Raw genomic sequence first — 57671 nt, 5'->3', positions numbered from 1 at the left:
AGCGGTAGTAGCGGCGGACGGCCACACCGATCGGCCGGTCCTCCCGCTTGGCCAGCCCGAGCGCGAGTGGGAACCGGCCGGAGACGCCGTCCGCCGCGACGACCAGCGGGGCGCGGAAGGTGGTGGGCTCCTTGCCCGGCCCGACCTCCGCCTCGACGCCGGTGACCCGGCCATCGCCGTCGAGCACCGGGCCGAGCACGTTGACGCTGGTCCGCAGCTTCGCGCCGGCGGCCACCGCTTGCCGGGCGAGCAGGTCGTCGAAGTCCAGTCGCGTTCGCACCAGACCGTAGTTGGGGAAGCTGGCCAGCTCCGGCCAGTCCAGTTCGAGGCGTACCCCGCCGCCGATGACCCGCAGGCCGCGGTTGTGCAGCCAGCCCGCCTCGGGAGAGGTGTCCACACCCATCCGGATGAGCTGACGCACCGCGCGTGGGGTCAACCCGTCGCCGCAGACCTTCTCCCGCGGGAACTCGGTCTTCTCCAACAACAGCACCCGTACGCCGTGCCGGGCCAGGTGGTACGCAGTCGCTGACCCACCGGGACCGGCGCCCACCACAATGACGTCGGCGTCATGTTCCACCGCGGTCATTCGCGCCTCCTCCCGCACGCTCGTGAAATGCTTCACAAGCCAGACGGGACGAGTGTATGACCGGCGTCATACCAGCACAGGATCAGGGGTACCTAACTCGCCGATGTGACAGTCCATGACCGTCCACAGCGGTCAGGTGTCAGGCCGGGCTCGGAGCGTCCAGGCCCGCATCGACCCGGATGGTCTCCGGCAGATGCTCCCGGAGCGCCCCACCCGCCGCCCGGTCCAGTGCCGCCAACACCTCGGCGACCACCTGTCGGACCTCCACCGGGTCGGCCCCGGCCAACGCGCGCAACTGGGCGATGAGTTCGGCCGCGTCGTCATCGGTGGCGGCCACCGGGTCCGCCGGGTCTGCTCCGGTCATGCGATCGAGCGTACGGGGCAAAGTGGACTAAAGTCCGATATTAACGGAACCTGAATAATGTCCGTGCCCGTTGGTGCGGTCCGTCCGCTACTCGCGGATCCCCCGGTGCAGGGCCACCACGCCACCGGTCAGGTTGCGCCACGCCACCCGCCCCCACCCGGCCGCGGCCACCCGCCCGGCCAGCGCGGACTGCGCCGGCCAGGCCCGGACCGACTCGGCGAGATAGACGTACGCCTCGGGGTTGCTCGACACCGTGCGGGCCACCGCCGGCAGCGACCGCATCAGGTACGACAGGTAGACCGTCCGGAAGACCGGGTTGACCGGGGTGCTGAACTCGCAGACCACCAGCCGGCCACCCGGCCGGGTCACCCGGGCCAACTCCCGCAGCGCGGCGTCGGTGTCGTTGACGTTGCGCAGCGCGAACGAGATGGTCACCGCGTCGAAGCTGGCGTCGGCGAACGGCAGACGCAGCGCGTCTCCCGCCAGCAGCGGCACCTCCGGCCGGGACCGCTTGCCCGCGTACAGCATGCCCAGCGACAGGTCGACCCCGACCGCGTACGCCCCGGACTGGGCCAACTCCCGCGTCGAGACACCGGTGCCGGCGCCCACGTCCAGCACCCGCTCGCCCGGCCGCAGCCCGAGCGCCGCCCGGGTGGCCCGGCGCCAGGAACGGTCCTGACCCAGCGAGATCACCGTGTTGGTCAGGTCATAACGCTCTGCCACGCCGTCGAACATCGCGGCGACCTCGTGCGGCTGCTTGTCCAGACTGGCGCGCTGGCCCTGCGGGGTACGGCTCACCCCTCCACTCTGCCAGCCGCCCGCCAACCGACGCTCGCTGGGTCGGGCGGCGCGTCGTACGCGTGAGGGCGGGGTGGTTACCCACCCCGCCCTCACGTCATGCCGACGTCCGTGATGTCAGGACGTCGGTGTCAGTCGGTCGACTTCTCCTCGGTCGGCGAGACCAGGACCACCTTGCGACGACGGGTGAGCACCAGCAGCGCTCCACCCACCAGCAGGATGATCACGCCGATTCCGCCGATCAGGCCGACCTGCACACCGGTCACCGGCAGGCCGCCACCGCCCGAGCCACCACCACCGGAACCGCCACCCGGCGAGACGGTCGTGCCCGGCGTCGTCGTACCGCTCGGGCTCGGCGTCGGCGTGGCCGTCGCGGTCGGGGTGGCCGTCGCCGTCGGCGTCTCAGTCGGGGTAGCCGTCGCCGTCGCCGTCGCCGTCGGCGTCGGCGTCTCAGTCGGGGTAGCCGTCGCCGTCGGGGTTGGCGTCTCCGTCGGGGTCGGGGTCGGGGTCGGGGTCGGGGTGGGCGTGGGCGTCTCGGTCGGCGTCGGCGTCTCCGTCGGGGTCGGCGACTCGGTCGGCGTCTCCGTCGGGGTCGGGGTCTCCGTCGGGGTCGGCGTCTCCGTCGGCGTCGGCGTCTCCGTCGGCGTCGGCGTCTCCGTCGGCGTGGGCGTCTCCGTCGGGGTCGGCGACTCGGTCGGGGTCGGGCTCTCCGTCGGCGTCGGCGACTCGGTCGGGGTGGCCGTCGGCGTCGGGGTCGGCGAGTCCGTCGGGGTGACCGTCGGCGTGGGCGTCGGCTCCTCGGCCACGTCGACGAAGACGTCGAAGATCGCCTGGTTGTCGCCCTCGTCCACCTCGGTGAAGGTCTTCCGCTGAGCGGTGTTGGCCCGCTTCGGCTGCGCCTCGGACGTGCCGGTCGCCGCGTCCAGACCGTGCGCCACCAACTCACCGACCTGCAGCACCGGCTCGGTGACGTCCTTGTCGACGGTCACCTTGACGTCCGCCGTGTAGTAGTCACCGGGCCGGATCACCGCGCCGTCGTCCTGACAGAGCGCCTGGGCGACGCCGAACGTCTGCACGGTGCAGGTGTCCGGCACGGTGTCGAAGGTGACCCCCACCGGGAGGGTGAGCACGTAGGCGAGGCCGGTGGTCTTGCGGCTGCCGTCGTTGTAGACCGCCCAGTCGACCGGTACCGTCTCGCCCGGCCGCACCGGCCGAAGGTCGGGGTCGTCGCCGTTGACGCCGTTCACCACGACGTTCGCGTTGACGTCCTGCACCCAACTGGTCAGGTCGTACCCGGGGTCGGTGACGGTGATGTCGTGCTTGACCCTGTTGTCGTCCTTGTTGGGGTCCTCGGTGGCCGAGCGGATGTTGACCACCAGCGAGCCGGCGGCACCCTTGCCGCCGGTGGAGAAGATCGGAATACCGAAGTCCTCGCTGGTGCCGGCGGCCAGGTCGCCGAGGCGGCAGGTGAACTTCTCACCGTTCACCCGGCAGCCGTCCGGCACCACCACCCGGACCTTGTCCGTGTTCAGTTTGCTGGTGTCCACGGTGTAGGTGACGCCCTTGGCGTCTTCCTTGCTCCGGCTGTTGTCGACCGTGAACTTGAACGGCTTGCTCTTGGCCTCGGTGACACCCTTGGCCAGGTTGTAGCTGAGCGGCACCAGGGCCAGATCAGCCTGCTCGGCCGCCAGCACTGGGGCGGCCACGGCGGCGATGCCGCCGGCCGCGAGCAGCGCCACGACACTGGCGCGCACCAGCGTCGAGCGGTGGATCGCTGTCATCAGTCCCCCGGGGGTAGGGAAGAAAGAATGGTTGCGGAACGAGCGGACGCTATCGGAGGCCGATCTTCCACGCCAGCGGGCGGACCCGTTTTCAACCGTCCGGCCCGAGCTGCGCAGACGGTACGGGCGGGATGGTCACCCATCCCGCCCGTACCGCCGTGCGTTATGTGAACGACCCGCAGCGGGCCGATGGAGGACAGCCCCGTCGTCGGTCATGGGGACGACGGATATGAGCCGGGACGCTAGCCGCCGACGATCAGCTCCACCAGCCCGTACCGGACAGCCTGACGCTGCGTCGGCGGGGACCACCCGTACCGCCGGGGTGATCCGGCGGGAGCATGAGCGTCGGTCAGCCGAACGGCCGGGCGTCGACCGTCAGCTGACGTCGACCAGCGGCAGAGACTTGCCCGCGCCGCCGCCGGGCAGCGCGATCGAGGAGAAGTGCGAAACCACCCGCTCGTCGGTCGGGTCGTCGGCCTGCGTGTGGTGCACGGCGAGCCGGTTGTAGAGGGTGTCGCGCTGTGCGGGGATCCGGTCCGCCGAGCGGATCATGCCGATCAGCTCGTGCAGGTTGGAGCGGTGCCGGGCACCGGCGGAGGAGATCACGTTCTCCTCCAGCATGATCGAGCCGAGGTCGTCCACGCCCATGTGCAGCGCCAACTGCCCGACATCCTTGCCGGTGGTCAGCCAGGACGCCTGCAGGTGCGGCACGGTCTCGAAGAAGAGTCGGGCCACCGCGACCAGGCGCAGGTACTCCAGTGTGGTCGCCTGGGTGCGGCCCTTCAGGTGGTTGTTCTCCGGCTGGTACGTCCACGGGATGAAGGACCGGAACCCGAGGGTGCGGTCCTGCACGTCCCGGATCATGCGCAGGTGCTCGATCCGCTCGGCGTGCGTCTCACCGGTGCCCATCATCATGGTGGCGGTCGACTCGATGCCCTGCCGGTGGGCCAGCTCCATGACCTCCAGCCAGCGCTCGCCCGACTCCTTGAGCGGCGCGATGGCCTTCCGGGGCCGTTCCGGAAGCATCTCCGCGCCGGCGCCGGCGATCGAGTCCAGGCCGGCGGTCTTGATCCGGGCGATGGCCTCGTCCAGGCTCACCCCGGAGACCTTGGCCATGTGCAGGATCTCGCTGGGGCCGATCGAGTGGATGACCAGCTGCGGGTACGCCTGCTTGACCGAGGAGAACAGCTCCTCGTAGTACTCCACGCCGTAGTCCGGGTGGTGCCCGCCCTGGAGCATCACCTGGGTGGCGCCCAGCTCGACCGCCTCGCCGCACCGGCGCAGGATCTCCTCGGTCGGGTGGGTCCACCCTTCCTTGTGCTTCGGTGCCCGGTAGAACGCACAGAACTTGCACGCCGTCACGCAGACGTTCGTGTAGTTGATGTTGCGGTCGATCAGGTACGTGACGACGTTGTCCGGGTAGCGCCGCCGACGCACCGCGTCCGCCGCCTCGCCCAACGCATGGAAGGGCGCCTCGGTGTAGAGCAGCAGCGCCTCCTCGGGCGTGATCCGCCCGCCGTCCGCGCCGCGCTGCAGGATGTCGTCGATCTCCCGGCTCACCGTCACACCCCGAGCCTACGTCGACCCGACCGACTCGACAGCCGGACCCCGCCGGGTTGCGGCACGTCCCACAGCCGTCGGCACCGTCAGGCGTCGTAGTCGACCGTGAGCTTGTCGGTGGTCGGGCTGGACTGGCAGGTCAGGACGTAACCGGCGGCCAGCTCGTCGGGCTCCAGCGCGTAGTTGCGGGCCATCGTGACCGCGCCGTCGACGACCTTCGCCTTGCAGGTCGAGCAGACACCACCCTTGCAGGCGTACGGCAGCTCACCCCGCACCTTCAGCGCGGCGTCCAGCACCCGTTCCGCACGGCCCATGGTGAAGCTCGACGACCGGCCGTCCAGCACGATCGTCACCTCGGCCCCGGCGCCGGCCTGGTCGACGGGTCGGCGGACCGGCTCCGGCGGCGCGTCGACGTGGAACAGCTCGGTGTGCACCGCCGACTCGGGCAGCCCGCGTGCGGTCAGTACGTCCCGGACGTCGACCACCATGGCGTACGGGCCGCAGAGGAACCACTCCTCGATCAGGTCGCCCGGCACGATGCTGCCCAGCAACCGGCCCAACCGCTCGGCGTCGATCCGACCGGAGAGCAGTGGCGACTCGCCCTGTTCCCGGGAGAGGACGTGCACCAGGTGCAGCCGGCTGGGGTAGCGGTCCTTCAGGTCGGCCAACTCCTCGGCGAACATCACCGTGTTCGCCGTGCGGTTGCCGTAGACCAGGGTGAAGGTGCTGGCCGGCTCGACGGCCAGGGCGGTCGCGACCAGCCCGAGCACCGGGGTGATGCCGGAACCGGCGACGACCGCGCCGTAGTGCCGCGCGCGGTCCGGCGCGAACGCCGTGGTGAAGGTGCCCAGCGGCGGCAGCACCTCGACGGTGTCGCCACCGCGCAACGCCCCGCAGGCGAACGCCGAGAAGGCGCCGCCGGGGATCTCCCGCACCCCGATCCGCAACCGGCCGCGCCGGGCCAGGTCGTCGGGGGTGGAGCAGATCGAGTACGACCGGCGCACGTCCGCGCCGTCATCGGTCACCCGGCGCACGGTGAGGTGCTGACCCGCGCGGAACGCGAAGGTCTCCCGCAATTCCTCGGGTACGGCGAAGGTCACCGCCACGGAGTCGTCGGTGAGCCGGTCGACGGCGGCGACGGACAACGGGTGGAAGACCGGCCGGCGGCGAACCGGGCGGGTGATGGTGACAGTCACAGCGCCTTCAGGTGGTCGAAGGGTTCGGAGCAGGCACGGCACCGCCACAACGCCTTGCACGCGGTGGAGCCGAACCGGCTGATCTGCTCGGTCTCCGGCGAGCCGCACTGCGGGCAGCGGACCGCGAGCGTCAGTGGCACGACGCCGGCGGCGGGCGCCGGGGCCGGCGGGGCGATCCCGGCGGCGGCGAGCTTGGTCCGCCCCGCCTCGGAGATCCAGTCGGTGCTCCACGGTGGGCTGTAGACGGTCCGGACCTCCGCGTCCGGGTGGCCGGCGGCGGTCAGCGCGCGGCGGATGTCGGCCCGGATCACCTCCATCGCCGGGCAGCCGGTGTAGGTCGGGGTGATGGTGACGGTGACCCGGCCACTGGCCGGATCCTCTTCCACCGCCCGCAGGATGCCCAGCTCGTCGATGGTGATGACCCGGATCTCCGGGTCCACCACGTTCGCGGCGGCCTCCCGCGCGCTCACCGAGCCGTCTTCGTTCGCGACTGCGGGGCTCCGCTGCGCTGTACTCCTCGCGCTCACCACGTCGCCCCGGGGTGGGCCCGGTGCAGCACCTGCATCTCGGCGAGGAGGTAAGCCAGGTGCTCGGTGTGCACGCCCGTGCGGCCGCCGCCCGGGGCCCAGGCACCTTCCGGCTGGGTGAGAGTCGCCTCGGCCAGCACCGCACCGACGACCTCGTCGAACGCCGGCCGCAGGGCGGCCGGATCAACCGGCGCCGCCGGGTCCGCGGCGAACAGCTCATGGGTGTACGGCCACACGTGGTCGACGGCCGCCTGCATCCGACGGTGCGACTCCTCGGTGCCGTCACCGAGCCGCTTCACCCACAGCGCGCCGTGGTCCAGGTGGTACGCCGACTCCTTGCGTGCCTTCGCGCCGATCGCGGCCAACCGCTCGTCCGCACAGCCGGCCAGCGCCGTGTACAGCGGCAGTTGGTACGCCGCCAGGAAGAACAGCTTCGCCATCGTCACCGCGAAGTCGCCGTTGGGCAGCTCGACCAGGAGCGCGTTGCGGAACTCGCGGTCGTCGCGCAGGTACGCCAGCGCGTCCTCGTCGCGCCCGGCGCCCTCCAACTCGCCCGCGTACGACAACAGCAGGCGTGCCGCGCCGAGCTGGTCGAGGGCGATGTTGGCCAGCGCGATGTCCTCTTCCATCTCCGGGGCACGGGTGGTCCACTCGGCCAGCCGCTGGGCCGCGATCAACGCGTCGTCGGCGAGGGCGAGAGTGAAGTCGAAGGGCCCGTTCACGGCGTGCTCTCCCGGCGCGTGGCGGCCCCGGTGCCGAGCTGACTGGTTCGCTCACTCCGCTCGCTCACAGGTGGGCCACCCCGTCCGGCACCTCGTAGAAGGTGGGATGGCGGTAGACCTTGTCGGCGGCCGGGTCGAAGAAGGCGTCCTTCTCGTCCGGGCTGGACGCGGTGATGGCGACGGCCGGCACCACCCAGATCGACACGCCCTCCTGGCGACGCGTGTAGAGGTCGCGGGCGTTGCGCAGGGCGAGCTCGGCGTCGGGGGCGTGCAGGCTGCCGACGTGCGTGTGCGACAGCCCGCGTCGGGCCCGCACGAAGACCTCCCACAAAGGCGAATGACTCGTCATGCCGGGTTGCTCGGCTTGCTCGCTCACGCGGCCACCGTCTCCTTCTGTCCCGCCCGCTTCGCGGCGTACGCCGCTGCGGCCTCACGTACCCAGGCGCCGTCGGCGTGCGCGGCCCGGCGGTGGGCCATCCGCTCGCGGTTGCACGGCCCGTCACCGGAAATCACCCGCATCAGCTCGTCGTAGTCCGGCTGGGTGTAGTCGTACGCCTGCCGCTCGTCGTTCCAGCGCAGGTCGTCGTCGGGGATGCGCAGCCCGAGGATCTCGGCCTGCTGCACGCACATGTCGACGAAGCGTTGCCGCAGGTCGTCGTTGGAGAAGCGCTTGATCTTCCAGGCCATCGACTGGGCCGAGTGCGGCGAGTTGGCGTCCGGCGGGCCGAACATGGCCAGCGACGGGTACCACCAACGGTTCACCGCGTCCTGGGCCATCTCCCGCTGCGCGGGCGTGCCGTGCGCCAGGGTGTGCAGGATCTCGTAGCCCTGCCGCTGGTGGAACGACTCTTCCTTGCAGACCCGGATCATCGCGCGGGCGTACGGGCCGTAGGAGCACCGGCACAGCGGCACCTGGTTGACGATTGCGGCACCGTCCACCAGCCACCCGATGGCACCCACGTCGGCCCAGCTGAGGGTGGGGTAGTTGAAGATCGAGCTGTACTTCTGACGGCCGTCGAGCAGCATTTGGACCAGCTCGTCGCGGCTGATGCCGAGGGTCTCCGCGGCGGCGTAGAGGTAGAGGCCGTGACCGGCCTCGTCCTGCACCTTGGCCAGCAGGATCGCCTTGCGCTTGAGCGACGGTGCCCGACTGATCCAGTTGCCTTCCGGCTGCATGCCGATGATCTCGGAGTGGGCGTGCTGGGCGATCTGCCGGATCAGCGTCCGCCGGTACGCCTCGGGCATCCAGTCGCGGGGCTCGACCTTCTGCTCGGCGTCGACCACCTCGGCGAAGTACGCCGCCAGGTCCTCGTCCGGCGCGGGCCCGCCCCGCCGCCCGCGCGCCGCCGCCGCGCGCAGCTCGGCCTCGGCGGCCTCGACCTCGCCCAGCAGACCACCGGGCGCCTCGTCCGGGGCGGAGAAGTCGTTGCCATACATGAGGCTAAGTGTTACAGCTTCCGCCTCGTTGCACCAGGGGGTGTAACAGGAATCCGCGCATCCCATCCGTAGTCGAATGACTGCTTTGTGCGACCTGGGCGTCATTGGATCGCCGTGACTTGGGCCACGAAACAAAGGTGAACCCCTGCAAAAACCTCATACCGGCCCCATATCCCGCCTTTATCGCAGGTTGCCTAGTGTCGAAACCTGGCGGCCGGCCGGTCCGGACGTAGACTTCTGCCGGACAACCGATCGGCTGCCACACATCGACATCTCCATTGAGGCCACCTCCCCCGGCCTCGGCGGTCGCACCCGATTCGTCCCGACGACAAGCCGGTCCCCCCGGCCCTGACTCCTGGAGTTCACCCACTCATGCGATCTCGCGTGACCCTGGTGCTCGCCATCATGGCGGTCGTGCTCGGCGGCGTGCTGCTGGTTCCCACCGCGTACGCCCGACTCGCCAGCGACGACAGCGGCGGAGGCGGCGGCGGTTCGTCGAGCGTCGCCGCGCCCGCACCGACCCCACCACCGCCACCCACCCTGGCGGCGGGCCCGGTGTCCGTGAGCTTCAAGGGTGAGTTCTTCTCGTGGGCCCTGATGGACCGGAAGACGGGCAAGATCTCCGGGTCGTCGAACATGACCGCGACCAGCTCCACCGAATCGATGATCAAGGCGTGGATCGTCTCCGACTATCTGCGGCAGCTCGGTGACAAGGAGCCGCCCGCAGCGATGAAGGAGGCGGCCAGGCTCGCCATCATCGACAGCAACGACGAGGCCGCCAACGCGGTCCACAAGGCTGCCGGCGGGTCCTACAAGGCCTCGTCGAGCAGCGTCCCGGACGCGGTGATACAGCGGGCGATCAAGATCTGCGGGCTGACCGACACCAAGCGCGGCAACACGAAGCCGTACACCGGCTACTGGAGCTACACCCGGATGTCCCCCCGCGACGCGGTCCGACTCGGCGACTGCATCGCCGACGGCAAGGCCGCCGGCCCGAAGTGGACGAAGTGGGTGCTGGACCAGATGAGCAAGGTCCGGGGCACCACAGCGGGCAAAGACCAGAAGCCCGAGTCCGGTGGCGGCCGCTGGGGGATCATCGACGGTCTGCCGAAGTCGATCACCTCGCAGGGCCCGGTCAGCATCAAGAACGGTTGGACCCCGATCTACGGCGACGGCAACTGGCACGTCAACTGCCTCGCCGTCACCAGCAAGTGGAGCCTCGCGGTGATGCTGCGCTACCCGATCAGGACCGGCCTGGACTACGGCGCGAAGGTCTGCGCCAGCGTGGCCACCCAACTGGTCACCCCGCAGCCGGGCGCCGCGCTCAAGGTGCCGCAGCAGCCGGTCGGGAAGCTCTGATGGCCGGCAATCGTCGGGTCGACCGGCGCGACGGCGAGGCGTCCCCACTTCGGCTGATCGCCATCGCGGTCATCCTGATCGGGTTGGTGCTGGTGTCGCTGCGGCTGCTGCCCGGCTCACCGTTCGAGTCGGCCGCCGTCGCCAAGTGGGGCGACCCCGGCTCCAGCACCGGTGACCGTTCCACCGGCACCGACCGCAGCGCCCGCCAGCCGTCCTCCCCATCACCGAGCCCCAGCCCGTCGCTGGAGCCGCTGCCCTTCGTGGCCAGGAACCTCGACCTGGACATCGAGGGCTGGTACTCGTGGAGCGTCCTCGACCGCCGGACCGGAAAGATCATCGGTTCGAAGAACATGGACGAGACCAGCACGACCGCCTCGATGATCAAAGCCTGGATCGTCGCCGACTACCTGCGTCGCGCCGCCGACGCCGGCCAGACCCCGAGCGACGCGAAGCTCGCCGACGCGACGCGGATCATCCGGGACAGCGACAACACCCGCGCCGAGCAGTTCTACAACCTGGTCGGCCGGGACGCCTCGATCGAGCGGCTGATCTCCATGTGCAAGCTGACCGACAGCAGCGTCGCCCCTGACAAGGGTTGGAGCCGGACGGCGCTCTCCCCCCGGGACACCGCCCGCATGGCCAACTGCATCGCCACCGGCACCGCCGCCGGGTCGAAGTGGACAAAGTGGCTGCTCAACGAGATGAAACTGGTTCGCGGCGCGGGAGACTTCGGCATCCGCAAGGCCTTCCCAGCCGCCGAGCAGAAGAAGATCGCCATCAAGAACGGGTGGATCGACCGGACCAGGGAGCAGGAGATGCACATCAACTGCCTGGCCATCGGTGACACCTGGACGATGGGCGTGATGGTCAAGTACCCGATCAACATGGGCTACGACTACGGCATGAAGAACTGCGAGAAGATCACCGAGGCGCTGCTCCGCCCCGGCACCTGACCCGCGCCCAGGCCCGGCCGCTCAGGGTCCGGGCCTGGCGTGGCGGTCAGCCGGCGAAGAACTCCGGGCCACCGTCCGGCAGTGCCGGGGCCGCGCCGATGCCAGCGGCCCGCCGGGCCCACTCGCGGAGCCCGGCGACCTGCCGGTCACCGAGCGAGAAGTCGAGGGTCCGGAAGTACGTGGCCAGCGTCTGGGCATCGAAGGCTTCCCAGCGGGCCGCCGCCTCGGCGACCTGGTCCAGCTCGGCCAGGCAGAGGTCCCGCGAGCGCAGGAAAGCCTCGTGCACCTCCTTGACCAGACCCGGGTGGGCGGCGGCGAAGTCGCGGCGAACCGCCCAGACGGCGAAGACCATCGGCAGCCCGGTCCACTCCCGCCACGCCTGCCCAAGGTCGGTGACCGTGAGGCCCTTCTGCGGCGCCTCGTAGTACGCCCGCAGCGCCACGTCCCCGATCAGCACGGCCGCGTCGGCCTCCAGCAGCATCTGGGTCAGATCCGGCGGGCAGCGGAAGTACTCGGGGCGCACGCCGTACTCCTCGGCGAGCAGCAGCTGAGCCGTCATCACCCCGGTCCGCGAGGTCGAGCCGAGCGCCACCCGGGCGCCGTCCAACTCGGCGAGCGGCCGGGTGGAGACCATGTTGACCGAGAGCACCGGCCCGTCACTGCCCACCGCCAGGTCCGGTAGGAGCAGCAGCTCGTCGGCGTGCTTCAGATACTCCAACAGCGTGATCGGGCCGATGTCGAGGTCACCGGCGACCAGCGCCGCACTCAACCGGTCCGGCGAGTCCTTCTGCAAATCGACGTCGAGCAGGGCACCGGAGCGCATCAGACCCCAGTAGATCGGCAGGCAGTTCAGGAACTGGATGTGCCCGACCCGCGGGCGTGCGATGCGCTCAGCCATGGCCCGACCGTAGCCCCGGCGGCTGGCCTCGGCTCGGCGGGCCGCCCCGAAGTGGCCAACCCCGCACTGACCCGGGTGCTCAGCGGACTGGCCAAGCTACCCGCCGGGGCGGAGAAATCAGCTCGTACACATTGATCAACATGAGCCGGGATTGTCGTACGTCAGTTCTATTCTCGGTCCATGTTGAGGGCGTTGGCACAGGTGGGTGGCGCGGTTGACGACTGCGCCGAGACCGCACTCTGGGCGCTCTCCGATGACGAACTGCTCGCCTCCCTCGACGCGACTCAGATGATGGCGCAGCGGTTGGCCACCGTTCAGCTCGGCCTGGTCCGCGAGGTGGACGGTCGCGGGTTGGCGGTCGCCCAGGGTGCCTCGTCCACCGCGGTCTGGCTGCGGGAACGACTCCGGCTCTCCAGCCGCACTGCGCGCCAACTGGTCCAGCTCGCCGCCACCATCGATGCCGCCCCGCCACCGGTCCCCGACGCCCTGCTCAGCGGTGCCATCACCGTCGAGCAGGGTCGGGTGGTGGCCGAGACGATCGCCGCCCTGCCAATGGAAGCCGGCCCGGAAGTGGCGGACAAGGCGACCCAACTGCTGGTCACCTGGGCCGACCGTTTCGATCCGATCAGCCTGAGCCGGCTCGGCGAGCGGGTCCTCACGCACGTCGCCCCGGAACTGACCGAGCAGGCTGAGTTGAAGGCTCTGGAGCGGGCCACCGAGCGGGCCGAGGCCCGTCGGCACGTCACGCTCTCCGAGCAGCAGAACGGACAGGTACGCCTCAGCGGCAACCTCGACACCGAAACCGCGAGCCTGCTGCGCGAGGCGATCGACCCGCTCTGCACCCCCGCCGGTGAGCACGATGACCGCAGTCCTGGTCAGCGCCGCGCCGACGCGCTGGGCGAAATCTGCCGACTGGCGCTCCGCACCGGCCAACTGCCCGACAACGGCGGCGACCGTCCTCAACTGGTGGTGACCGCGTCCCTCGACGAACTGGTCAATGGCTTACGCGCCGGAACACTGGAAAGCGGCACGCGTCTCACGCCTGGCGCGGTCCGCCGCCTTGCCTGCGATGCGGGCGTGCTGCCCGCCGTGCTCGGCGGCAACAGTCAGGTCCTGGACGTCGGACGCCAACGCCGGCTCTTCACCGGCCCGTTGCGGCGCGCACTGGTCCTGCGCGACGGCGGCTGCGCCTTTCCTGGCTGTGATCGACCGCCGAGATGGTGCGACGGTCACCACATCCGACACTGGGCCGACGGTGGGGTGACGGCGCTGGGCAATGCCGTATTGCTCTGCGGCTACCACCACCGGTTCATCCATCGCGGCGACTGGACGGTCCGGATCGCGGCGGACGACCGACCGGACTTCCTCCCACCCAGCTGGCTCGACCCGCTGCGCACCCCTCGTCGCAACCTCTACCACCGGCGCTGCTGACGCCGCCGACCACACCCACGCCGCCGACGATTGCGTTCCGCACCGTGACCGGACGATCAGCAGCCCGGACGGGATGGCGCTGAGCGCCACAAAACCCCGGAAAACCCCACTGACCCTTGCCGCCAGGCCGCGTCTCCCGGTGATCGACTCGGCTTCCTGAAAAACGGGGCGTCACACCGACCCAGACACCGCGATTTCATGAAAGCCGAGTTGATCACAGCGCGGGGCGCGAGGCGCGGGGCACAGCGCGAGGCGCGGGGCGCGGGGCGCGAGGCGCGGGGCACAGCGCGAGGCGCGGGCACAGCGCGGGGCGCGGGGCGCGGGCACCTCAATGCCGCGCCACCTGGCTACACGCCTGTTTGACGACTTCGTACCGGGCAACACGCCGTCTCGGACGGGTGGTCGCGCCGGCAATTCGCTGGATGCGGTGGGTTGGGGAGCGTAGGGTTGCAGGCCGCTTGACGGCCGAGGTGAGCGGCACCGGCACGGACGTCTTCGCGCCGGGCGGCCGGCCATCCGCCCCCGGACACGCGAGCGCGCAGCAGATGTGAACGATGGGACGTCAGCATGTCCGCACCTGACCTCGACACCCACCTCGACACCCAGCTCGACACCGATCTCGACGCGGACCTGGCCGCCGAACGCGCACACCTCACCACCTCTCGTGCGGCGTTGGGTCGGATGCGGGCGAGGGCCGAGTCTCTCTTCGCCACCGGTGACCAGGTGGCCGGCGACGCGTACGCGGCCGAGACGCTTGGCCGCACCCTGGCCCGCCGGGTCGCCGAGTTGGCCGACGACCCGACCACACCGCTCTTCTTCGGCCGTCTCGACTTCGGCGGAGCCACGCCCAACGGCACCGCCGACAACCGCACCACCGACAGCCGCACCACCCACAGCAGCACCACCGACAACGGCACCACCGACAACGGCACCACCCACAGCAGCACCGCCGGCAGCGGCACCACCGACAACGGCACCACTTACAGCGCCACCACCGACAGCGGCACCACGACCAACGGCAGGCCCATGGGCGCCCCGACCGCCCCCGACACCGGTGGCGATCATTACGGGCGGCGGTATCACGTGGGGCGGCGGCACGTCACCGACGAGCGTGGCGAGCCGTTGGTGCTGGACTGGCGGGCACCGGTCTCCCGTTCGTTCTACCGGGCCAGCGTGCGGGATCCGCAGGGAGTGGCGGTCCGGCGGCGGTTCGGGTTCAGCAACGGTGTGCTGACCAGCTTCGAGGATGAGCGGCTGGATCGGGGCGAAGAGCTGGGTACGGCCAGTCGGATCCTCACCGCCGAGATCGAGCGTCCGCGTGTCGGGCCGATGCGGGACATCGTCGCCACGATCCAGCCAGAGCAGGACGAGCTGGTCCGGGCCGATCTCGCCGACTCGATCTGTGTGCAGGGCGCGCCCGGCACCGGGAAGACGGCGGTGGGCCTGCACCGGGCCGCGTACCTGCTGTACCTGCACCGGGAACGGTTGCGACGGGCGGGTGTGCTGATCGTCGGGCCGAACCGGGCGTTCCTGTCGTACATCGCGGCGGTGTTGCCGGCGCTCGGTGAGGTCGAGGTCGAACAGGCCACGGTGGAGGAACTGATCTCTCGGGTGCCGGTCCGGGCCGTGGAGACGCCGGCGGTGGCCGCGCTCAAACACGACGTACGGATGGCGAGCGTGCTGCGCCGCGCGGTGCAGGCACAGATCAGCACCCCGACCGACTCGATCACCGTGTCGGACGGCTCGTTCCGCTGGCGGATCGGGGTGGAGCCGTTGCACCGGATCGTCGAGGAGACCCGCCGGGAGGGGTTGCCGTACGGCACGGGCCGGGAACGCGTCCAGGCGCGGGTGGTGGGCCTGCTGCAACGGCAGGCCGAGGCGCGGCGGGCGGAGTCGCCCAGTGATGCCTGGTTACGGCGGATGGGCCGCTGTCGGCCGGTGCTCGACTTCCTGGACGCGGTCTGGCCGGCGCTCACCCCGGAAGGGCTGGTGCACGGCCTGCTCTCCGACCCGGCCCGACTCGCCGCTGCGGCGGACGGCCTGTTCAGCGACGAGGAGCAGGCGCAGCTGGTCTGGGCCAAGCCGGCCCGTACCCCGAAGGCGACCCGGTGGACCGCCGCCGACGCGGTGCTGATCGACGAGGCGACCGGGTTGCTGGAGCGGCTCTCCGGGTTCGGGCACGTGGTGGTGGACGAGGCGCAGGATCTGTCCCCTATGCAGTGTCGGGCCATCGCTCGGCGCAGCGAGCACGGCTCGGTCACGCTCCTGGGTGACCTCGCCCAGGGCACCGCGCCGTGGGCGGCTACGGACTGGCGGGAGTCCCTCGCCCATCTCGGCAAGCCGGACGCGGTGGTGGTTCCGTTGACTATCGGTTTCCGGGTGCCCGCCGCTGTTGTCGCGTTCGCGAACCTGCTGCTCCCGGCGCTCGCGGTGGACGTACCGGCGGCCGAGTCGCTGCGCCACGACGGCGGCCTGGACGTGCGTACCGTGACCGACCTGACCTCGGCGGCGGTGGCCGAGGTGCGGGCGGCGCTCGCGCACGACGGCTCGGTCGGTGTGATCGCCGCGGACGACGCGGTGGACGGCCTGCGTGCGGCACTGGCCGAGGCCGGTGTGGAGACCGCGACCGCCGACGACGTGGCGGCCGCGGAGCGGGTCACCGTGGTGCCGGCGACGCTGGTGAAGGGCCTTGAGTACGACCATGTGGTGGTGGTCGAGCCGGCCGCGATCGTCGCGGCCGAGCCGCGCGGGCTGCACCGGCTGTACGTGGTGCTCACGCGGGCGGTGTCCCGGCTGACGGTGCTGCACGCCGCGCCGCTGCCTGCCCCGCTCGTTGGTGGGTCGGCCGGCTGACCGGGTCGCCGCGACCTCCCGCGGCGGGCGGCTGGAGTCGCGCCGTGGTCGGGGGTCCCGCCGGTGCTGGCGGGGTCACGCGCCTTGACTTTGTTCCGTAAAGTAGTTTGCGTGGAACCCGACGATGATGCCCCACCCACCGACGCAGCGGCGGCGCTCCGGCTGATCCAGGACCAGCGGTCGGCGACGGCACGCCGGCTCGTTCCCGATGCCCGGCTGATCTACTGGCCGTGGGGCGTGGCCTGGCTGGTCGGCTTCGGGCTGTTCTTCCTCCGGCTCACCCCCGGCGGGAAGGCGCTGGTCCCGCTGCCGAGCTGGCTGCCGCTGACCGTCCTCTTCGTCCTGCTCGCGGCTGCCGGAGCGATCCAGGCGGTGGTCAGCACCCGGGCCTACGGTCAGGTGATCGGCGACTCCGCCCGACGGGGGAAGTGGTACGGGTACGCCTGGGCCCTCGGTTCGGTGAGCGTCTACGCCGGGCTCGGCCGGATCTCCGAACACCTGCCGCCCGACCAGGGGGCGCTGCTCTGGTCGGCGACCGCCGTCGGGTTGACCGGCGCTCTGCACATGGCTGGCGGGGCGATCTGGCTGGACCGGGACCTGTTCCGGCTGGGCGTCTGGATCAGCGTGATCAACCTGATCGGTGCGATCGCCGGGCCGGGCTGGCACGCCCTCGTCGTGGCGGTGGCCGGCGGCGGCGGGATCCTGGTGGTCGGCGCGCTCGCCCACCGGCGACAGCGACAGCAGTCGTGACCGAGCTGGATCCGGTCATCCACGCGCAGGCCCGGCTGCGGGTGGTCGCCAGCCTCTCGACTCTCAACGTCGGCGACAAGATCGCTTTCCCCCGCCTCCAGGAGCTGCTCGCGATGACCGCCGGCAACCTCTCGGTGCACCTGCGCAAGCTCGAGGAGGCCGGCTACGTGGAGATCAGCAAGACCCACCGTGGACGCACCCCGGCCACCCTGGTCCGGCTCAGCCGACGCGGCCGACTGGCGTTCGAGGAGTACACCGAAACCATCCGCGCCCTGCTCGACCCCACTTCGTCGAAGGAGCAGTCATGACCCTCGCCCGCGCCGACCAGGCCAGCCGCCGGTACGGCGACGTCCTCGCCCTCGACCGCGTCGACCTGGAAGTCCGGGCCGGTGAGCTGGTCGGCCTGCTCGGGCCGAACGGCGCCGGCAAGAGCACCCTGATGAACCTGCTGGTGGGTCTGCGTCGTCCCAGCTCCGGGCGGGTCGAACTCTTCGGCGGCGACCCCCGCGACCCGGCGAGCCGACGGCAGATCGGGGTCACCCCGCAGGAGACCGGCCTGCCCGGCACGCTGCGGGTCGGCGAGGTCGTCGACTTCGTCTCAGCGCACTACCCCGATCCGGTGCCTCGGGCGGAGTTGCTCGACCGCTTCGGCCTCGCCGACCTCGCCCGACGGCAGACCGGCGGGCTCTCCGGTGGGCAGCGCCGCCGGTTGGCCGTGGCGTTGGCGTTCGTCGGCCGGCCCCGGTTGGTGCTGCTCGACGAGCCGACCACCGGCCTGGACGTGGCCGCCCGACACACCCTGTGGGACGCGATCCGGGCATTCCACGACGACGGTGGCACGGTGCTGCTGAGCAGCCACTACCTGGAGGAGGTGGAGGCGCTCGCCCACCGGGTGGTGGTCATCGGGCAGGGTCGGGTGCTCGCCGACGACAGCGTGGACGCGGTGCGCGGCATCGTGGGCGTACGCCGGGTCAGCCTCGTCGCCGACCACCTGCCCGACCTGCCCGGGGTTGTTCGCACCGAACGGGTCGACGGCCGGCTGCACCTGCTCACCACGGACGCCGACGAACTGGTCCGAGCGCTGGTCACGGCCCAGGTCCCGTTCACCGACCTGGAGGTACGGCCGACGTCGCTGGAGGAGGCGTTCCTCGCCATCACCAGCGAAGACGCCGCCAGCAGGGACACGGCCAGCGGGGACGCGGCAACTGGAGACGCGGCCACCGGCTCTGCCCGACCCACCACCGCCGCTGCCGGCGGCCGACCCACCAGCGTCTGAGGAGGCGACCGTGCAGCTTGCCCTGGTCCACGCCCGCTACCAACTCCTGGAGATCATCCGGATTCCGGTGGCCGTCTTCGGCAGCGCCTTCTTCCCGGCCGCCGCCATGATCTTCTTCGTGGTGCCCTTCGCCGGTGACGACGCGGTCGGTGCCACCTACGCCACCGCCTCGATGGTCACCTTCTCGGTGATGAGCGCCAACATCTTCCAGTACGGCGTCGGTGTCGCCGAGGACCGCGACCAGCCCTGGAACCCGTACACCCGGACCCTGCCGGCCGGGCCGGCACCGCGGTTCGCGGGCCGCGTGCTGGCCGGGCTGGCGCTGACGTACCTCTCGCTGATCCCGGTCGTGGTGATCGGCGCGACGCTGACCGCCGCCCAGCTCACCCCGGCGGCGTTCCTGCTGGCGCTCGGCACGGTGGCCGTCATCTCGGTGCCGTTCACGCTGATGGGGCTCGCCATCGGCTACTCGCTGCCGAGCAAGGCGGCGATCGTGGTGGCACAGGTGGTCTTCCTGCCGTTGGCGTTCGGCGGCGGTCTGCTCTCCGCGCCCGGCGACGCGCCCGGGTTCATCGAGATGATCGCCCCGTACCTGCCCACCCGGGGCGCGGCCGAACTGATGTGGTCGGCGGTGGGCGACTACGCCGTGGAGCCGCTGGCGCTGATCATGCTCGGGGTCTGGGTGGTGCTGCTCGCCGCACTCGCCGGTTGGGCGTACCGACGGGACGAGGGTCGCCGGTTCAGCTGACGATTCGTCCGTTTCCGCCCCGGGCTGCGGCGGGACGGTGCCAGGATTCCGGCAGGGGGTCGCCGTGGCCGCCCGGGCCGAGAGGGGTCTTGACGTGAGCACCGTCCCGCCGGGTACGCCCTGCTGGGCCGACCTGGCCACCCCGGACCTGACCGACGCCCGGCGCTTCTACCCGGAGCTGTTCGGGTGGACCGGTCAGGTCACGCCGGAGCCGGAGGCGGGCGGCTACACGGTCTTCCTGCTCGACGGTAAGCCGGTGGCCGGGGCCGGCCCGCCGGCGATCCCGGACCAGATCCCGATCTGGTCGACGTACCTCGCCACCGACGACGCCGAACTGGTGGCGGGCCGGGTGGAACGGGCCGGCGGGCAGGTCGTCGTACCCCCGTTCGAGGTCTTCGACCGGGGCTGGATGGCGGTCTTCGCCGACCCGGCCGGTGCCACCTTCAGCGTCTGGCAGCCGCTGGCCATGGCCGGTGCCGAGGTGTTCAACGTGCCGGGTGCGATGAGCTGGAACGAGCTGGTCACCCCCGATCCCGAGGGCGCGAAGGTCTTCTACGAGCTGGTGTTCGGCTGGCAGCCCGACGACCAGGCGGTGGGCACGATGACGTACACCGGGTGGCGGCTCGGGACGCAGATCGTCGCGGGGATGATGCCGCCGCTGGCCGACGACTTCCCGGCCGACCTGCCCGCCTACTGGACGGTGTACTTCGCGGTGGCCGACGCGGACGCCGCCGCGGCCCGCGCCTCCGAGCTGGGCGGCACGATCCTGGTTCCGCCCCGGGACAACCCGGCGGGCCGCTTCGCGGCCCTCCGCGACCCTCAGGGCGCCCTCTTCTCCGTCATCGACCTGGGCCCCTGACCCCGACCACCCCGACCCCGCAGCCTCAGGCGCGGGTGGGGCGGACGGGGACCACCAGGGGACCGTGGGCACCGGCGACCACCCGCACGCTGGCCCGGTAGTGGGTGGCGAGCAACTCCTCGGTCAGCACCTCCGGTGGCGTCCCGGCGGCCACCACCTGACCGCCGGCGAGCATCACCATCCGGTCGGCGTACTCACCGGCCAGCGAGAGGTCGTGCATCGTGGCCAGCACGGTCAGGCCGTGCTCACGGCGAAGCTGGTCGACGACTTCGAGCACGTCCTGCTGGTGGCCGATGTCGAGCGCGCTGGTCGGCTCGTCGAGCAGCAGCAGCGTCGCGCCCTGGGCGAGCGCGCGGGCCAGGAACACCCGCTGCCGTTCGCCCCCGGAGAGGGTGGCCAGCTCGCGACGATGGAAGCCGGTGAGGTCCAGCCGCCCGAGCACCTCGTGGACGGCGTCGACGTCGGCGGTCGACTCCCGGCCCAGGGTCGGGATGTACGGGGTACGGCCGAGCAGCACGTAGTCCAGCACCGACATACCGGGTGGCACCACCGGGGACTGTGCCACCGTGGCCACCACCCGGGCGCGGTCCCGACGACGCAGCGCGGCGCTCGGCGTACCGAACAGGGTGATCGCCCCCGGCGCGGGCAGCAGGCCGCCGACGGCCCGCAACAGGGTCGATTTGCCGACGCCGTTCGGGCCGATCACGGTGACCCACTCGCCGGCGGCGACGGTGAGGTCGACGCCGGTCAGGATCGGTGTGCCACCGAGGGCGACCTGGAGCCCGCGCACCTCGACAGCCGGCACGCCGACAGCGGGTTCGCCGACGGCGGGTTCGCGGCTCACGTGAGCACCCGCCGGGCGGTCCGCAGCACGAGGACGAAGAACGGGCCGCCCAGCAGGGCGGTCACCACTCCGATCGGCACCTCGGACGGGGCGGCGGCGGTGCGGGCCACCACGTCGGTCAGCGCCAGGAACGCGCCGCCGAACAGCAGCGACATCGGCAGGATCACCCGGTAGCTGGACCCGGCGAGCAGCCGGACGGTGTGCGGCACGATGATGCCGACGAAGCCGATCAGCCCGGTCGCGGAGACGGCCGCCGCGGTGCCCAGGGAGGCGGCGGCGATCAACAGGTACCGGGTGCGCTGCGGGTGCAGGCCCAGACTCTTCGCCTCGTCGTCGCCGACCGCGAGGACGTCCAGCTCGCGGCGGTGCAGCAGCACCACCACGGTGGTCACCGCCGCGTAGGGCAGCACCAGCAGCACGTCGTGCCAACCGGCGGTGGCCAGCCGGCCGAGCAGCCAGGAGTAGACCGGCTGGATGCTGTCCGCGTGTCGTTGCAGGAGGTACGTCTGCCCGGCGGAGAGGAACGCGGAGACCGCCACCCCGGCCAGGATCAGCATCGCCGGTGACCCGCGTCGCCCGCCGGCCGCGCCGAGCACGTAGGTCATCGTCACGGCGAGCAGTGAACCAGCGAACGCGGCCAGCGGGATGGTCATCGGCAACCCGGAGAGCGTGCCGTCCCGGCCGGCGCCGCCGAGGGCGATCGCCGCGGTGACCGCGAGGCCGGCGCCGGCGGCCACCCCCAGCAGGTACGGGTCGGCCAGCGGGTTACGGAACACCCCCTGGTAGCACCCACCGGCGAGGGCGAGCAGGCCGCCGACGAGCAGGCCCAGCACCACGCGGGGCAGGCGCAGCTCGGTGATGATCGCGACTTCGCGTTCGGTCAGCCCACTGTCGAGGTGCACCCCGGGAAGCAGGTTGAGCAGCTCGGCGGCGACGCTGCCCGGGGGCAGGCTGACCGGGCCGAGCGACACCCCGGCGACGAGCGCGACGAGCACCGCCAGCAACCCCACGACCAGCCACCGCTTGCGCAGTCCGGCAGGCCGGGCCACCTGTCGCGGCCCGGCCTGCCGGGCCGCGGATCGCGGCCCGGTCACCGACGGACGACGGTCACGCGGGCACCTTGGCGACCGCGTCGATGATGACCCGGAGCAGGTCGACGACCCGCGGGCCCCAGCGGGAGGCGATGTCGTCGTCCAGGGCGACGACCTGGTTGTTCTTCACCGCGGTGAGCCCGGCCCAACCGCTGCGGGCCTTGACCGTGTCGAGGCTCTGCTGGCAGCACTTGGCGTCGGCCAGGAAGACGAAGTCCGGATCGGCCTTGACGATGATCTCCTGGGACAGCTGCGGGTAGCCGCCGTTCTTGCCGTCCGCGTCGGCCGCGTCGGCGATGTTGGTCAGGCCGACCTGGCTGTAGAGCGAGCCGATGAAGGTCTTGCTGGTGGCGCTGTACAGCTCCGGGCCCAGCTCGTGGAAGTAGGTGAGCTTCTCGGCGCGCTGGGGCAGGCCCTTGACCAGCTTGGCGATGTCGTCCTTCATCCGGGTGACCACGTCGGCGGCCTGGTCGGCGTGCCCGGTCAGCCTGCCCAGCTCGGTGATCTGCCGGTACGAGTCGTCGAGCGTGGTCGCCGCCGGGGTCTGGTACACCGGGATCTTCAGCTTGCCGAGCTGTTCGACGACCTTGTTGCGGTCGTCGGAGAGCACCACGAGGTCGGGGTTCTTACCGGCGATCGCCTCGGCGTTCGGCTGGAACGCCGACAGGTCGGTCTTGGGCGCGTCGGCCGGGTAGTTCGACTGGTCGTCGACAGCGGTCACCTGCGGGCCGGCACCGATCGCGAAGATCATCTCGGTGGCGCTGGGCGACAGCACGACGATCTTCTCGGGGCGCTTGTCGAGGGTGAGCGCGCCGACCGTGACCGGGTAGGCGGCGGCTGCGGTGCCGGTGCTCGGCTGGTCGTCGGCCTTCTCGGCGCAGGCGCCGAGGGCGAGCGCGGTGACCGCGAGGGTCGCCGCGAAGAGTCGAGGGGTACGTCTGAACATGGGGCCTCCTGTCGGTCGAGGAGTGTGGTGCTTCGCCGACAGGGACTTTCGTACGCCCGCCCACGAGGCGCCCTTCCTCGAGAGCGCGTTTCGCGACCGATCCGTAGGCGACCTGGCTCGTCCCCACCGACCGGTGGGGCATCACAGTTGCGGGACAGCGCCGGATTTCGCACCGGCTTCGCTGCGGACTGGTCGCTAAGACGGTAGCGCACTGCCCGGGCGGGCCGGATCGATCAAGGGGCGATCAACGCCGACCGATCGGCCGAACCGCGCCGCCCGAGGGATATGTCCCGGATCTGGAGGCCCGGAACCGGGTGGTGGGGCCCCGCCGGGGCGGGACGGGGCCCCACCCGATCAGGAGGACGTGATGGTGACGTTGTCCACAGCGGCCTCCACCAGGCTGGCCCCGGACGCGTCAGCGGCCTCGACGAGCACGCGGACCGACTGGCCGGCGTACGGGGTGAGGTTGAGGTTGGCGACCGCCCAGCTCCCGTTGCGGTTGGTGGCCGCGGCGGTCTGGGTGAGCAGTACGGTGGTGCCGCCGTTGTGCACCACGCTCACCCGCAGGTAGTCCGCCGACGAAGCGTTCGAGCCGTGCGCCAGGTACCAGGCGAGGGAGAGGGTCAGCGTGCCGGTCGACGGCAGGGGCACCGCCGGGGACCGGGCGCTGGTCACTCCGCCGTCGATGTCGTAGTCACCGGCCGACGAACCGGCCAGCCGACCGGTGACCAGGTCGTTGGATCCGGCGTACGGGGTGAGCTGCTTGGCGCCGGAGGACGTGGTCGCCTGGGCGGCGCCACGTTCCCACGCCCCGACGGTGGCGGTGTCGGTGCCGGACGGGTTGATGGTCCAGCCGGTGGCGGTCTCGAAGGTGTCCGACCAGACCGTGGTGCCACCACCGCCGCAGTACTGCGCCTGCTTGCCGATGGCCCGGTACGGGCAGTCGGCGTACTCGCTGAGGATCAGCACCGCCTCCCGGTTGCGCGAGGTCTGCGCGGGGATCACCTCGTCGGGCGGGTAGAAGCCGCCACCGCCGGACGAGCCCGGGTACATCTCGAAGGTGTACGCCCAGATGTTGTGGGTGGCCCACATCCAGTCGATGCTGTCGCCGTCGGTGATGTAGAGGTCGCTGGACTGTTCCGGGGTGTAGTTGTTGGTGGCCGCCATCTGCTGACCGATGGTGGCGAAGGTGTTGTACTGGTCGGCGTTCATCCCGGTCGCGGTGTTCGCCGTGGTGTAGCCGTACGGCCAGAGCACCAGCTGCGAGTACGTGTGGAAGTCGATGTTGGCCTTGATCTGCTGTACGCCACCGACGACCCGGCTGTTGACGAAGTTGCGCAGCGCCTGCGTCTCCGGGGCCGAGAACGCCGAGGGCCCCCGGTAGGTCTCCGACGAGGTGCTGCCGGACGAGCCGCCGCAGCATCCCCAGTTGTAGCCCCAGTTGCGGTTCAGGTCGGTGCCCACGTTGGACGAGCCGCTGTTGGGCTGCCGGTTCTTGCGCCACGACCGGTACGACCCGGTGGCGATGTCGTACTCGCTGCCGTCCGGGTTGACCGTCGGCACGATCCAGATCTCCCGGCTGTTGACGATGTTGGTGACCCGGGAGTCACTGCCATAGCTGTCGGTGAAGAGGTTGAGCAGATAGATCGCCATCTCGACGGTCAGGTGCTCACGGGCGTGCTGCTGGGAGTTGAACAGGATCTCCGGTTCGCTCTCGTCGGTGCCGACGTTGTCGGAGATCTTCACCGCCATCAGGTCGCGGCCCTCGTACGACGAACCGATGCTGATCTTGCGGGCGATCGCCGGATGGTCGGCGACGACCTGGTTCACGACGGCGGTCAGTTCCGCGTAGTCGTGGTAGTTGGAGTCGGCCGGCGGGAAGGCCTGCGTCCCGATCTCGCCGGCGCCGCGCTCGGCGTTGGGCGGCGGGGCGAGCGGTTCCAGCCGGAAGCCGAGCTTGCCGATCTCGGCGGCCTCGGCCGCGGTTGCCGAGATGTGCAGCACCCCGTGTTCGGAGTAGTCGATGGCCGCTCCGGTGCGGGCCACCGCGTTGCGGTCGGCGAGGGTCCGGGGTCCGAGCACCCGGTAGCTGGCGGCGGCCTGCTCTGCGGTGCGCTCCGGCGCCGGTCGGGCGGCGACCGGACCGGCGGCGACGGTGACGATGCCCAGTCCGGTGACGACGGCGAGCACCAGGACGCGGCGGAAGGGGATGGGCGTGCGGAGGGCCATGGACTACCTCCTCGATGGGCGGGAGATCCCGCTCGGTGAAGCACACTTCACCACCTGTCACATGGTCATATCAATATTGATCGTTGTCTTATGCATCCCAGGTGGATCATCACGGCGGCAATGATTTTCCACTCATCAACATCTGGCGAAACTTCCCTCCAAGCGGAAAACTGACCAGCGACGATCCCCCTCGACACCGCGGAGCACCCATGGCCAGATCCCGCCTGCGCGCGGCCGCCCTCGCCGGCCTCACCACGCTCACCCTGCTCAGCACCGCCACGCCCGCGATCGCGGCCCACCCACCCGCGCCCGCCCACGACGAACAGATCACCTACCAGGACTGGTCCGGGCCCGCCGACTGGCACCGGGGCAGCCAGGCCGGCACCCGCGTCGTGCCCGGCGCCCGAGCGGGCATCACCCTGGCCCGCCCGGCCGGCACCGTCGAGTACGCGGATCCGCACAGCGGCGTCACCCGCACCTGGGAGTACGGCACCTGGACCTCGCCGGTGACCCGGATCGGGTTCGACGCCACCGAACTGATCGCCTCCTGGAACGCGGAAACCCCCGCCGGCACCTGGATCCAGGTCGAGATGCAGGGCAACTACACCAGCGGCGACCAGACCCCGTGGTACGTCCTGGGTCGCTGGGCGTCCGGCGACACCGACATCAAGCGGACCAGCGTCAACCGCCAGGGCGACCCCTGGTCGACGATCTGGACCGACACCTTCAGCATCGACGACGCCACCGCCGGGGTACTGCTGCGGTCGTACCAGCTCAAGCTGACCCTCTACCGCGCACCCGGGCAGACCGCCGCGCCGGTGGTCCGGATGCTCGGCGCGATGAGTTCCACCGTGCCGGACCGGTTCACCGTGCCGCCGAGCGCCGGGCACATCGCCTGGGGCCGGGAGCTGCCGGTGCCGCGCTACTCGCAGAACGTGCACGCCGGGCACTACCCCGAGTACGACGGCGGCGGCGAGGCGTGGTGCTCACCCACCTCGACGGAGATGGTCGTCGAGTACTGGGGCCGGAAACCGTCGGCCGCCGACACCTCCTGGGTGGACCCGACCTACCCCGACCCGACGGTCAACCACGCCGCACGGATGACCTTCGACTACGCGTACGACGGCGCGGGCAACTGGCCGTTCAACACCGCGTACGCGGCCAGCTTCCCCGGGCTGGAGGGCCGGGTGACCCGGCTGCACTCGCTGGACGAACTGGAGCGTTTCATCGCCGCCGGCATCCCCGTCGTGACCAGTCAGTCCTTCCTCGCCAGTGAGCTGGACGGGGCGAACTACGGCACGTCGGGGCACCTCTTCGTGGTGGTCGGCTTCACCGCCGACGGCGACGTGATCGTCAACGACCCCGCCTCGTCCAGCAACGACGTGGTGCGCAACGTCTACAAGCGTGCGCAGTTCGAGCAGATCTGGCTGCGGACCAAGCGCACCAACGCCAGCGGCGGCGTCTCCGGCGGCTCCGGCGGCATCGCCTACCTGATCAAGCCCATCTCCAAGCCCTGGCCCAAGGCCCCAGGCTCCACCAACTGGTAACCCCCACCCCTCCCCACCCCGAACCCTGCGCTGGTGATCAAGAGGTTTGCGTCACGGATTCCGTCTCCGGTGACGCAAACCTCTTGATCAACGTGATGAGTCGGTGGGAGGGGTGGTGGGGGTTGGGGGTTCGTCTTCGCCGGCCAGGGCGGAGCGGAGGCGTTCCTTCTCCGCCTTGCGGCGTTCGGCCGCTTCGGCGATCTCCCCGGCCATCTCGTCCCGCCAACCGCGCAACAGGAAGAACGAGAGCGCGGCGGAGAACACCAGCGCCAGCATCAGCTTCAGGAACACGTTCATGTCGATCAGCCAGAGGCCCGCCAGCACGGCGACGAACAGCCCGATCCGGCCCAGCGTGTACTTGAGCGCGGCGCTCACCTGCACCACTCCGTTCTCTCCGTCGCCCGCCACCCGGCGGAAGGGTCGAACCGCCCGGCGGGCGGTCGTGGTCAACCGGTCCGGCGGGCCAGCCAACGGACGCCCGGGAACCAGACGGCCGCGTACGCCACGGTGAACGCCCCCGCCGCCAACGCGCCGGAGAGCAGCGGCGGCAAACCGGCGCCCAGACCAGCGATCAGCAGCCCCACGAACACCCCGACGGCAGCCGCGACCACCGCCGCCACCACCCGGGCCGCGCCGAACTCCCAGGCCCGGAAGTCGTCCCAGAACAGCCAGGCCGGCAGGATCACCGCCAGCCAACCGTTGGTGTGCCCGAAGTCGCCGGCCCCGACCGACGCGAACGCCCAGTCGAACAGCACCAATGCCAGCACGCCGATGACCAGGCCGGCCAGGCACACCCCGAGCAGATCGCCCAGGGTACGGATGCGCCCCTCGGCGTCCCGGCGGGGAAACCCGCCCTGCTGCTCAGGTCCTCGTTGCTCGGTCATCGCCTGCGAGGGTACGTGGCGACTCAGGCCCAGACCTGCTGCGGCTCGGCGCGCCGCTGCGCCAACGACGGAGCCTTGTCGTACTCCCGGACCACGTTGTAGCGGGTGTCCCGCTCGACGGGCTGGAAACCGGCGTCCCAGATCAGGTTCAGCAGGTCGTCGCGGTGCATGGTGTTCGGAGTGCCGTACGAGTCGGCGTCGTGCGTGATCTTGTATTCGACGACGGAGCCGTCCAGATCGTCCACGCCGAAGTTCAGCGAGAGCTGAGCCACCGACAGCCCGTGCATCACCCAGAAGTTCTTCAGGTGCGGCACGTTGTCGAAGAGCAGCCGGGAGACGGCGAACGTCTTCAACGACTCGGCCGGCGAGGCCATCGTGGTGCGCGCCTGGATCCGGTTACGGATCTTGCCGTCCGCCGAGTCGACGAAGTCGTGCTGGTAGCGCAGCGGGATGAAGACCGCGAAGCCACCGGTCTCGTCCTGCAACTCCCGCAGCCGCAGCACGTGGTCGACACGGTGCCGGGGCTCCTCGATGTGGCCGTACAGCATCGTCGCCGGGGTCTTCATGCCCTTGCTGTGGGCCAGGGCGTGGATGCGCGACCAGTCTTCCCAGTGGCAGGCGTGGTCGACGATGTGCTGCCGGACCTCCCAGTCGAAGATCTCCGCGCCACCACCGGTCAGCGACTCCAGGCCGGCGTCCATCAGCTCGTCGAGGATCTCGTCGGCGCTCAGGCCGCTGATCTTCTCGAACCACTGCACCTCGGTCGCGGTGAAGCACTTGAGCTTGACGGTCGGCAGCGCCGCCTTCAGCTCGCGCAGCACCTTGGGGTAATACCGCCAGGGCAGCGTGGGGTGCAGGCCGTTGACGATGTGCAACTCGGTGAGCTGCTCGTCCTCCATCTCCTTGGCCTTGCGGACCGCCTCGTCGATGCGCATCGTGTACGCGTCCTTCTCGCCCGGCTTGCGCTGGAAGGAGCAGTACGCACAGGACGCCGAACAGACGTTGGTCAGGTTGAGGTGCCGGTTGACGTTGAACATCACCCGCTCGCCGTTCAACTCGGTGCGCTTGTGGTGCGCCAGCCGTCCCAGCCAGGTCAGGTCGTCGCTCTCGTAGAGGGCGACCCCGTCCTCCCGGGTCAGCCGCTCACCGGCGTACACCTTCGCTTCGAGCTCACGCTTGAGTCCGGCGTCCATGGCACGTCCCTTCCACCTGCGGTCCGGATCGAGCGTACGTCGCGACCCCGACGGGCCCGGCGGCACGGTCGCCGCCAGCGACCCACTTCACCAGACTCTCAGCCTCCCGTAACCCGACAACGCATCGACATGAGTGGCGAGGTGCGGTAGTAACAAGGTGGGGCGGAACACACACACTGGTACCGTCCCGACGGTCGCGCCCACCGAGCGCGGCGAGGAGCAGTCGGACGGGGAGCGGAATGGTCTACAGCGGGCGCGGGCGACGGCAGCGACGGCGGAGCCCGGTGATCTCGCCGGTCCTGCGTCCGAAGCTCTGGGCCGCCCTGCTCGGGGCGATCGCCGCAGCCGTGCTGGCCACCCCCGCCTACGCGGAGCCCGCCGTGCCGAGCACCGTGCCGGACACCGGCTCGCGCCCGGCGGTCACCGGCTCGCTTCAGCTTCCCGGCGGCGCACCGGTCGCCGGTGTACCCGTCCCGCCGGTGGTCACCGTCGGCAACGGCCCGCTGGCCGCCGCGATCTCCGCAGGCGAGGTTCAGGTCGGCGCGCTCGGCGAGGCGTTGCTGGTAAGCCAGCAGAAACGCGTCGACGCGCAGGCGCAGCTCACCGCGGCCGGCAAGGCGCTGGCGACCGCACAGGACGCGCTGCTGCGGGCCCAGCAGACGGCCGACACCGCCGCCGCCGAGGCCATCAAGGAAGCCGCCGCGCTGCCGCCGGGCGACCTCGCCGAGGACATCCGCGGGCTGAGCCGCCTCCAACAGATCACCCGTGGCGAGAAGGTCGACGGCGGCACCACCGGCGTGGCCGGAGAGCTGTCCCGCGCCCGCGCCGGTGAGCAGGCCGCGTACCAGAAGCACACCGAGGCCAAGGATCTGCTCGCCGCCGCCGAGGCGGAGTTCACCGCAGGTGAGGCGGCGCTGCGCACCGCCGAGGCGAGCCTGCTCAAGCTGCGCCGCGACAACGCCGCCGCGCTGATCGAGATCGAGCGCCAGCAGGAGGCCGCCGAGCAGCAGATCGGTGCCGGCTACGTCACCAACCAGAGCGTCAGCGGCATGGCCGCGCACCCCCGGGCACTGGCCGCCGTGCGATACGCGCTCGCCCAGCTCGGCGACCCGTACAAGTGGTCCGAGGAGGGGCCGGACGAGTTCGACTGCTCCGGCCTGATGTGGGCGGCGTACCGGTCCCCCGGCGCCGACTACTTCGACCTGCCCCGGGTCTCCCGCGACCAGTACGCCGCCACCCGTTCCCGGACCGTTCCGCAGAGCGCGCTGCTCCCCGGCGACCTGCTCTTCTTCGCCTCGGGCAGCAGCTGGACGACGATCCACCACGTCGCCATGTACATCGGCAACGGCAAGATGGTGCAGGCCCCCACCACCGGCGACGTCGTCAAGATCTCGGTCGTCCGCTGGTCCCGGCTGTACGCCGCCACCCGGGTGATCGGGGCGGTGCCGGCGCCGGTCGTGACCAACCCGACCCCGCCCGTGTCGACCCCGAAACCGACGCCCACCCCGACGCCCACGAAGAGCGCGACGCCAAGGCCGACGCCGACCGGGTCCGCCACCCCGACGCCCACCCAGAGCCCGACGCCGACGCCGACCCTGACGACCACCCCGACGCCCACGCCGACCGGCAGCGCCACACCGACGCCGTCGAACACCCCGGGCGACAACCCGAGCCTCACGCCGAGCAGCACTCCGACGACCCTGCCCTCGGCCCCGACCACCGCGCCGACCAGCACGTCTCCGACGACCACGCCGAAGGCCAGCACGAGCGCGACGGGCAGCGGCAGCCCGACGGGCAGCCCCGACGCCGAGGGCTGATCCGCCACGACCGGTTCCGGCTGTCCGCTCGGGAAGATCTGTGGCACCGTGACAACCAGGCACATCCGACTCGACGTCACGGGTCCGGGTGCGAGCATGGCGCGGAGGGCGGAAATGGCCGAGCAGAGAGATCCGGCGGAGACTGTCGACCCCCTGGTCGACCAGGCCGGCCCACCAGGGCCGGAGACCGCCGACCCGGTGGCCGCCAACACCGCCAGCACGGCCGACAGCAGCCCGACCGCCGGCGACGTTGACCCGGCCGACGGCGGCCCGACCGACAGCGAGGCCAGCCCGACCGACAGCGGCACCGCACCGGTCGCCCCGATCGATGCCGATGACGACGCACCCGGCGGCACGGACGACGCGTCGGCCAGCACGGACGACGTACCCGACGGCACGGACGAGCCGGTGGTCAAGGCCGCGCGCACGGACGCCGCCGTGGACCTTTCCGGGACCGGCGGCGGGGAGTCGGCCGCGGCCGTCGACGCCCGCCCGGGCCAGGGCACCACACCGGTACGCGCCCGCGCCAGCGTCGTGACCGCCGGAGCCCTCCGCGGTGACCTGCCGGCCAGCGCTCCGGTGACCGCGACCACCTACCGCGCGACCGGCTCGGCCAGCCCAGCCGACGTGTCGTTGCCGGGGCAGCGGAACGACTCGCCCGCGCCGGCCCGGGCCAGCGCCACGGTGCCGAGCAGCAGCCGGGGCACGGCCGCCGTCCTGGGCACCCCGGGCCTGCGCGAGAGCACGCCCGGCGTCTACCGAGCCACGCCGGTGGGTGCCGAGTCGGAGCCGGCCCAACCCCCGACGCCGCCGAGCCCGGAGCCCACGCCACCCGGCCCCGGGCCGACGCAGCCGTCACCACCGGAACCGGAACCCGCGCCGGCCCCCGGCCCGTACCCGCCCGGTCCGACGCCGACGCCCGGCCCTCGACCCACGCCGCCGCCCGGTCCGGTTCCGCCCGTCCCCGGCCCGCCCACCCCGCCGCCCGCGCCGGTGCCGCCCATCCCGGGCCCGCCGTCGCCGCCGGTTCCGAGCCCGCCGCTGCCGCCACCCGGTCCGCCGGTGCCCGCACCACCAGCCCCACCCGGCCCGATGCCGGCACCCCCGTTCCCGCCGCCGCCCGCGACGACCGACACGCCCGGCGTACGGGCCACGGCGTCGGTCTCCGCACCGCCGGCCGGGTGGCCGTCCACCGCTGGGGCGACCCACCCGACGTCCGGTGGCGGCTGGACCGGGACGGCCGGCTCCCCGCCCCCGGTGGTGCCCGCGCCGGCGCTGCCGAGTTGGCCACCGTCGACCGCCGGGGCTCCGTCGTCGACCCGGAACAGCACCGACACCTCCCGAATGACCGCGCCGTCGAGCAGCCCACCGGCTGGTTCCGTCGGGCGGGACACGCCCGGCCCTCGCGGTGGACGGCGTGACGGCGGCTCCGACCTGGCCGGCACCGTCTACGGCAACGGCGAGGGGGCCGGCTTCACCACGATCGCGATACCCGCCAACGCGGTGGAGACGTCCGGCTCGTTGACCGGGCACATCCTGGCCCAGGGCTGGTCCGACACACCGGCCGAGCGGTCCAGTAACGCCCGGGTGATGATCGTCCTGGCCGCCGCACTGGGGCTGCTGGTGGCGATCAGCGTCGTGGTCGTCCTGCTGGCCGGCGACGCCCTGGACGGTCTGGTGGGCAGCGTGCTCAGCGGGTGAGCCAGCGAGTGGTGGCGATGGTGAGTCCGCCCACTACGGTCGGACAACCGGCTGGCGGCTTCGCCGGACCGCCGTACACTGGCTGAGATCACTGACCCGGCGCGCGTGGTGCGCGCCCCTGGGCGATCTTGCGGGCGATCCGGCGGCACAGCCGCGGCAGGCCATCGCGAAGATGCGCCCCGCTCGAAAGGCTTTTGTTGACCACCTCTGCTGACTCCAGCACCGTTACGTCCGTTTTCAACTCAGTCCCGGCGACCGACGCCGAGCAGGCAGCGACCGACGCCGAGCAGGCCGAGCTCGCCCCGGCGGAGACCGCCGAACCGATCAGCTTCGCCTCCCTCGGCCTGCCCGAGCCGGTGGTCCGCGCGCTGGCTCAGCAGGGCATCACCAGCCCGTTCGAGATCCAGCGGGCCACCCTTCCGGACGCGCTCGCCGGCCGCGACGTGCTGGGCCGTGGGCAGACCGGCTCGGGCAAGACGCTCGCCTTCGGCCTGCCGGTGATCGCCCGGCTGGCCGACCGCAACCGGGCCCGCCCGATGCGCCCGCGCGCGCTGATCCTGGTGCCCACCCGTGAGCTGGCCATGCAGGTCAACGACGCCCTGGTGCCGCTGGGCAAGGCTGTCGGCATCTTCCTCAAGACCGCCGTCGGCGGTGTCCCGTACGACCGTCAGATCGACGCGCTGCGCCGCGGCGTGGAGATCATCGTGGCCACCCCGGGCCGGCTCGGCGACCTCATCGAGCGGGGCATCTGCCAGCTCGACGATGTCGAGATCACGGTGCTCGACGAGGCCGACCAGATGGCCGACATGGGCTTCCTGCCCGAGGTGACCGAACTGCTGGCGAAGACGCCCGCGAACGGTCAGCGGCTGCTCTTCTCGGCCACTCTCGACGGTGACGTCGACGCGTTGGTCAAGCGGTTCATGACCGACCCGGTCACCCACTCCACCGCGCCGTCCACCGCCTCGGTGTCCACCATGGACCACCACATGCTGTTGATCCCGCCGCACGAGAAGTTCCCGGTGGCGGCCTCCATCGCCGCCCGGGACGGTCGGACCATGGTCTTCGCCCGTACCCAACTCGGGGTGGACCGGCTGGTCGAGCAGCTGGCGGCCGTCGGCGTACGCGCCGGTGGGCTGCACGGCGGCAAGACCCAGCGGATGCGCACCAAGACGCTGGCCGAGTTCCGTGAGGGCCGGATGAACGTGCTGGTCGCCACCGATGTGGCGGCCCGGGGCATCCACGTCGACGGGGTCACCCTGGTGCTGCACGTCGACCCGCCGAAGGACCCCAAGGACTACCTGCACCGCGCGGGGCGTACCGCCCGGGCCGGCGAGTCGGGTGCGGTGGCCACGCTGGTGCTGCCCAAGCAGCGCCGCACCACCCTGGCGATGATGGAGAAGGCCGGCGTCGCGCCGGCCGAGACCCGGGTCCGGGTCGGCGACGCGGCGTTGGCCGAACTGGTCGGCGCCCGCGAGCCCAGTGGCGTCCCGGTCCGCGTCGAGGCGGAGCCCCGGGGCTACGGCGACCGCTCTGGCGGGTCGCGCCGCTTCGACGACCGGGCCGGAGGCCCGCGTCGGTTCGGTGACCGCACGGGCGGTGAGCGCCGCTACGGCGACCGGCCGCAGGGCGAGCGCCGCTACGGCGACCGGCCGCAGGGCGAGCGCCGCTTCGGTGACCGACCGCAGGGCGACCGCAGCTACGGTGACCGGCCCCAGGGTGACCGCGGCTACGGCGACCGGGCGCAGGGCGACCGCCGTTACGGCGACCGACCCACCGGCGAGCGCCGCTTCGGCGACCGCCCCCAGGGCGACCGCGGCTACAGCGACCGACCGCAGGGTGACCGGCGCTACGGCGACCGACCCACCGGCGAGCGCCGCTTCGGCGACCGCCCCCAGGGCGACCGCAGCTACAGCGACCGACCGCACGGCGAGCGTGGCTACGGCGACCGGCCCCAGGGTGACCGCAACTACGGCGACCGGGCGCAGGGCGAGCGGCGCTTCGGCGACCGGCAGCACGGCGACCGGCCGCAGGGTGAGCGGCGGTTCGGTGACCGGCCGCAGTTCGGTGACCGGGACGGTCGGGGCGATCGGCCCACCGGCGACCGGCGCTTCGGTGACCGGGCGCAGGGCGAGCGGCGCTTCGGCGACCGGGACACTCGGGGTGGTTTCCGCCCGGAGAGCCGGGTCCGGGACGACCGACCGCGCGATGACCGGCCGCGCGATGACCGGCCGCGGGACGACCGGCCGCGCGATGACCGGCGCGGTTTCGGCGGGCGACCGCCGGCGCGTACCCACTGATTGATCCACCGAACGCCGTCGCGAAGCTCAGGCTTCGCGGCGGCGTTCGCGCATGCCCTGCCGATGCCGACCGGGTCGCGTAACGTCCGGCACATGCCGACCATGCCGAAGTCAATCTTCTGGTCCCGGACGGACACCGCCGGCAGCGAGCACGTTCTGCTCGACGACGGCCACGGGTTGGCGGCCCGGGGCACCCTGCTCGCCGTGGACCCGATCCCGTGGACCGCCCGGTACCAGCTGACCACCACGCCGGACTGGGCCACCACCCGGGTCGAGGTCGAGGCTGAAGGGCTCGGCTGGCTGCGGCGGGTGAAGCTGGAGCGGGCCGCCGACCGGTGGCGGGTGACCACCGCCGAGCAGGGCGACCTGGACGCCGCCCTGGTCGCGGCCGGTCATCCCCGGGCCGGTTTGCCGGGCACCGACGACCCGGACCGGCTGGTCGACGCCCTCGACGTCGACCTGAGCGGCTCACCGCTGTTCAACACCCTGCCGGTGCACCGGCTCCGGTTGGCGGCCGAGCCGGCCGACGTGGCACACCGGATCACCGTCGCCTGGGTGCTGCTGCCCGGCCTGGAGGTGGTGCCGGCCGAGCAGATCTACACCGGGCTCGGGCCGGGTCGGGTGCGCTTCGCCAGCGGCACCTTCACCGCCGAGATCGATCTGGACGACAGCGGCTACGTGGTGCGCTACCCCGGGCTGGCCGAACGGTTCGAGCCCCGCTGAGCGGTGCGCACCCGATTCAGCTGGGCCAGGCTCCGCTGGCCAGGAAGCGGTCGATGGTGGCCAGGTGCGGGGTCAGGTCGAGGCCCTGGGCGGCCACCCAGTCGTCGGCGTAGTACGTGTCGGCGTACCGGTCGCCCGGGTCGCAGATCAGGGTGACCACCGAGCCGGTCCGACCCTCGGCGAGCATCCCGGCGATCAGGCCGAACGCGCCCCACAGGTTGGTGCCGGTGGACCCGCCCACCCGGCGACCGAGCAGCGCCGATCCGGCGCGCATGGCGGCCAGCGACGCCGCGTCCGGCACCTGGACCATGCGGTCCACCACCGAGGGCAGGAACGACGCCTCCACGGTGGGCCGGCCGATCCCCTCGATGCGGGAGCCTTTGCCGGTCCGTACCGACCAGTCGGCGGCAAGCCAGGCCGGGTAGAACGCCGAGTTCTCCGGGTCGACCACACAGAGCTTGGTGGCGAGCCGGCGGTACCGGGCGTACCGGCCGATTGTCGCGCTGGTGCCCCCGGTGCCGGCGCCCACCACGACCCAGGCGGGGATCGGGTGCCGTTCCAACTCCAACTGCGCGTAGATCGACTCGGCGATGTTGTTGTTGCCCCGCCAGTCGGTCGCCCGCTCGGCGTAGGTGAACTGGTCCATGAAGTGCCCGCCGGAGTCCTCGGCGAGCCACCGGGCCTCGACCACCACACTGGCCGGGTCGTCCACCAGGTGGCACCGGCCGCCCTGGAACTCGATCTGCGCGATCTTCTCCGGGGAGGTGGAGGCGGGCATCACCGCGATGAACGGCAGGCCGAGCATCCGGGCGAAGTACGCCTCGGAGACCGCCGTGGAACCCGACGACGCTTCGACGATCGTGGTGCGCGGCCCGATCCAGCCGTTGCACAGCCCGTAGAGGAACAGCGAGCGGGCCAGCCGGTGCTTCAGCGAGCCGGTGGGGTGTGACGACTCGTCCTTGAGATAGAGGTCGATCCCCCACTCCCGGGGCAGCGGCAACGGCAGTAGGTGGGTGTCGGCCGACCGGTTCGCGTCCGCCTCGACGGCGGCGATCGCCTCGGTCACCCAGGTCCGGCTGGCCTCGTCGCACCGGTCGAGATGAGTCACAGTCGGAAACGTAGCAAGCTGGCCAGCGGTGGTCAGCGGCGGTCAGGCCGCGGGCGGGCCGACCGGCTGCGGGCGGTTCTCCCACTTCGTGGAGAGGGCGATGGCGGTACGGGTGGAGGCGACCCCCGGCGTCCGGTTCAACCGCACGATCAACTGCTCCAGTTCGGCGATCGTGCCGACCCGCGCCTTGAGGAGGAAGGACTCCACGCCGGCCATGAAGTAGCAGGATTCGATCTCGGGCAGCACCCGCAGCGACTCCAGCATGTCGTCGCTGTCGGCGCCGGAGTCCTCGACGATGCCGATCAGCGCGGTGACGCCCAGCCCGATCGACTCGGGGGCCACGTCCGCGCGGTAGCCCCGAACCACCCCGCTGCTCTCCAGCTTGCCGACCCGCTCGTGCACGGCCGGGGCCGAGAGGCCCACCTGTCGGGCCAGCTCGGCGTACGAGAGGCGGGCATTGCCGCGCAGCAGGTCAACGAGGCTCAGGTCGATGGCGTCCACAGAGAGTGACCTTAACCGTTCAGGCGTAACGTGCGCCCCTCGGCACCTGTTGGACTGAGCGGTGAGTCACTGTTCGCAAACCGCCGGTCAAGGCAGAGGTAGCACCAGTAACATTACTAACTCCCCACTCAGTGCATTTTTCGCGTTTGGGCGGACAGGCCCTGTCCCTGGTGCTGTAATTGCCATACGTCCCTCATGACGGCTCTGGGCTACGCACCAGCCGGGGGCAGTGTGTTCAGCCGGGGGCTTCGTCGACGCGAGGAGGGGGCTGTGGACACTGGAGATCGCCTGCTGACACCGGGTGAGGTCGCCGCGCTGTTTCGGGTAGACCCGAAAACTGTGACGAGATGGGCGGCGGCCGGCCGGATAGGAAGCATCCGGACTCCAGGCGGGCATCGCCGGTTTCGGGAATCCGAGGTGCGGGCCCTGCTTGAGGGGGAGGGCATGCTGGACGAGGTGGATGAGGTCGGAAAGCCACGCAATGTGGGGCCGGCCGCTTCCACGGGGCCGGGTCCGGCCAACGCCGGCATGTACTGAACTGGTGCGGACAACGCCACGCGGACCGGACACCAGTCCGGTCCGCGTCCCGCTTCGGCTCAGCTTCGGGCTGCGCCGAGCTGGCCGGACCACCTGCGGAACAGGGTGTGCGGGACGCCGAGGGCGTCCAGCACCTTGCCCGCCACGAAGTCGACCAGTTGCTGCGCGCTGGCCGCCGCGCCGGCACCGTAGAAGCCGGGGCTGGCCGGCAGCACCACCGCGCCGGCGTCGTGCAGCGCCAGGAGGTGCTCCAGGTGGCTGCGGGTCACCGGTGTCTCCCGGGGAACCATCACCACGGGACGCCGTTCCTTGAGGTTGACCTCGGCGGCGCGCTGCAACAGGTCCTTGGAGAGCCCGATCGCCACGCCCGCGCAGGCCGCCGTGCTGGCCGGGACGACGGCCATCCCGCGTACCCGGTAGGAGCCGCTGCTCGGCCCGGCGGCCAGGTCACCGGCGGGCCAGTGCCGCACATCCGCCGCGGTCAGGTCCCGGTCGAGCCAGGCGGCGAGGTCCTCGGCCCAGTGCCCGTCACGGAAGGGCCGGCCGGTCTCGTCGAGCACGGTGAGTCGTGCCGCCCGGGACACGATCAGGTCCACCGGCTCGCCCGCGTCGAGCAGTCCGCCGATGACGGCCGCCGCGTACGGCGTGCCGGAGGCACCGGAGACCCCGACCACCCATGGTTCCCGCATACCCCCAGCCTGCCTGGTCCGACCGGTCCGCTGATGGGCACCCCCGGATGATCGGGTCGAACATGTCGGACGGGGTACCTGCGCACCTCGTCGACCTGGCATGCTGCCGCTGGCAATTCGCACCGGAACCATCTCGCGGAGGAGGCATCGGTGACGACCGTCGAGATCCTCCGGGCCCTGCGTGCCGAATGTCCGATCCCGTCCCGGCTTCCACCGCACGCCGACCGGGTGCAGGATTGGCTGCTCGGTCTGCTACCCGAGCTTGGCTTTCCCCTGGACGACGCCGCGCTGAACCGGCTGTCCCGGGGGGCCTTCGCCCGGTACGCCGGACGGCTCTACCCGGAGGCGAGCGAAGCTGACCTGCGGGTGCTGGCCGCGCTGTTCACCTGGTTCTTCCTGGTCGACGACGCCTGCGACGGGCCGAACCGGTTGACCCCTGAGCAGATCCGGGCGCTGCGCGACAGCACGCTGGCGGTGCTGCACGGCGGCACCCGGCTGCGGCAGACCGGGCTGACCGGCCCGCTGCGGCGACTGCTGGTGCTGGCCTGGCGGGAGCCGCGCCGCCGGATGCCGGCCCGGTGGCGGCAGCGTTTCGCCGACGCGGTCGCCCGGCACCTCGACGGCACCTGGCAGGAGGCGGTCAACAAGGAAGCCGGCCGCCGTCCCGGCGTCGACGAGTACGTCGAGTTGCGTCGGTCGACCTCGGCGGCGGAGGTGTCGTACCCGCTGGTGGAGTTCGTCAGGGGCCGCCCGCTGCCCGACCCGGTCTACCACCATCCGCTGCTGCGTCAGATCGCCCGCACCGGCAACGACCTGCTCTCCTGGTACAACGACCTGGCCTCGCTGGACCGGGACCGGGCGACGGCCGGCGGGCACAACCTGGTCCTCGCCCTCCAGGCCGAGCTGGCCGGGTCGGAGGCGGAGGCGGTCGACCGGGCAGCCCAGCACTGGCGGGAGGCGATGCGACGCTTCGTCGCGCTGCGGGCCGCGGTGCCGTCGTTCGGGCCGGCGTTGGACACGACGGTCGCCGACTATCTCGACGGGGTCGCGTACGCGGTGCGCGGGACCGTCGACTGGACCTTCGAGAGCGCCCGCTACCCGGTCAGCACCGCGCCGCCCGGCTCAGGGCCGTAGGCCGAGCTGGATCGGGGTCGTAGGCCGAGCCGGAATCAGGGCCGCAGGCCGAGCCGGATCACCAGGTCGAGCAGGGCGAAGAGGAACAGCGCGATGCCGACGAACCCGTTCGCGGTGAAGAACGCCCGGTTGACCTTGCTGAGGTCGGTCGGGGTGACCACCACGTGCTGGTAGGCGAACGCCACAGCGGTCAGCGCGAGCCCGATCCACCAGAGCCAGCCGAGATCGATCTGCGCACCGAACCAGATGAACAGCGCGAACGTCACCACGTGCGCGACAGTGGAAGCGTGCAGGGCGAAGCGTCGACCGTAGCGGGCGGGCACGCTGTGCACGCCGATCTCCCGGTCGATCTCGGAGTCCTGGCAGGCGTAGATCAGGTCGAAGCCGCCGATCCACAGCCCGACGGCCGCGCCGAGCAGCCACGCCGGCCCGGAGCCGTCCAGGGTGCCGGTGACCGCCAGCCAGGCGCCGACCGGGCCGACGGCCTGGGCGACCCCGAGGATGGCGTGCGGCCAGTTGGTGAACCGCTTGGCGTAGGGGTAGACGACCAGCGGCACTACTGCGAGCGGCGCGAGCACCAGGCAGAGCGGGTTGAGCAGGGCGGCAGCGACGAGGAAGACCACCAGCGCGACGGCCGCGCCGGTCCAGGCCGTCCGCACGCTCACCGCTCCGGTGACCAGTTCCCGCCCGGCGGTACGCGGATTCCGCGCGTCGATCTTGCGGTCGAGGATCCGGTTGGCGGCCATCGCGAACGTCCGCGCCCCGACCATCGCCACGGTGATCAGCAGCAGGTCGAGCCACCGTACCCGCCCATCGAGGGCCCGCATCGCGGCCAACGCGGAGAGGAACGCGAACGGTAGCGCGAACACGGAGTGCTCGACGGCGACGAGCTTCAGGAAGGACCTGGTCCGGCCCGGCTTCGCTGCCGGTGCGTCGAGGACGGCCATCAGATCCCGTACTCCTTCCAGCGCTTGTCGACCAGGGCCGCGACTTCCGGGCTCATGCTCATCTCCTCCGGCCAACCACGGGTGTAGCCCTCGGTGGGCAGTTTGCGGGTGGCGTCGACACCAGCCTTGCCGCCCCAGAACTGCTGGTACGACGAGTGATCGAGGTGATCCACCGGCCCCTCGGTGAGCAGCAGGTCCCGCGCGTAGTCGACGTTGCCGAAGGCCCGGAAGGCGACCTCGTTGTAGTCGTGCACGTCGCAGTCCTCGTCGACGATCACGATCAGCTTGGTCAGCGACATCAGGTGCGCGCCCCAGATCGCGTTCATCACCTTCTGCGCGTGCTTCGGGTAGCGCTTACGGATCGAGACGATCGCGCAGTTGTGGAAAACACCGGCGGCCGGCAGGTCGTAGTCGACGATGTCCGGGATCATCAGCTTGAGCAGCGGCTGGAAGATCCGCTCGGTGGCCTTGCCCAGGCCGTGGTCCTCCTGCGGCGGCTTCGACGTGACGATCGAGTGGTAGACCGGCTTGCGCTGCATGGTCATCGCCTCGATGTGCAGCACGGGGAACGGCTCGACCGGCGTGTAGTAGCCGGTGTGGTCGCCGAACGGCCCCTCGGGCAGCCGCTCACCGGGCTCCAGGTAGCCCTCCAGCACGATCTGCGCGTGCGCCGGCACCTGCAACGGCACGGTGAGGCAGTCGACCATCTCCACCCGTTCGCCGCGCAGGAACCCGGCGAACAGGTACTCGTCGATGTCGCTGGGCAGTGGCGCGCTGGCCGCGTACGAGACGACCGGGTCGCAGCCGATCGCGACCGCGACCGGCAGGCGCTGCCCGAGCCGCTCGGCGACCGCGTGGTGCGCCGTCGAGTCCTTGTGGATCTGCCAGTGCATGCCCAGGGTGTTGCGGCCGTGCTGCTGGAGTCGGTACAGGCCGAGGTTGCGCTTGCCGGTCTCCGGGTGCTTGGTGTGGGTCAGCCCGTAGTTGTGGAAGACCCCGCCGTCGTCGGGCCAGACCTGCAACCCCGGCAGCCGGTTGAGGTCCACGTCCTCACCCCGGTAGACGACCTCCTGGCAGGGGGCGGTCTTCACCTTGCGCGGTGGCACCGACTTGAGCTGCATGACCTTGCCGAGACCCTCGCGGATGCCCGACCAGCCGACCGGCAACTCCGGCTTGATCAGCGCGCCGATCCGGGCACCGACCTCGTCCAGGGAGTCGACACCGAGGGCCATCGCCATCCGCTTCTCGGTGCCGAACAGGTTGATCGCCACCGGCATCTCGCCCCGGGTCGGACGCTCGAAGAGCAGCGCCGGGCCGCCAGCCCGCACCGTGCGGGTGACCACCTCGCTCATCTCCAGGGTCGGGTCGACCGGGACGTCGACCCGGCGCAACTCCCCCGCGCGCTCCAGCGCCGCGATGAAGTCCTTGAGATCGGTGTACGGGAAGCCACGAGCCGCCATGTCGCCCAGTCTCCCGCACCGGCTCCGGTACGCCCCAAGCCGGGTGCTGTGACACCCGCGACCGCCCGCGCGCCTGCGGCCCACCGCTTGATCCACTCGGCTTGATCCACTCGGGTTTCCGGAAGTCGGGGTGTCCGACGGCCTGGGACGGCCCGACTTCCTGAAACCCGAGTGGATCAACGGCCGTCTCGCGCATGGCGGGCGGTGGAGCGGGTAGGCCAGGCCACTGCCGGGCCGGCCGCCCGGCGGCGGCCTGGCAGGCGGGGGCGGACGGCAGGCAGCAGGCAGGCGGAGCGGGCGGCGGGCCGACAGGCGGAGCGGGCGGCGGGCCGACAGGCGGGGCGGACGGCACGCGGCGGGCGGGACGGCAGAGGACGCACGGGCGGGCGGCGCGCGGGCGAGGCGGGCGGGCGGAGGCGGCGATGGGTGGCGAGCGGGTTCCGGCGGGGTTCACCGAGCAGCGGGCGCGGGTCGACCAGATCACCATGAACTACGTCCGGGGCGGGGCCGGCCCGCCCCTGGTGCTGCTGCACGGTTACCCGCAGTGCTGGCACATGTGGCGGCACCTGCTGCCCGAGTTGGGGCGCTCCTTCGACGTGGTCGCGCCCGACCTGCGCGGCTTCGGCGGCAGCGACGCCCCGGACGGCGGATACGACAAGAAGACCGTCGCCGCCGATCTGCACGGACTGCTCGACCAGCTCGGCCTGGTCGGTGACCTCCGGCTGGTCGGGCACGACCTGGGGACCATGGTGGCGTACGCGTACGCCGCCGCCCACGCGCAGCGGGTGAGTCGGCTGGTCCTCAGCGAGGCGCCGATCCCCGACGAGAGCATCTACACGTTCCCCGCGCTCACCGCAGGCGGGCCCGGGGTGTGGAACTTCGGCTACTTCTCCATCGGCAACGGGCTTCCGGAGGCGCTGGTCAGCGGGCGGGAGTCACTCTGGGTGGACCGGTTCACCGACGCCCTGATGGTGCGCAAGGGCAGCATCGCCGCGCCCGACGTCGAGGAGTTCGCCAGCCATCTGCGCGACCCGGCGCAGCTGCGGGCCAGCTTCGCCTACTTCCGGGCGTTCGACCAGGACATCGCCGACAACGCGACGTACCGGGGCACGAAGCTGACGATGCCGGTGCTGGCGGTCGGTGCGGCGGCCAGCCTCGGTGACCAGGTCGCCCAGCAGGTGCGCCGGTACGCCGACACGGTCCGCGGTGAGGTTGTCGAGGACTGCGGGCACTGGCTGTACGAGGAGCGCCCGGACGAGATGCTCGCCCTGCTGCGCGACTTCCTCGGGGCGGCCTGAGCAACCCTCGAACCTCCACTAGTTGATCAAGAGGTTTGCGTCATCCGGAGCCCCTCCGGTGACGCAAACCTCTTGATCAACGCTAGTGCGGGGCATGGTTGGCGGACGATCGAGTGGTGGGCGTCCAGGCGTGGGCGGCCAGCGGCGGGTCGAGCGGTGCCCGGGTGAGCCGGTTGGCGAAGGTGGACATGGTGTACGCGCCGACGCCGAGCACCACGTCCAGCGCGTGTCGGGGCTGGTAGCCGGCGCTCAGGAAGTCGTCCAACTCGTCGTCGGGCACGCCGCCCCGGTGGTCGAGCACGGCCAGCGTGAACCGGCGCAGCGCTTCCAGCCGCGGCTCGGGGAGCGCCGAACCGGCACGCAGCGCAGTGATCAGCTCGGCGGTCGCGCCGAGCTGGGTGAGCTTGCCGGTGTGCAGGGCTACGCAGAAATGGCATTCGTGACTGGTGGTGATCGCCAGGATGACCACCTCCCGCTCCAACGGGGCGAGGTCGGTCTGCTCGAAGCCCGCACTGGCGGTGAGGAAGCCGGTAAGCAGCTGCGGCGAATCGGCCATCAGCGCCACCGGGGTGGGCAGCCAGCCGAACCGACCGCGTACTCCCTCGATGGACCGACGGGCGCCGGCGGGTGCGGTCTCAGCGGTGTGGGCGGTGAAGACGGACATGGTTACCTGCTTTCCAGAGCCTGGGTGGGGGGACGTTACGATAGTCAACGTGGTTGACGAAATAGTAAACGTGGTTGTCGAACATGGCAACCGCTGACCCCGCCCGCCCCGGCTTCCAGTTGCCGCTGCTGCTGTTGGCCGGCTTCCGGACGCTGATCGACGACCTGCATGCCGAACTGGCCCGGGAGGGGCATCCGGAGCTGCGACCGCTGCACGGATTCGTGCTCCAGGCCGTCGGCGCGGCCGGCACCACCGCCACCGAGCTGGGCCAGCGGCTGGGCATCTCGAAACAGGCCGCCGGCAAGACCGTCGACCGGTTGGTCGCCGTCGGCTACCTGGAGCGGGTCGACGACCCCACCGACGCCCGACGGCGGCTGGTCCGGGTGACAGCGCGCGGCGCTGAGGGACTGCGCCGCTCGGCGGAAATCTTCGACCGACTACGCGCGCAGTGGGTCGAAACCCTCGGCCCGGAACGGGTCACCGCGATGGAGGACGACCTGCACACGATGGCCTCGGCCAACTGGTTCCGGCTCGACGTGCCCGGCTGGTTCGGCGGCTGATCGCGGGCTGCGCGGCTCAGTGGCCGGTCAGTGGGTGCGGGCCGGCTCGACGAAGGCGCGCCACGCGGCCGGGGTGAAGGTCAGCAGGCCGCCATCGCGGTCCTTGGAGTCACGGACGTGCACCCGGCCGGCCAGGTTGTCGGCGACCTCGACACACGCGCCGGCATCGTTGCCGCTGCGGGTGGACTTGCGCCAACGGGCTCCGGTCAGATCCATGGCTTCACGATCTCCTCGAGCAGGTCGATCGACTGCTGCCGGGGCAGCGCGTCACTGCGCAGACTCTCCCACCTTCCAAGCAGGGTCGCCACCTCGAAGATGTCGTCCACGGCAGTGCCGCCGGTCTGGCTGTCGAGAAAGCCGAGCCAACTGCCGTCGGTGATGCGGCCGAGGATGAACGGCCCGAAGAGGCCGGCGTGCAGCCCCACCCCCTGCGGCAGCACGTGCACGCGGATGTGCGGACGGCGGGCGCACGCCACCAGATGCCGCAGCTGACCAGCGAGCACCCCGGCGCAGCCCTCCGCGAAGCGTTGCAGGGCGGCCTCGTCGATCACGACGGTGAGCTGCGGCGGGTGCTCCCGGTCGAGGATCGTCTGCCGCTCCAGCCGGGCTGCCACCAACTCCTCCACCCGCTCGGCGGTGAGCCCCAGGTCGAGCCGGAACACCGCCCGGGCGTAGTCGGCGGTCTGCAACAGCCCCGGAACCATCGTCGCGCCGAAGCAGCGCAGCTGGGTAGCGACCCGCTCGACCTCCAGCCAGGGGCGGAACCAGACCGGCTCGCCGTCACGCCGACCCAGCTCGCGCAGCGAGACCAACAGGCCACCCGTGTCGAGCACCTCGTCGGCCCGGGTCAGGTACGCCTCGTTGGGCGCCGCCTGCCCCAGCTCGACGGCCGACACCACTGCGAGATCCACCCTGGTTTCAGGAAGTTGGGGCCTTCCAGGCCGCTGGACACCGCGACTTCATGAAGACCGAGTGGATCAACGGACGGAGGCGGATCAAGTGATCGAAGAGTGTCACAGGCAATCTCTAAGATCATGGATGCCGGCGGGCCGGGGGTGATGCGGCCCCGGCTTCTTCCGACCGGTTCAGCCCTTCTCGAGGAGATCGATGAGATCTGTGCACCTGACGCGCGGCCTGACCGCGTTCGTCGTGATCGTCGCGGGGATCGGCGTGGCGGCTGGGCCGGCTGCGGCAGAGGACGACCCCGGCTGGGTTGGCGGCTGGCTGGGTGATGTCACCGTCGGCGCATCCGGCGCCCCCGGCCGCACGGTGCCGCTGACCTTGAACAGCTCACGGGCTGTCCAGCCCCGGGTGACCCTCGACCTGACCGGCCTGGCCGGGGTGGCCAACGCCAGTTTCCCCTCCTGGTGCGTCACCGAGGGCGCCTCGGTCACCTGCCCGATGCCATCGACGGCCAACCCGGACGCGTCCGGCTCGGCCACCGGTGACGTGCCGGTGGTCTTCCACGCCGCCCCCGGCGCTGCCGACGGCGCGACCGGCACCCTCGCCTACACCACCTTCGGCGAGCAGACCGAGCCATACACCCAACAGTCGGTCGTCACCGTGCGATCCGGGCCTGACCTGCTCGACATGGTCAACGAGAACGTCGCCGGCGTCGATGTCGGTGACAGTTACGCCATGCCGGTGGCCGTGGTCAACGCCGGCGACCAGCCGGCTGTGGATCTTCGCCTCACCTTCCGTTTTCCGGTTGGCCTGGTTCCGGCCAGTTACCGCAACTGCCGCTACGGCACCGACCAAGCGCTCGGCACCAGGGTCGCCTGCACCGTGCGGGGCACGTTCGCACCCGGCCAGCGGCACGAACTGCGCGGTGGCTTCCCCACCGCTCTCGGTCCGGCCGCCCTCGGCAGTAAGCGAATCAACCAGATCGTGGAGCCGCTGGCCAGCGCCGAGCCGCTTCCGAGCAATGTGAAGTTCAAGAGCCGCGACGCCGACCAGGCACTGCGCCTACGGCCGGTCGGCGCGCCGCTCGACGTGGTTCCGGTCGAGGTGACCAGCGCCGGCGGCGGGACCTACCTGGATCAGATCCGGGGCGCCTTCGACATCGTGGCCGAAGGTGCCGCCGTTACCGGAGCTGTCGGTGACACCGTCCAGGCCACCGTGGGCCTCCGCAATGTCGGGCCGGGCGCGCCGGACGGCACCAACTCCGGCGACGTCGTCGGCGCGTTCCACTTCACCCCACCCGTCGGCGTCACCGTCGTGGACCATCCCTCGGACTGCTGGCCGTTCGGCGACGACGAGGGCACCGCTGATGCACCGGCAACCTGGTACTGCGACGGGCGGGTGTCCGTGTTCCTCGCCGGGACCAGCCACACGGTCACGTTCGACCTGCGGATCGAACGACTCGGCGGCGCTGCCGGGCAGGTCGAGCCGCACGGCCGCTACCCGCGAGTGGACGACAACCCGAGCAACGACATCGCTCCGGTGATCGTGAGCTGACCGCGGCTGAACGATGCGGGCCGGTCACGGACGATCCCGTGGCCGGCCCGCGCGTCATCGAACAGGTCAGTTCAGCCCGCCGTACGAGTGCAGGCCGGTGAAGAAGATGTTCACGCCGAACAGGTTCATCAGCATGGTGAGGAAGCCGAGCACCGCGATCCAGGTGGCCACGTTGCGCTTGACGCTGGGCGTGGCGCGGGCGTGCAGGTAACCGGCGTACACCACCCAGGAGATGAACGCCCAGGTCTCCTTCGGGTCCCAGCCCCACGGCCGACCCCAGGCCGCCTCGGCCCAGATGGCACCGGCGATCACCGCGAAGGTGAAGATCGGGAAGGCGAAGGCGTGCAGCGCGAAGGTCAGCCGCTCCAGGCCGGCCGCGCCGGGCAGCCGCTTGGCCAGGGTGTACGGGAAACTCCGCTTGCCCTGCTCGTACCCGTTGCGCATCAGGAAGCCGACCGCCGGCACCACGCCGAGCAGGAAGATGCCGGACGCGAAGACGATCGTCGAGACGTGGATGACGAACCAGTACGAGTTCAGCGCCGGCACCAGCGGCACGATCGGCACGTACAGCACCAGCTCGGCGGTGGCGACCAGCAGCACCATCACGAGGGTGAGGAAGAGCCCGAGCTTGCGCAGCGACGGTCGCTTCCAGAGCACCACCAGCCAGGCGGCGACCCCGATGAACGTCACCGTGAGCACGAACTCGTACATGTTGCCCCAGGGCATCCGGTCTGCCGCGAGACCGCGGGTGACCAGCGCCGCCAGGTGCAGCACGGCGGCTACCGCGGTGGCTCCCACCCCGATCAGGCCCGCGAGCCGGGCCCGCCGGCCGGAACGGTCGGCCGGGGGCGGCGACGGGACCGACGCGGGCGGCGTCGGGATGACACCGCCGCCGGCTCCGACCCCGACCAACTCGCGCACCGGAGCCGCCGTGGCGACCCGGGTACGCACGTTGCCCAGGGCGTACTCGACGGCGTGCCCGATCATCGCGATCAGGTAGTAAAGGATCGCGAAGGTCACCAGATTGTCGGAGAGTGCGGACATCACTCGGCTCCTTCTCGCACGCCGGCCCGTTCGGCCGCGCCGTCGTCACCCTTGACCGCGGCGACGAGTTGGGTGAACTCGTCGGCGAACCCTGGATAGTCGGTACGCGGCAACCCACCGACCTCCATCAAGCTACTACCGCTTGTCGGAGATCCTTCCCCGGGGTCGCCCGGGACCACCCGGAAGAACACGCGGCGACGCTTCCCGAACAGCGAACCCATCAGCCCGACCAGCAGGACACCGCAGCTGAGCAGCAGCATCGTCGAGCCGGGATCGTGCCGGACGGAGAGGGTGACGTACCGCTCGGTGCCCAGGAACTCGACGGTCGTGCCGTCGTCCAACGTCCAGGTCTCGCCCTTGCGGAGCAGCTTGGTGCCGACTTCCTTGACCTTGCCGGTCCGCACCTGCCGCTGGTCGAGTTGGTAGACCGAGCCGGGGATGCCGGCGTCCAGGCCGAGGTTGCCCCGGTAGGCGACCAGGTTCAGCGCCGGGTTGCGCTCGGTCGGGTACTGCGAGCGGACGAACGGCGCCTGCTCGGGGGCCGTGGGCAGGTAGATGCCGGTGAACGCCATCTGCTGGTCCGGTGCGCGCTGGCCGGTCGCCGGGTCGACGTTGGCGTCCGGGAAGGCGGCCAGACCCTCGCTGGTCAGACCCATGTCGCCGGTCGTCAGGAACGGCTCGTCGCTGATCTGGCTGTTGCCGAACCGGTCGGTGTAGCGGATCACCGGGGCGTACCCGTGGCCGAGCAGGTAGACGCTCGCGTCGTTCAGGCGCAGCGGCGAGTTCACCGAGAAGTCGGCGCGGCGGGTCGGCTCGTCGGGGCCGTCGACGGTGACCGTGGCGTTGAAGAACTCGGGCTGACCGCTGTCGAGGAACCGGGCCTGGAAGTCGTCCAGCCGCAGGCAGAAGCGGGGCAGGTCGGCGCTGTTCACCCGCGGGCCGAGCTTCGCCTCGGCGTACTGCTGGCGGGTGTTGCAGAACGCGTTGTCCGCGCCGGCCACCAGCAGCCGGTTGCCGCTCCAGCCGTACCAGGAGCCGAGCGCCACGCCGATCAGCACGGCGATCAGCGAGGTGTGGAACAGCAGGTTGCCGGTCTCCTTGAGGTAGCCCTTCTCGGCGGAGACCTCGTCGCCGCGCACCTCGACGCGCCAGCGGCGCTTGCGCAGCACCTCGGCGATCGCCGCCGCGCCACCGGGCGGGGCGGGCAGCACGGTGTGCTGCGGCAGCCGGGCCATCCGCTTCGGCGCGGCCGGTGGCCGGGACCGCAGCGTGCGGACGTGATCCCGCAGCCGGGGCGTGATGCAACCGATCAGGGAGGTGAACAGCAGCAGGTAGATCGCGGAGAACCAGACCGAGCCGAAGACCTCGAACGCGCCGATCCGGTCCAGCCGTGGGGCCCAGTCCGGGTGGTCGACGAAGTACTCGTTGACCTTCTCCGGGCTGATTCCGCGCTGCGGCAGCACCGAGCCGGGGATGGCGGCGATGGCGAGCAGGAAGAGCAGGATCAGCGCCGTACGCATGCTGGTGAGCTGCCGCCACGAGTTGCGCAGCAGGGCCAGCAGCCGGTTCGGCCGGCGGCGGGGCGCGGGCGCCACGGTCTCCGGTCGGTCGTCGACGACCGTCATCAGATGCTCACCTCGCCCACCCCGACGGTGGTCTGCAGCCAGATCACGAAGCTCTGCCATCCGCCGGTGACCAGGGCCAGGCCGATCAGGATGAGCAGGGCGCCGCCGACCCGGGTGACCCAGCGGCTGTTGCGCCGGACGGCGCGGAAGACCCCGAGCAGGCGTTCGAAGCCCAGCCCGAAGACGACGAACGGTATCCCCAACCCGAGGCAGTACGCCACGGCCAGCACCACCGCGCGGTCGCTCTGCCCGCTGGTGGCGGCCATGCCCATCACCGCGCCGAGGGTGGGGCCGGTGCAGGGCACCCAGCTGAGCGCGAAGACCGCACCGAAGACCGGTGCGCCGAGCAGCCCGGCCGACGGCAGCCGGGAGATCCGGAACTCCCGTTGCAGGGCGGGGATCATCCCGAGGTAGCTCAAGCCGAGCACGATGATCAGCACGCCGACGCCGATCTGCAACTCGCGCTTGTAGTCGAAGAACACCCGGCCGATGCTGGCGAAGAGGATCGCGGTGGCTACGAAGACGACGGTGAAGCCGCCGATGAAGAGCAGCGTCCCGGCGAGCACCCGACCCTTGACGGCCACGGTCGTGGCCCGCTCCTTGACCGCGACACCCCCGCTGCCCGGTGCGGGATCGGCGGTCGGCCGGCGGCCCTCCAGGTCGGCCCCGGCCAGGCCGGTCACGTACGACAGGTAACCGGGGACGAGCGGGAGCACGCACGGGGACAGGAAGCTGACCAGGCCGGCCAGCGCCGCCGCGCCCATGGCGAGCAGCAGCGGCCCGTTGAGGGCCAACTGCCGGAAGGTCTCGCCCATCAGTTCGACGCCGGCTTCTCGGCGGCGATCCGCTCGACGATCGGTTGCAGGCCCTCCTGCTTGACGGCGGCCCGGATCACCGCCGCGATCCGACCCTCCCGGTCGAGGATCACCGTCGCCGGCACGCTGTTCGGCGGGATGTCCAGCGCGAGCGCCGTCTTGCTCGACGGGTCGAAGATGCTCGGGTAGGTGACCCGGCCCTTCTCGAACGCCTTGGCCTTGTCCCGCGAATCCTGCACGTTGATGCCGAGGAAGCTCACCCCGGAACCCTTGGTGGCCTGGTAGACGGCTTCCAGGTCGTCCGCCTCGGCGCGGCACGGCGCGCACCAGGAACCCCAGAAGTTGACCACCACCACCTGACCGCGAGCCTCGGTGACGTCGTAGGTGCCGCCGAGAAGCAGCTCACCGGCGAGTTTCGGTGGTGCGGAGCGCTGGTCCGGGGCGCACTCGAAGATCCCGTCGGTGGTGGTCGTGCAGGTCTTCTCCTGCGCCTTCGACGACGTGCAGCCGACCAGCGCCACCGCGGCGACGGTGGCGAGCAGTCCGGCGGTCCACCTCCGGGCGTTCATCAGGCCCCCTTGGCCGTCCGGGCGGTCGCGGAGAGAGCGATCAGGTGCGCGGCCGGCTCGCTGTAGCCGATGCCCTCCACCTTCGCGCCGTCGAAGTGGAACGAGGTGAGGCTGGCCAGCCCGCACTGCCGCTTGCGCGGGTCGTGCCAGAGCCGCTTGCGCTCGACGTAGCGGCGCAGCGTCCAGATCGGGAGCTGGTGCGACACCAGCACCGCCTCGCGGCCCTCGGCGGCGACCCGGGCGGCGTGCACGGCGGCGAACATCCGCTCGGCGATCACCCGGTACGCCTCGCCCCAGGACGGGGTCACCGGGTCGCGCAGCACCCACCAGTTGCGCGGGTCGCGGAACGACCCGTCACCCGGGGAGACCTTCTTGCCCTCGAACCAGTTGGCGCTCTCGATCAGCCGCTCGTCCACCCCGACCGGCAGCCCGAACTGGGCGGCGATCGGCTCGGCGGTCTGCTGGGCGCGCTCCAGCGGGCTGGCCACCACGTGCACGATCTCCCGCTCGGCCAGGCCCTGCGCGGCGGCCTTGGCCATCTGCACGCCCAGCTCGGAGAGGCGGAAACCGGGCAGCCGGCCGTAGAGGATCTGGTCGGGGTTGTGCACCTCACCGTGCCGCAGCACGTGAACCACCGTCTTCGCCACTGTCTGTTACCCCCCGTGACCGGCCGCTGCCGCTGCATTCGCCGCCGTCGGCAGCGCGGCCGCGATGTGCTCCAGAGCGGCATCGTCGATCGCCGCCGACACGAACCACGACTCGAACGCGCTCGGCGGCAGGTAGACGCCGTCGGCGAGCATCGAGTGGAAGAACGCCTTGAACGCCGGCACCTGCTGGGTGCGCGCGCTGTCGTAGTCGACCACGTCGGCGTCGGTGAAGAAGATCGAGAACATGCTGCCCGCGTACGACAGTCGGTGCGGGACCCCGGCGGCGGCCAACGCGTCGGACGCCAGCTTGCCCACCACGGCGGCCGTCTCGTCGAGGCGCTGGTACAGCGCGTCGTCGGCGAGCCGCAGCGTCGCCAGACCGGCGGCGCAGGCGAGCGGGTTACCGGAGAGGGTGCCGGCCTGGTAGACGGGGCCGGCCGGCGCGAGCCGGGCCATGATGTCCGCCCGCCCGCCGAACGCCGCCGCGGGCAGGCCACCACCCATGACCTTGCCGTACGTCCACAGGTCGGCGTCGGAGGCGTCGAGGCCGTGCCATCCGGCGCGGGAGACCCGGAACCCGGTCATCACCTCGTCCACCACGAGCAGGGCGCCGTGGGCGTGCGCGATCCGGGCGAGCTGCTGGTTGAAGCCGTCGCGGGGGGCCACCACGCCCATGTTGCCGGCGGCGGCCTCGGTGATCACCGCGGCGATGTGCGGGCCCTCGGCGGCGAAGACCTCCTCGACGGCCCGGATGTCGTTGTACGGGAGGACGATCGTCTCGCTGGCCGCCGCGCCGGTCACACCGGGCGAGTCGGGCAGGCCCAGGGTGGCCACGCCGGAGCCGGCGGCGGCGAGCAGAGCGTCGACGTGGCCGTGGTAGCAACCGGCGAACTTGACGATCTTCGAGCGGCCGGTGAAGCCGCGGGCCAGCCGGATCGCCGACATGGTCGCCTCGGTGCCGGAGTTGACCAGGCGGACCTGCTCGACCGGGGTCCGGGCGACGATCTCGGCCGCCAGCTCCACCTCACCGGGGGTGGGCGTACCGAAGCTGGTGCCCCGGGCCGCGGCGGCCTGGACGGCCTCCACCACCTCCGGGTGGGCGTGCCCGAGGATCAGCGGGCCCCACGAGCAGACCAGGTCGACGTAGCGGCGACCGTCGGCGTCGTACAGCCACGGGCCCTCACCACGGACCATGAAACGCGGGGTGCCGCCGACCGCCTGGAAGGCGCGCACAGGGGAGTTCACCCCGCCCGGCACGATGGCGCGGGCGCGGTCGAACAGGGCCTCGGAGGCCGGCGCGTCGGCTGGGTAGCGGCCGGATCCGGCGGAAAAGATGTCGGTCACGATGCCGCCATTGTGACAGCGCCGGACGGTCAACCAGCAGCCACCCCGTGGCTGGGTTACCCGGCTCACCCAGGACCTGGGCCCGTGAGCAGCGCCAACCCGGGCTTGTGGCCTGGACGCCGGCCCCGGCCGCGGCCCGTGGCCTCGACAGGCCGCGTCGGTCGGATCGCGCTAGGCTGACCGGGTGGATCGTGCCGAACTGTCCATCACGCTACACCGGACGGGCGACGAAGCAGTCTTGCGCCTGGCCGGTGAGATCGACATGCTCACGGCGGCGCAGCTCTCCACCGTCGTCAACGAGGTACTGGCCGACCCGCCCCCGCGGATCGTGCTCGACCTCGGCGGCGTCACCTTCTGCGACTCGCAGGGTCTGGGCACCCTGGTCGTGCTCAGCCGCAAGGCCAGCCACGCGCAGAGCCTGCTGATGCTGACCCACGTGGGTGACTTCCTGATCCGCGTGCTGGACATCACCGGTCTCCGCAGCGCCCTGATGATCCGCAACGACCAGCCCACCGGCTGAGCCACCCCACCGCGTCAGTCGGTGTTGCCCCAGCGGGCCTGTTCGAGCATGCGTACCGCCCGGTCGCGGACCTCCGGGTCGTCCGAGCGGAGCAGAGCCGTCGCCTCGTCGACCGCGTCGGTGAGCCGCCGCCACTGCGTGTCGCGCTCCCGGACCAGGTCCGACTGGGTGGCCAGTTGCCGCGTCTTCACCCACAGCTCGACGAAGACGGACACCTTCGCCCGCAGCACCCACGGGTCGAACGGCTTGGTGAGGTAGTCCACCGCGCCCACCTGGTATCCCCGCAGCGCGAGCTGGGCGTCCCGGTCGGCGGCGGTGAGGAAGATGATCGGCACGTGCCGGGTCCGCTCGCGGCGCTTGATGTGACTCGCCGTCTCGAAGCCGTCCATGTCCGGCATCTGCGCGTCCAACAGGATCACCGCGAAGTCGTCCACCAGCAGCTGCTTGAGCGCCGCCTCGCCGCTCTCCACCGCCACGGACTGGACCGGCAGGCCCTGGAGGATCGCCTCCAGGGCCGTCAGGTTCTGCCGTCGGTCGTCCACGAGCAGCGCTTTGGCCATCTGGGTCACGAAGTCTCCTCGGTCCGGCTGCCGTTGATCCAGGACGACATCAACTCGATCAGGTCGTCCAGGTCGACCGGCTTGGTGATGTAGTCGCTGCCCCCGGCAGCGAGCGCCGACTCACGGTCACCGGGCATCGCCTTCGCGGTCAGGAAGACCACCGGAAGGTCGGCGAACCGGTGGTTGCGGCGAATCTGACGGGTGGTCTCGTAGCCGTCCTGGTCGGGCATCATGGCGTCCATCAGCACGATGTCCACCTCCGGATGCTCGGCCAGCAGGCGGACACCGTCCGCCCCGTTGTCCGAGTACAGCACGGTCATCCCGTGCAGCTCCAACGCGCTGGTCAAGGCGAAGACATTGCGGACGTCGTCGTCCACGATCAGCACGGTGGCGCCGTCCAGTTGGCGGGTGGCCGGTGCCTCCGGCCGCTCCGGCAGCAGTTCCAGCGGCGGCATCAGCAGCGACGACGGCAGGCCGGCGCGCTGCGGAGACGGTGTCTGCGGCACGACCACGGCGTCCGGGGCCAGCACCTGCGGCACGAACAGGGTGAAGGTCGAGCCCTGACCGGGCGCGGACGAGACGGTGATGGTGCCACCGATCAGTCGGGCCAGATCGCGGCTGATCGACAGGCCCAGGCCGGTGCCGCCGTACCGGCGGCTGGTCGTGCCGTCGGCCTGCTGGAACGCCTCGAAGATGATCGACAGCTTGTCGTCGGAGATGCCGATCCCGGTGTCGATCACGGTGAACGCGATCACCTGCTGGGCGTTCGTCAGCGCCGGGACGTCGAAGACCGCGTTCTCGGCGGCCGGGGCGATGCGCAGCGTCACCGCGCCGTTGTCGGTGAACTTCACCGCGTTGGAGAGCAGATTGCGCAGGATCTGCTGCAAGCGCTGCGCGTCGGTCACCAACGCCGGCGGCAGGTCCTTGCTGACCCGTACCTGGAAGTCCAGGTTCTTCTCCTCGGCCTGCGGCGCGAACGCCTGCTCGACGTAGCCGCGCAGCTCGGAGAAGCGGATCTCGGTCGGCTCGACGTCCATCCGGCCCGCCTCGATCTTGGACAGGTCGAGGATGTCGTCGATCAGGCGCAGCAGGTCGGAACCGGACCCGTGGATGGTCTTGGCGAACTCGATCTGCTTCGGGGTGAGGTTCTGCTCCGAGTTCTCGGCCAGCAGTCGGGCCAGCAGCAGCAGCGAATTCAGCGGGGTGCGCAGCTCGTGGCTCATGTTGGCCAGGAACTCCGACTTGTACGCCGATGCCCGGGTCAGCTGCTGCGCCTTCTCCTCCAGGCCCAGCCGTGCCAGCTCGATCTCCCGGTTCTTCGTCTCGATGTTGCCCTTCTGCTCGGACAACAGCGTGGCCTTCTCCTCCAACTCGGCGTTGGTGCGCTGCAACTCCGCCGACTGCTCCTGCATCTCGTGCGCCAGGCGCTGCGACTGGGCCAGCAGCTCCTCCGTACGCCGGTTGGCCTGAATGGTGTTGACCGCGATGCCGATGGTGAGCACCAGCCGCTCCAGGAACGACAGGTGCAGATCGGAGAAGGCGGACACGCTGGCGAACTCGATCACCCCGAGCAGCTCGCCCTCGAACAGGACGGGGAGCACCACCAGGTCGGACGGGGGTGTCTCGGCCAGACCGGACCGCAGGGTGAGCCGGCTGTTCGGGGAGGCGCTCACCCGGATCGTCCGGCGGGAGAGCGCGGTCTGCCCGACCAGCCCCTCACCCGGCCCGAAGGTGACGTCGTGCCCCCGCGCCACGTACCCGTACGAGGAGGTCAGCCGCAGCCGCATGCTGCCGTCGGCGTCGTCGGCCAGGAAGAAGGCACCGAGCTGGGCGTCGACCAGCGGAGTCACCTCCGCCATGATCATGCGGCAGACCTCGCCGAGGTCGCGCTGGCCCTGCAACAGGCCGCCGATCCGGGCGAGGTTGGAGTCCAGCCAGCCCTGCTCGGCGTTCTTCTTGGTCGTCTCCCGGAGGGTGACGATCATCTGGTTGATGTTGTCCTTCAGCTCGGCGACCTCGCCCTGCGCCTTGACCGCGATCCGCTGGGTCAGGTCGCCGCGGGTCACCGAGGTGGACACCTGGGCGATGGCGCGCAACTGCGTGGTCAGCGTCGAGGCGAGCTGGTTGACGTTCTCGGTGAGGTCACGCCAGGTGCCGGAGACGCCCTTCACCTGTGCCTGACCGCCGAGCTTGCCCTCGATACCGACCTCGCGGGCCACCCGGGTCACCTCGTCGGCGAACGACGAGAGCTGGTCGACCATGGTGTTGACTGTCGACTTCAGTTCCAGGATCTCGCCCTGGGCGTCCACGGTGATCTTCTGCGACAGGTCGCCCTTCGCCACCGCGGTGGTCACCGAGGCGATGTTGCGGACCTGACTGGTCAGGTTCGACGCCATCGAGTTCACGTTGTCGGTCAGGTCCCGCCACGTGCCGCTGACGCCCTTGACCTGCGCCTGGCCGCCGAGCTTGCCCTCGGTGCCCACCTCACGCGCGACCCGGGTCACCTCGTCGGCGAAAGACGACAACTGGTCCACCATCGTGTTGACGGTCGACTTCAGCTCCAGGATCTCGCCCCGCGCGTCCACCGTGATCTTCTGCGACAGGTCACCCTTCGCCACCGCTGTCGACACCTGGGCGATGTTGCGCACCTGGGCGGTCAGGTTGGAGGCCATCGAGTTGACGTTGTCGGTCAGGTCGCGCCAGGTGCCCGCGACCCCGCGTACCTGGGCCTGGCCGCCGAGCTTGCCCTCGGTGCCCACCTCACGGGCCACCCGGGTCACCTCGTCGGCGAACGACGACAGCTGATCCACCATCGTGTTGACGGTCGACTTCAGCTCCAGGATCTCGCCCCGCGCGTCCACCGTGATCTTCTGCGACAGGTCACCCTTCGCCACCGCCGTGGTCACCGAGGCGATGTTGCGGACCTGACTGGTCAGGTTCGACGCCATCGAGTTCACGTTGTCGGTCAGGTCCCGCCACGTACCGCTGACGCCCTTGACCTGCGCCTGCCCGCCCAGGTTGCCCTCGGTGCCCACCTCACGGGCCACCCGAGTCACCTCGTCGGCGAACGACGACAGCTGATCCACCATCGTGTTGACGGTGTTCTTCAGCTCCAGGATCTCGCCCTGGGCGTCCACGGTGATCTTCTGCGACAGGTCGCCCTTCGCCACCGCCGTGGAGACCTGGGAGATGTTGCGGACCTGGCTGGTCAGGTTGCCGGCCAGCTGGTTGACGTTCTCGGTGAGGTCCCGCCAGGTGCCGGAGACGCCGCGCACCTGGGCCTGACCACCCAACTTGCCCTCGATGCCCACCTCACGGGCCACCCGAGTCACCTCGTCGGCGAACGACGACAGCTGATCCACCATCGTGTTGACGGTGTCCTTCAGCTCCAGGATCTCGCCCTGCGCCGCCACCGTGATCTTCTGCGACAGGTCACCCCGCGCCACCGCCGTGGAGACCTGCGCGATGTTACGGACCTGGGCGGTCAGGTTCGACGCCATCGAGTTGACGCTGTCGGTCAGGTCCTTCCAGGTGCCCGCCACGTTCGGCACCTCGGCCTGACCGCCGAGCTTGCCCTCGGTGCCCACCTCACGGGCCACCCGGGTCACCTGCTCGGCGAAGAGCCGCAGCGTGTCGGTGAGGTAGTTGATGGTGTGCGCCAATTCGGCGACCTCACCCTTGGCCGACACGGTGATCTTCTGGGAGAGGTCACCCTTCGCCACCGCCGTCGACACCTGGGAGATCGACCGGACCTGGTAGGTCAGGTTCGACGCCATGGTGTTCACCGAGTCGGTGAGGTCCTTCCAGGTGCCGGCGACGCCC

General features: G+C 71.1%; 54 protein-coding genes and 1 riboswitch (2 of these 55 cut by a window edge). Of the genes, 20 read left to right on the top strand and 34 right to left on the bottom strand.

Annotated elements, in window-relative coordinates:
• From EV382_RS27135 to paaA, 10 genes are all read right to left on the bottom strand, one after another.
• Nucleotides 1-586, bottom strand: partial view of a geranylgeranyl reductase family protein gene (locus EV382_RS27135; protein WP_130406439.1) — the start only. 692 nt of this gene lie to the left of the window's left edge; only the first 586 of its 1278 coding nucleotides appear in the window; its start codon is at nt 584-586; its stop codon lies off the left edge, out of view.
• Between the two features lie 139 nt (nt 587-725).
• Nucleotides 726-950, bottom strand: coding sequence for a hypothetical protein (locus tag EV382_RS27130; RefSeq protein ID WP_130406437.1), 225 nt, complete (start codon nt 948-950; stop codon nt 726-728).
• 87 nt (nt 951-1037) lie between these two features.
• Nucleotides 1038-1748, bottom strand: coding sequence for a demethylmenaquinone methyltransferase (locus EV382_RS27125; RefSeq protein ID WP_130406435.1), 711 nt, complete (start codon nt 1746-1748; stop codon nt 1038-1040).
• Nucleotides 1749-1879: 131 nt separating this feature from the next.
• Nucleotides 1880-3529 carry a hypothetical protein gene (locus EV382_RS33615; RefSeq protein WP_244236825.1) on the bottom strand — a complete coding sequence of 550 codons (1650 nt, stop codon included), beginning with the start codon at nt 3527-3529 and terminating at the stop codon, nt 1880-1882.
• A 375-nt stretch (nt 3530-3904) separates the two neighbouring features.
• Nucleotides 3905-5095, bottom strand: coding sequence for a cyclic dehypoxanthinyl futalosine synthase (gene mqnC, locus EV382_RS27115; RefSeq protein ID WP_130406433.1), 1191 nt, complete (start codon nt 5093-5095; stop codon nt 3905-3907).
• An 80-nt stretch (nt 5096-5175) separates the two neighbouring features.
• Nucleotides 5176-6285, bottom strand: a complete 1110-nt coding sequence (paaE, locus tag EV382_RS27110) for a 1,2-phenylacetyl-CoA epoxidase subunit PaaE (protein WP_130406431.1) — start codon at nt 6283-6285, stop codon at nt 5176-5178.
• On the bottom strand, nt 6282-6755 hold the full coding sequence (gene paaD / locus EV382_RS27105) for a 1,2-phenylacetyl-CoA epoxidase subunit PaaD (protein ID WP_130406429.1): 474 nt from the start codon (nt 6753-6755) through the stop codon (nt 6282-6284). Before paaD ends, paaE begins: the two co-directional genes overlap by 4 nt.
• Before the next feature lie 53 nt (nt 6756-6808).
• Entirely contained in the window at nt 6809-7534 is a 726-nt protein-coding gene (gene paaC / locus EV382_RS27100) for a 1,2-phenylacetyl-CoA epoxidase subunit PaaC (RefSeq protein WP_130406427.1), read from the bottom strand.
• 64 nt (nt 7535-7598) lie between these two features.
• Nucleotides 7599-7883 carry a 1,2-phenylacetyl-CoA epoxidase subunit PaaB gene (gene paaB / locus EV382_RS27095; protein ID WP_130409239.1) on the bottom strand — a complete coding sequence of 95 codons (285 nt, stop codon included), beginning with the start codon at nt 7881-7883 and terminating at the stop codon, nt 7599-7601.
• A 23-nt stretch (nt 7884-7906) separates the two neighbouring features.
• Nucleotides 7907-8971, bottom strand: a complete 1065-nt coding sequence (paaA, locus tag EV382_RS27090; protein WP_130406425.1) for a 1,2-phenylacetyl-CoA epoxidase subunit PaaA — start codon at nt 8969-8971, stop codon at nt 7907-7909.
• A gap of 372 nt (nt 8972-9343) precedes the next feature.
• Here paaA and EV382_RS27085 point away from each other — a divergent pair, with 372 nt between their 5' ends.
• Nucleotides 9344-10330: a serine hydrolase gene (locus tag EV382_RS27085; RefSeq protein WP_130406423.1), complete on the top strand. Its 987-nt coding sequence runs from the start codon at nt 9344-9346 to the stop codon at nt 10328-10330.
• Nucleotides 10330-11283 carry a serine hydrolase gene (locus EV382_RS27080; protein ID WP_130406421.1) on the top strand — a complete coding sequence of 318 codons (954 nt, stop codon included), beginning with the start codon at nt 10330-10332 and terminating at the stop codon, nt 11281-11283. The genes EV382_RS27085 and EV382_RS27080 overlap by 1 nt, the downstream gene beginning before the upstream one ends.
• Nucleotides 11284-11329: 46 nt before the next feature.
• Here EV382_RS27080 and EV382_RS27075 read toward each other — a convergent pair whose 3' ends face one another.
• Nucleotides 11330-12181, bottom strand: a complete 852-nt coding sequence (locus EV382_RS27075) for a menaquinone biosynthetic enzyme MqnA/MqnD family protein (protein ID WP_130406419.1) — start codon at nt 12179-12181, stop codon at nt 11330-11332.
• A 180-nt stretch (nt 12182-12361) separates the two neighbouring features.
• Between EV382_RS27075 and EV382_RS27070 the strand changes: the two genes are divergently transcribed.
• The 7 genes from EV382_RS27070 (at nt 12362) to EV382_RS27025 (ending at nt 20098) form a co-directional block, all read left to right on the top strand.
• The gene (locus EV382_RS27070) at nt 12362-13612 is read left to right on the top strand and encodes an HNH endonuclease signature motif containing protein (RefSeq protein ID WP_130406417.1); all 1251 of its coding nucleotides are present in this window, start codon (nt 12362-12364) and stop codon (nt 13610-13612) included.
• 567 nt (nt 13613-14179) lie between these two features.
• Nucleotides 14180-16465, top strand: coding sequence for an AAA family ATPase (locus EV382_RS27050; RefSeq protein ID WP_244236824.1), 2286 nt, complete (start codon nt 14180-14182; stop codon nt 16463-16465).
• 111 nt (nt 16466-16576) lie between these two features.
• Entirely contained in the window at nt 16577-17215 is a 639-nt protein-coding gene (locus EV382_RS27045) for a transporter (RefSeq protein ID WP_130406413.1), read from the top strand.
• Nucleotides 17212-17523: a transcriptional regulator gene (locus EV382_RS27040; RefSeq protein WP_130406411.1), complete on the top strand. Its 312-nt coding sequence runs from the start codon at nt 17212-17214 to the stop codon at nt 17521-17523. Before EV382_RS27045 ends, EV382_RS27040 begins: the two co-directional genes overlap by 4 nt.
• The gene (locus EV382_RS27035; RefSeq protein ID WP_130406409.1) at nt 17520-18491 is read left to right on the top strand and encodes an ABC transporter ATP-binding protein; all 972 of its coding nucleotides are present in this window, start codon (nt 17520-17522) and stop codon (nt 18489-18491) included. Before EV382_RS27040 ends, EV382_RS27035 begins: the two co-directional genes overlap by 4 nt.
• Before the next feature lie 10 nt (nt 18492-18501).
• Nucleotides 18502-19239 (top strand): ABC transporter permease, encoded by a 738-nt coding sequence (locus EV382_RS27030; protein WP_130406407.1) that lies wholly within the window; start codon nt 18502-18504, stop codon nt 19237-19239.
• A gap of 94 nt (nt 19240-19333) precedes the next feature.
• On the top strand, nt 19334-20098 hold the full coding sequence (locus EV382_RS27025; protein ID WP_130406405.1) for a VOC family protein: 765 nt from the start codon (nt 19334-19336) through the stop codon (nt 20096-20098).
• 25 nt (nt 20099-20123) lie between these two features.
• Here EV382_RS27025 and EV382_RS27020 read toward each other — a convergent pair whose 3' ends face one another.
• The 4 genes from EV382_RS27020 to EV382_RS27005 all read right to left on the bottom strand — a co-directional run bounded on the left by EV382_RS27020 (nt 20124) and on the right by EV382_RS27005 (nt 25208).
• Entirely contained in the window at nt 20124-20942 is an 819-nt protein-coding gene (locus EV382_RS27020; protein WP_130406403.1) for an ABC transporter ATP-binding protein, read from the bottom strand.
• A complete protein-coding gene (locus tag EV382_RS27015; protein WP_130406401.1) occupies nt 20939-22036 on the bottom strand; it encodes a FecCD family ABC transporter permease in 1098 nt (365 codons plus the stop codon). Before EV382_RS27015 ends, EV382_RS27020 begins: the two co-directional genes overlap by 4 nt.
• Nucleotides 22037-22049: 13 nt before the next feature.
• Nucleotides 22050-22979 (bottom strand): ABC transporter substrate-binding protein, encoded by a 930-nt coding sequence (locus EV382_RS27010; protein WP_130406399.1) that lies wholly within the window; start codon nt 22977-22979, stop codon nt 22050-22052.
• Nucleotides 22980-23090: 111 nt separating this feature from the next.
• A riboswitch (cobalamin riboswitch) is annotated at nt 23091-23156 on the bottom strand.
• A 177-nt stretch (nt 23157-23333) separates the two neighbouring features.
• On the bottom strand, nt 23334-25208 hold the full coding sequence (locus EV382_RS27005) for a M14 family metallopeptidase (protein ID WP_130406397.1): 1875 nt from the start codon (nt 25206-25208) through the stop codon (nt 23334-23336).
• 209 nt (nt 25209-25417) lie between these two features.
• Here EV382_RS27005 and EV382_RS27000 point away from each other — a divergent pair, with 209 nt between their 5' ends.
• Nucleotides 25418-26755, top strand: a complete 1338-nt coding sequence (locus EV382_RS27000) for a C39 family peptidase (RefSeq protein ID WP_130406395.1) — start codon at nt 25418-25420, stop codon at nt 26753-26755.
• Between the two features lie 87 nt (nt 26756-26842).
• Here EV382_RS27000 and EV382_RS26995 read toward each other — a convergent pair whose 3' ends face one another.
• The 3 genes from EV382_RS26995 to mqnE all read right to left on the bottom strand — a co-directional run bounded on the left by EV382_RS26995 (nt 26843) and on the right by mqnE (nt 28832).
• Nucleotides 26843-27130 (bottom strand): DUF4229 domain-containing protein, encoded by a 288-nt coding sequence (locus EV382_RS26995; RefSeq protein ID WP_130409235.1) that lies wholly within the window; start codon nt 27128-27130, stop codon nt 26843-26845.
• Nucleotides 27131-27201: 71 nt separating this feature from the next.
• Nucleotides 27202-27639 (bottom strand): hypothetical protein, encoded by a 438-nt coding sequence (locus EV382_RS26990; protein WP_130406393.1) that lies wholly within the window; start codon nt 27637-27639, stop codon nt 27202-27204.
• Between the two features lie 23 nt (nt 27640-27662).
• A complete protein-coding gene (gene mqnE / locus EV382_RS26985; RefSeq protein WP_130406391.1) occupies nt 27663-28832 on the bottom strand; it encodes an aminofutalosine synthase MqnE in 1170 nt (389 codons plus the stop codon).
• A gap of 239 nt (nt 28833-29071) precedes the next feature.
• Here mqnE and EV382_RS26980 point away from each other — a divergent pair, with 239 nt between their 5' ends.
• The 4 genes from EV382_RS26980 to EV382_RS26965 all read left to right on the top strand — a co-directional run bounded on the left by EV382_RS26980 (nt 29072) and on the right by EV382_RS26965 (nt 35370).
• On the top strand, nt 29072-30649 hold the full coding sequence (locus EV382_RS26980; protein ID WP_130406389.1) for a C40 family peptidase: 1578 nt from the start codon (nt 29072-29074) through the stop codon (nt 30647-30649).
• A 114-nt stretch (nt 30650-30763) separates the two neighbouring features.
• The gene (locus tag EV382_RS33610) at nt 30764-32350 is read left to right on the top strand and encodes a hypothetical protein (RefSeq protein WP_244237023.1); all 1587 of its coding nucleotides are present in this window, start codon (nt 30764-30766) and stop codon (nt 32348-32350) included.
• A 323-nt stretch (nt 32351-32673) separates the two neighbouring features.
• A complete protein-coding gene (locus EV382_RS26970) occupies nt 32674-34647 on the top strand; it encodes a DEAD/DEAH box helicase (RefSeq protein ID WP_244236999.1) in 1974 nt (657 codons plus the stop codon).
• Between the two features lie 102 nt (nt 34648-34749).
• Nucleotides 34750-35370: a putative glycolipid-binding domain-containing protein gene (locus EV382_RS26965; protein ID WP_130409231.1), complete on the top strand. Its 621-nt coding sequence runs from the start codon at nt 34750-34752 to the stop codon at nt 35368-35370.
• Nucleotides 35371-35386: 16 nt separating this feature from the next.
• Here the strand turns inward: EV382_RS26965 and cds1 are convergent, their stop codons facing one another.
• A complete protein-coding gene (gene cds1, locus EV382_RS26960; protein ID WP_130406385.1) occupies nt 35387-36478 on the bottom strand; it encodes an L-cysteine desulfhydrase Cds1 in 1092 nt (363 codons plus the stop codon).
• 42 nt (nt 36479-36520) lie between these two features.
• Complete coding sequence (locus EV382_RS26955; protein WP_091395696.1) at nt 36521-36979, bottom strand: Lrp/AsnC family transcriptional regulator; 459 nt, start codon at nt 36977-36979, stop codon at nt 36521-36523.
• Nucleotides 36980-37249: 270 nt separating this feature from the next.
• On the opposite strand from EV382_RS26955, the gene EV382_RS26950 reads away from it, so the two are divergent.
• Nucleotides 37250-37516 carry a BldC family transcriptional regulator gene (locus EV382_RS26950; RefSeq protein WP_007454516.1) on the top strand — a complete coding sequence of 89 codons (267 nt, stop codon included), beginning with the start codon at nt 37250-37252 and terminating at the stop codon, nt 37514-37516.
• 59 nt (nt 37517-37575) lie between these two features.
• On the opposite strand, the gene EV382_RS26945 is transcribed toward EV382_RS26950, so the two are convergent.
• Nucleotides 37576-38205 carry a UbiX family flavin prenyltransferase gene (locus tag EV382_RS26945; protein ID WP_130406383.1) on the bottom strand — a complete coding sequence of 210 codons (630 nt, stop codon included), beginning with the start codon at nt 38203-38205 and terminating at the stop codon, nt 37576-37578.
• 150 nt (nt 38206-38355) lie between these two features.
• On the opposite strand from EV382_RS26945, the gene EV382_RS26940 reads away from it, so the two are divergent.
• The gene (locus EV382_RS26940) at nt 38356-39339 is read left to right on the top strand and encodes a terpene synthase family protein (RefSeq protein WP_130406381.1); all 984 of its coding nucleotides are present in this window, start codon (nt 38356-38358) and stop codon (nt 39337-39339) included.
• Between the two features lie 35 nt (nt 39340-39374).
• Here the strand turns inward: EV382_RS26940 and mqnP are convergent, their stop codons facing one another.
• Nucleotides 39375-40286 (bottom strand): menaquinone biosynthesis prenyltransferase MqnP, encoded by a 912-nt coding sequence (mqnP, locus tag EV382_RS26935; protein WP_130406379.1) that lies wholly within the window; start codon nt 40284-40286, stop codon nt 39375-39377.
• On the bottom strand, nt 40286-41746 hold the full coding sequence (locus EV382_RS26930) for a menaquinone biosynthesis decarboxylase (protein WP_130406377.1): 1461 nt from the start codon (nt 41744-41746) through the stop codon (nt 40286-40288). The genes mqnP and EV382_RS26930 overlap by 1 nt, the downstream gene beginning before the upstream one ends.
• Nucleotides 41747-42168: 422 nt before the next feature.
• Here EV382_RS26930 and EV382_RS26925 point away from each other — a divergent pair, with 422 nt between their 5' ends.
• Nucleotides 42169-43044: an alpha/beta fold hydrolase gene (locus EV382_RS26925; protein ID WP_130406375.1), complete on the top strand. Its 876-nt coding sequence runs from the start codon at nt 42169-42171 to the stop codon at nt 43042-43044.
• An 82-nt stretch (nt 43045-43126) separates the two neighbouring features.
• Here the strand turns inward: EV382_RS26925 and EV382_RS26920 are convergent, their stop codons facing one another.
• Nucleotides 43127-43708, bottom strand: a complete 582-nt coding sequence (locus tag EV382_RS26920; RefSeq protein WP_130406373.1) for a carboxymuconolactone decarboxylase family protein — start codon at nt 43706-43708, stop codon at nt 43127-43129.
• Between the two features lie 83 nt (nt 43709-43791).
• Here EV382_RS26920 and EV382_RS26915 point away from each other — a divergent pair, with 83 nt between their 5' ends.
• The gene (locus tag EV382_RS26915; protein ID WP_130406371.1) at nt 43792-44268 is read left to right on the top strand and encodes a MarR family winged helix-turn-helix transcriptional regulator; all 477 of its coding nucleotides are present in this window, start codon (nt 43792-43794) and stop codon (nt 44266-44268) included.
• A 27-nt stretch (nt 44269-44295) separates the two neighbouring features.
• Here the strand turns inward: EV382_RS26915 and EV382_RS26910 are convergent, their stop codons facing one another.
• On the bottom strand, nt 44296-44484 hold the full coding sequence (locus EV382_RS26910) for a DUF397 domain-containing protein (protein WP_130406369.1): 189 nt from the start codon (nt 44482-44484) through the stop codon (nt 44296-44298).
• On the bottom strand, nt 44475-45179 hold the full coding sequence (locus EV382_RS26905) for a DUF5753 domain-containing protein (protein WP_208758502.1): 705 nt from the start codon (nt 45177-45179) through the stop codon (nt 44475-44477). The genes EV382_RS26910 and EV382_RS26905 overlap by 10 nt, the downstream gene beginning before the upstream one ends.
• Before the next feature lie 196 nt (nt 45180-45375).
• Between EV382_RS26905 and EV382_RS26900 the strand changes: the two genes are divergently transcribed.
• Complete coding sequence (locus EV382_RS26900) at nt 45376-46725, top strand: hypothetical protein (RefSeq protein ID WP_130406367.1); 1350 nt, start codon at nt 45376-45378, stop codon at nt 46723-46725.
• A 66-nt stretch (nt 46726-46791) separates the two neighbouring features.
• Here the strand turns inward: EV382_RS26900 and ccsB are convergent, their stop codons facing one another.
• From ccsB to hemL, 6 genes are read right to left on the bottom strand one after another with little or no spacing between them, the layout of a single operon-like run.
• A complete protein-coding gene (ccsB, locus tag EV382_RS26895; RefSeq protein WP_130406365.1) occupies nt 46792-47769 on the bottom strand; it encodes a c-type cytochrome biogenesis protein CcsB in 978 nt (325 codons plus the stop codon).
• Nucleotides 47769-49394, bottom strand: coding sequence for a cytochrome c biogenesis protein ResB (gene resB, locus EV382_RS26890; protein ID WP_130406363.1), 1626 nt, complete (start codon nt 49392-49394; stop codon nt 47769-47771). The genes ccsB and resB overlap by 1 nt, the downstream gene beginning before the upstream one ends.
• Nucleotides 49394-50209 (bottom strand): cytochrome c biogenesis CcdA family protein, encoded by an 816-nt coding sequence (locus tag EV382_RS26885; protein ID WP_130406361.1) that lies wholly within the window; start codon nt 50207-50209, stop codon nt 49394-49396. Before EV382_RS26885 ends, resB begins: the two co-directional genes overlap by 1 nt.
• A complete protein-coding gene (locus tag EV382_RS26880) occupies nt 50209-50778 on the bottom strand; it encodes a TlpA family protein disulfide reductase (RefSeq protein ID WP_130406359.1) in 570 nt (189 codons plus the stop codon). Before EV382_RS26880 ends, EV382_RS26885 begins: the two co-directional genes overlap by 1 nt.
• Nucleotides 50778-51425, bottom strand: a complete 648-nt coding sequence (locus EV382_RS26875) for a histidine phosphatase family protein (protein WP_130406357.1) — start codon at nt 51423-51425, stop codon at nt 50778-50780. The genes EV382_RS26880 and EV382_RS26875 overlap by 1 nt, the downstream gene beginning before the upstream one ends.
• A 6-nt stretch (nt 51426-51431) precedes the next feature.
• Entirely contained in the window at nt 51432-52769 is a 1338-nt protein-coding gene (gene hemL / locus EV382_RS26870; RefSeq protein WP_130406355.1) for a glutamate-1-semialdehyde 2,1-aminomutase, read from the bottom strand.
• 184 nt (nt 52770-52953) lie between these two features.
• Here hemL and EV382_RS26865 point away from each other — a divergent pair, with 184 nt between their 5' ends.
• Nucleotides 52954-53289: an STAS domain-containing protein gene (locus tag EV382_RS26865; RefSeq protein ID WP_007454492.1), complete on the top strand. Its 336-nt coding sequence runs from the start codon at nt 52954-52956 to the stop codon at nt 53287-53289.
• Between the two features lie 14 nt (nt 53290-53303).
• Here EV382_RS26865 and EV382_RS26860 read toward each other — a convergent pair whose 3' ends face one another.
• A complete protein-coding gene (locus tag EV382_RS26860; RefSeq protein ID WP_130406353.1) occupies nt 53304-53858 on the bottom strand; it encodes a response regulator in 555 nt (184 codons plus the stop codon).
• Nucleotides 53855-57671: the 3' portion of a HAMP domain-containing protein gene (locus EV382_RS26855; protein WP_130406351.1), read on the bottom strand. The gene runs 551 nt beyond the window's last position; the window shows 3817 of its 4368 coding nt (coding positions 552-4368); its start codon lies beyond the right edge, outside the window; it ends in the stop codon at nt 53855-53857. Before EV382_RS26855 ends, EV382_RS26860 begins: the two co-directional genes overlap by 4 nt.

The organism is Micromonospora violae (assembly GCF_004217135.1).
GTDB lineage: Bacteria > Actinomycetota > Actinomycetes > Mycobacteriales > Micromonosporaceae > Micromonospora > Micromonospora violae.
This window is presented reverse-complemented; position numbering and strand designations above follow the sequence as displayed.

Excerpts from the sequence above, each read along its gene's own strand:
- EV382_RS26880 (WP_130406359.1), bottom strand. The coding sequence starts at position 50,778 with ATGAACGCCCGGAGGTGGACCGCCGGACTGCTCGCCACCGTCGCCGCG.
- EV382_RS26885 (WP_130406361.1), bottom strand. The coding sequence starts at position 50,209 with ATGGGCGAGACCTTCCGGCAGTTGGCCCTCAACGGGCCGCTGCTGCTC.
- EV382_RS27010 (WP_130406399.1), bottom strand. The coding sequence starts at position 22,979 with ATGTTCAGACGTACCCCTCGACTCTTCGCGGCGACCCTCGCGGTCACC.
- EV382_RS27000 (WP_130406395.1), top strand. The coding sequence starts at position 25,418 with ATGGCCAGATCCCGCCTGCGCGCGGCCGCCCTCGCCGGCCTCACCACG.
- EV382_RS26920 (WP_130406373.1), bottom strand. The coding sequence starts at position 43,708 with ATGTCCGTCTTCACCGCCCACACCGCTGAGACCGCACCCGCCGGCGCC.
- EV382_RS27070 (WP_130406417.1), top strand. The coding sequence starts at position 12,362 with ATGTTGAGGGCGTTGGCACAGGTGGGTGGCGCGGTTGACGACTGCGCC.
- resB (WP_130406363.1), bottom strand. The coding sequence starts at position 49,394 with ATGACGGTCGTCGACGACCGACCGGAGACCGTGGCGCCCGCGCCCCGC.
- EV382_RS27080 (WP_130406421.1), top strand. The coding sequence starts at position 10,330 with ATGGCCGGCAATCGTCGGGTCGACCGGCGCGACGGCGAGGCGTCCCCA.
- EV382_RS26925 (WP_130406375.1), top strand. The coding sequence starts at position 42,169 with ATGGGTGGCGAGCGGGTTCCGGCGGGGTTCACCGAGCAGCGGGCGCGG.
- EV382_RS27075 (WP_130406419.1), bottom strand. The coding sequence starts at position 12,181 with ATGGCTGAGCGCATCGCACGCCCGCGGGTCGGGCACATCCAGTTCCTG.
- mqnP (WP_130406379.1), bottom strand. The coding sequence starts at position 40,286 with ATGGCCGTCCTCGACGCACCGGCAGCGAAGCCGGGCCGGACCAGGTCC.
- EV382_RS26900 (WP_130406367.1), top strand. The coding sequence starts at position 45,376 with ATGAGATCTGTGCACCTGACGCGCGGCCTGACCGCGTTCGTCGTGATC.
- EV382_RS26915 (WP_130406371.1), top strand. The coding sequence starts at position 43,792 with ATGGCAACCGCTGACCCCGCCCGCCCCGGCTTCCAGTTGCCGCTGCTG.
- EV382_RS27085 (WP_130406423.1), top strand. The coding sequence starts at position 9,344 with ATGCGATCTCGCGTGACCCTGGTGCTCGCCATCATGGCGGTCGTGCTC.
- EV382_RS26910 (WP_130406369.1), bottom strand. The coding sequence starts at position 44,484 with ATGGATCTGACCGGAGCCCGTTGGCGCAAGTCCACCCGCAGCGGCAAC.
- EV382_RS26930 (WP_130406377.1), bottom strand. The coding sequence starts at position 41,746 with ATGGCGGCTCGTGGCTTCCCGTACACCGATCTCAAGGACTTCATCGCG.
- EV382_RS27050 (WP_244236824.1), top strand. The coding sequence starts at position 14,180 with ATGTCCGCACCTGACCTCGACACCCACCTCGACACCCAGCTCGACACC.
- EV382_RS33615 (WP_244236825.1), bottom strand. The coding sequence starts at position 3,529 with ATGACAGCGATCCACCGCTCGACGCTGGTGCGCGCCAGTGTCGTGGCG.
- EV382_RS27130 (WP_130406437.1), bottom strand. The coding sequence starts at position 950 with ATGACCGGAGCAGACCCGGCGGACCCGGTGGCCGCCACCGATGACGAC.
- EV382_RS26990 (WP_130406393.1), bottom strand. The coding sequence starts at position 27,639 with ATGACCGAGCAACGAGGACCTGAGCAGCAGGGCGGGTTTCCCCGCCGG.
- paaB (WP_130409239.1), bottom strand. The coding sequence starts at position 7,883 with ATGACGAGTCATTCGCCTTTGTGGGAGGTCTTCGTGCGGGCCCGACGC.
- EV382_RS27035 (WP_130406409.1), top strand. The coding sequence starts at position 17,520 with ATGACCCTCGCCCGCGCCGACCAGGCCAGCCGCCGGTACGGCGACGTC.
- mqnE (WP_130406391.1), bottom strand. The coding sequence starts at position 28,832 with ATGGACGCCGGACTCAAGCGTGAGCTCGAAGCGAAGGTGTACGCCGGT.
- paaA (WP_130406425.1), bottom strand. The coding sequence starts at position 8,971 with ATGTATGGCAACGACTTCTCCGCCCCGGACGAGGCGCCCGGTGGTCTG.
- EV382_RS33610 (WP_244237023.1), top strand. The coding sequence starts at position 30,764 with ATGGCCGAGCAGAGAGATCCGGCGGAGACTGTCGACCCCCTGGTCGAC.
- EV382_RS26965 (WP_130409231.1), top strand. The coding sequence starts at position 34,750 with ATGCCGAAGTCAATCTTCTGGTCCCGGACGGACACCGCCGGCAGCGAG.
- EV382_RS26945 (WP_130406383.1), bottom strand. The coding sequence starts at position 38,205 with ATGCGGGAACCATGGGTGGTCGGGGTCTCCGGTGCCTCCGGCACGCCG.
- EV382_RS27005 (WP_130406397.1), bottom strand. The coding sequence starts at position 25,208 with ATGGCCCTCCGCACGCCCATCCCCTTCCGCCGCGTCCTGGTGCTCGCC.
- EV382_RS26980 (WP_130406389.1), top strand. The coding sequence starts at position 29,072 with ATGGTCTACAGCGGGCGCGGGCGACGGCAGCGACGGCGGAGCCCGGTG.
- ccsB (WP_130406365.1), bottom strand. The coding sequence starts at position 47,769 with ATGTCCGCACTCTCCGACAATCTGGTGACCTTCGCGATCCTTTACTAC.